The sequence below is a fragment of the Actinospineispora eucalypti genome (assembly GCF_039543365.1).
Classification (GTDB): Bacteria; Actinomycetota; Actinomycetes; order Mycobacteriales; family Pseudonocardiaceae; genus Pseudonocardia; species Pseudonocardia eucalypti.
Window position 1 is genome coordinate 394043 of record NZ_BAABJP010000001.1, and the last position, 55610, is coordinate 449652.

Here is a 55610-nt window from a genome sequence, read left to right on the forward strand (position 1 = left end):
GAACGGCCGGGTCACCGAGCCGATCACGCCCACCGTGCCCAGCACCGGCCCCAGGCCGACCACCGGGCCGCGCCCGGGCGCCCCGCTGGCGTGTCCGGGCGCCCCGCTGGACGGCCCGGCGTGCACCAACCAGCGCTCGGCCGGCGCGCCGCCGCGCTCGGCCGGGTCCGGGGTGAGGATGAACTCGCGGCGCAGCGAGGCCAGGATCTCCGACGCAGTGATCATCTCGCTGCGTTGCCAGCCGTGCTGCGCGTCCAGCGGCATCTGCTCGATGAACCGCAGCTGGTAGCCCTCCTCCAGGCAGTACCGCAGCAGCGCGGGGGCCTCGTCGTCGTTCACCCCGCGCAGCAGCACCGTGTTCACCTTGACCGGGTTCAGCCCGGCGGCCCGCGCGGCGGCCATTCCGTCCAGCACGTCGGAGAGCCGGGAGCGCCGGGTGATGGTGGCGAACCGGTCCGGGCGCAGGGTGTCCAGGGACACGTTCAGCCGGTTCACGCCGGCGGCCTTCAGCGCCTCGGCGCGGCGGGCCAGGCCGATGCCGTTGGTGGTCAGCGAGATCTCCGGGCGGGGGTCCAGCTCGGACACCTGGTGCAGCACCGACTCGAGGCCCTTGCGCAGCAGCGGTTCCCCGCCGGTGAACCGGACCTCGTTGATGCCCAGCTGACGCACCGCGATGCCGACCAGCCGCACGATCTCGTCGTCGGTGAGCAGCTCGTCCTTCGGCGTCCAGTCCAGGCCCTCGGCCGGCATGCAGTACGTACAGCGCAGGTTGCACCGGTCGGTCAGGGAAACCCGCAGGTCGGTGGCGACGCGGCCGAATCGGTCGATCAGCCTGGGGTCGTCCGGCCGTGCCGGGTCGTGCCGGGCGACGGACGCGGCGCGGAGCCCGGGCAGGCCTAGTTCGGTAACGGACACTCCTCGAGGGTAACCGTCCTCGGCGGTACGCACCGGATCAACTACAGGGGGCTGACCTGCCGAAATGTGGTGCATGAGCAGATGAGGCAGGAATTGGCGGAAGGTGCCGCGGACGCGGAACTCGGTGTGCTGGACGCACTGAATCAGGGTGCTGGACGCACTGAATCAGGTGGGGGAAACCGGGGGGTCGGGGGGATGGGGGGTGTGGGAGGGTAAGGGGGCTGGGGGTTGATCGGATGGACTCGTTGCGGGGTGAGGATCCGCCGCGGATAGGGCCGTTCCGGCTGGTGGGACGGTTGGGTGCGGGTGGGATGGGCCAGGTGTACCTGGGCCAACACGTGCGCGACCTGCGTTACGCGGCGGTCAAGGTGGTGCACGCGGGGTTCGGCGAGGACCAGCGGTTCCGGGCCCGGTTTGCCCAGGAGGTGCGGACCGCGCTGCGGGTGCGCGCGTCCTGGGCCGCGCAGGTGCTGGACGCCGACCCCGACGCCGCGCGCCCCTGGCTGGCCACCGAGTACGTGGCCGGGCCGTCCCTGGAGCGCGCGGTGGCCGACCACGGGCCGTTGCCCGAGCGGCCCCTCGGCGTGCTCGCCGCCCGGATGGCCACCGCGCTGGCCCAGCTGCACGAGTTCGGCGTGGTACACCGGGACGTGAAGCCGTCGAATGTGCTGCTCGGCGCGGACGGCCCGAAGCTGATCGACTTCGGCATCGCCCGCGCGGCCGAGGGCACCCGGCTGACCCAGACCGGCATGGTCGTCGGCACGCCGGCGTTCATGTCCCCGGAGCAGGCGGAAGGGCTGCGGGAGAGTTACCCGTCGGACGTGTTCTCGCTGGCCAGCGTGTTGGTGTTCGCGGCGAACGGGGTGGGGCCGTTCGGCCGCACGGCCAGCCCGGTGGCCATGCTGCTGCGGGTCTCCCGGGAGCCGGCCAACCTGGACGGGCTGCCCGGCTGGCTGCGCGCCGAGCTGGACCCGTGCCTGCGCAAGAACGCGGCCGAGCGGCCGACGGCCGGCGAGCTGGCCGACCGGATCGCCGCGCGCTCGGTGACCGAGAACATCCCGGTGCACACCGGCTGGCCGGGCGCCGGCCACCCGTCCGCGCCCAACCGCCCCGACCGGGCGCACCGGTATCCGGTGGCCGGCTCGGCCGAGTTCTTCCAGGCGGCGACCGCGCGGGAGCGGCCCCGGAGGCGGGGCTGGCTGCGCTGGGCGGTCGCGGTCGCCGTGGTCGTACCGGTGGTGATCGGCGCGGTGTACTTCCTGCCCGCGTCGGGCGCCGAGCGGCCCGGTAACCCGCCCGCCGCCCTGCCCGCCGTGCCGCCCGTCGCGGCGCCGGCGGTGCCGGTGATCCCACCGGCCGTCCTGGCCGCGCCGAGGTCGCTCCAGGTGCCGTGGCCGAACACCTACGCGGTGTACCCGATGCCCGCCGGCGGGCCGGTCCTGGTGTGCAGCGGGCGCACGTTGCGGGTGCTCGACCCGGCCAGCTTCGCCGAGCGCGACCAGCTCGAGTTCCCCGCCGAGGTGACGCAGCTGGCCCTGCCGCCGGAGCCCAACAAGATCTACGTGAAGACCGGCGACTCCGAGCTGACCCTGGTCGACCTGGTCACCAAGGCGCGCGACAAACCCATCCCGGTACCCGGGCCGATCGATGACCTGAGCCTTTCCGAGGACGGGAAACGGCTGGTCACGGTCACCAGCACCGGCACGCTGAACGTGTTGCGGATGGACACCGGCGAGGTGCGCTCGGTCCCGGTCGGCGCCACCCGGCCCACGTCGGGGTACACCTTCGACGTCGACGACCGGCACGCCTACGTGACCAGCTGGGACGTCAACCCCGGACTGGTCGGAGTGGACCTGGACGCCATGAAGGCCACGCCGATCGACATCCCGGTCGAGCAGGGAGACGCGAACGTGCCGCGCGCCCGTTCGCCGGTGCTCTCCCCGGACGGGCGCCGCGTGTACGCGCTGGCCGACCGCGCCGTCCTGGTGTTCGACACCGCCCAGAACGCGCTGGTCCGGCGGATCTCCTGGTCGGGCCCGTTCGGCTCGGGGCTGGCGGTGTCCCGGGACGGCCGGTTCCTGTTCACCGCCACCGACGCCGGCGACCTGGTGGCGCTGGACGCGTCCACCGGCACCCAGGTCAGCACCGGCCGCACCGCCAAGTCGCCCACCGGAATGTTCGTGACCAGGGACAACGCCCAGCTGTACGTGGGCGAGGGGGACCTGCTGGAGGTGTTCGACATCTCGGCGTTCCGCTGATCAGTCATGCAGCGGGGCCAGCGCGATGTGCGGGCGGCCGGTGAGCGGGTGGGGCGCGATATGCGCGCGCACCCGGAACACCCGCTCGATCAGCTCGGGGGCGAGGACTTCTTCCGGCGGGCCGGTGGTTACCACTGCGCCTTTGTCCAGGACGGTTACGCGGTCGGCGTGCGAGGCGGCGTGGTCCAGGTCGTGCATGGCGGCCAGCACGGTCACGTTCAGCCGTTTGACCAGGCGCAACAGCTCCAGCTGGGCGGCGGCGTCGAGGTGGTTGGTCGGCTCGTCGAGCACTACCAACGGGGCGCGCTGGGCCAACGCCCGGGCCAGCAGGACGCGTTGCCGTTCCCCGCCGGACAGCGTGCGGAACACCCGCCGCGCCGCCCACGCCATGCCGACCCGGTCCAGCGCCTCGGCCACCAGCCGCGGCTCCCCCTCCCGGCGCAGGACGCCCAGGTGCGGCGCGCGGCCCATGGCCACCATCTCGGTGGCGGTGAACTCCCCGCTGCCGGTGAAGTGCTGGGTCACCACCGCGCGGCGGCGCGCCGCCTCCCGTGCGGACAGCCGCCACACGTCGTCGTCGTTCAGCGAGACCACCCCGGCATCGGGGCGCAGCGCCCGGTAGACGGTGCGCAGCAGGGTGGTCTTGCCGGACCCGTTCGGCCCGACCAGCGCGAGCAGCTGCCCGGCGCCGACCGCCAGGTCCGCGCCGCGCAGGATCGGCGTCCCGTCCAGGGAAACCCGCACGCCGTCGATGTCCAGCCTCATGGGCGCTCCCGCCGCAGCAGCCAGAGGAAGAACGGCGAACCGAGCGCGGCGGTGAACACGGTGATCGGATACTCGTTGGGCCGGTCCACCATCCGGGTGGCCAGGTCCACCAGCACCAGCAACAACGCGCCGAGCAGCGCGGACACCGGCAGCAGCCGCCGGTGGTCCGCGCCGAACAGCATCCGCGCCGCGTGCGGCACCAACAGCCCGACGAAGCCGATAGCGCCGGCCGCCGCGACGCAGGTGGCGGTGAGCAGCGAGCTGACCACGAGCAGCGTGGCGCGCAGCGAACGCAGGTCCACGCCCAGCGCGGCCGCGTTGTCGTCGCCCAGGGCCAGCGCGTTCAATCCGCGCGCCCGGGCCAGCAGCAGGGCGGCGCACGCCGGCGCGATCACCGCCGGCCCGGCCAGGTCTGGCCACTGCGCCCCGGCCACCCTGCCCATCAGCCAGAACAGGATGCCGCGCAGGCTGTTCGGGTCCACCGACAGCTGCACCAGGCTGGTGCCGGCCATGGCCAGGTACCCGACCGCGACGCCGGCCAGCACCAACCGGGTGTCGGCCAGCTGCCCGGACCGCTGGGCCAGCAGGAACACCGCAAGGGTGGCGGCCAGCGCGCCGACGAACGCCCCGCCGGTCACCCCCAGCCCCACCCCCAGACCGGTCGCCTGGACTCCGATTGCGCCCAGCGACGAGCCGGACGAGATGCCCAGCAGGTACGGCTCGGCCAGCGGGTTGCGCACCAGCGCCTGCAGCACCGCGCCGGCCAGCGCCAGCGCCGCACCGACCAGCCCGGCGAGCACCACCCGGGGCGCCCGCAGCCTCCAGATGATCTGCTCGTCCAGCGGGGGCAACCCGGCCGGGTCCCCGAACAGGTGCGCGGCGACCACGGCGACCGTGCGGTCCAGCGGCAGAGTCACGGTGCCCAGGCCGACCGAGACGACCATGGCGGCCAGCAGCAACCCGGCCAACGCGAGCAGCACGCCGGCCAGCGGGGCGTCCCGTTGTGATTCAGAAACTCTCAGGGTGCGCCGCCTTCGCGATCTTCTCCACCGCCCAGGCGTTGGTGGTGCCCAGGTAGACGCCGTCCGACACCCCGACCCAGGCGTTGTTCCGGGCCGCCGCCCAGCCCGGGTAGGCGTCGAACAGCCGGCGCGCCTCCCGTTCCGGCACCTCGCCGGGGGTGAACGCGCCGACCACCAGCAGATCCACCTCGGCCACCGCCAGCTGTTCCGCGTTGATCGTCCTGGTCAGGTCCGGGCCGCCGCGGGGGAAGCTGTTCACCCCGCCGGCGGCCTGCAGCACCCGGTCGTAGATCCCGCCGGCGAGCACGGCGGGCAGCCCGTTGTCGTTCATCATCGACATCCCGGGGAAGACGACCAGCATCTTCTTCGCCGGCCGGCCGGCCACCGCCGCGCGCACCCGGTCGATGCGGTTCGCCAGGTCGGTGGCCACCGCGTGGGCGCGCCCGGAGACGTCGAAGATCTGCCCGAGCAGCAGCAGGAAATTCAGCGAGTCGCGCGGCGAGGCGGCCAGGTGGGTCCGCCGTTCCTCGGGTGTGGCGTCCGGTTTGCCCATCGCGCAGTTCACCGGGTTCACCAGCGAGGGCATGCCGGCGGCGGCGAGCTGTTCCCGGGTGGCGAAGCCGAGCGCCGGGTCGAACCCGCCGGACCAGGTGGAGATCACCAGGTCCGCGCCGGAGGCCAGTACCTGTTCGGCGGGCACGTCGAAGTGCCGGTTCTGGCTCAGCCCGCCGGTGGGCAGCGCGTCGATCCGCTCGGTCAGGCCGGGCTGGTCGGACACCCCGTAGTGCTGGGCGTTGGCCAGCACCCGGTCACCCAGGCCCAGCGCGACCATGCTCTCCGCCTCGGCCACCGAGGTCCCGTTCAGGATGAGCACCCGCCGGGGCGGCGCGTTGAAGGTCAGCCGCATGCCGCAGTTGTCGATGCTCAGCGGGTAGCGGGTCGGCCCGCCCGCCGGCGGCAACCGGAGATCGAACTCCGCCTCTGCCGCATCCGCCGGCCCGTCGTCCCCGCCCGGCGCGGCGCAACCGGCCGCCACCAATGCAAGCCCGCACGCCACCGTCACCGCCAGCGTCCGCCGCCCGTACCGCACCCGCAACTCCCCACGTCGATTCCCCCGGCAAGTCGTCGCCGCTTGCCGCCGGGTTCCCGAACCGCCGCACGACGGCCGTTCCGGTGGGTTCGGACACCTGCCTCGAGGCTCGTCCCATGCGCACCGAATGGTCACTTCCGTCGCGGGAGAGGTTGGGGATCCGAAACGGCTGGTTGCCGGAAGCGGCAACAAAACGCCGTTACACGTGCCGCTTCCGGCAATCGGAACTCGCCAGATGACGGCGGGAGAGGCGACCCACCCTTGCCGGCCTCTGGGACCCAACCGGTGGGGCGGGTCGGGGGTCGGTGGGGGTGAGTCGGGTTCGGGTGGGTTCCCGAGGTGGATGAGCAAGTGTCTGACATCAAACTGAGGGGGCGGTTACGGTGGATGCGCCGCGTGTGGGGGACCCGCAGTGGATCGGGCCGTTTCGCGTCCTCGGCCGGCTGGGCGCCGGTGGAATGGGCCAGGTGTTCCTGGGCCGGGCGCCCGACGGCGCGCTGGTGGCGGTCAAGGTCGTGCACGACCGGCTGGCCGGCGACCGCCAGTTCGTGGACCGGTTCGCCCGGGAGATCCAGACCGCCGGACGGGTCCGCGCGCCGTGGGCCTGCGCGGTGGTCGGCGCCGACCCGAACGCGCGGCCGCCGTGGCTGGCCACCGAGTACGTCGCCGGCCCCTCGCTGAGCGAGGCGGTCGCCGAGACGGGGTCGCTCGGCGAGCCGCAGGCCCTGGTTCTCTCGGCCCGGCTGGCCACCGCGCTGGCCGAGCTGCACGCGCTGCGGGTGATGCACCGGGACCTCAAACCGGGGAACGTGCTGCTCGGCCTCGACGGCCCGCGACTGATCGACTTCGGCATCGCCAAGGCGCTGGACGCGACCCGGCTGACCAGCACCGGCGTACTCGTCGGCACCCCGGCGTTCATGTCGCCCGAGCAGGCCAGGGGCGACGGCGAGGACTTCGCCTCCGACGTGTTCTCGCTGGCCTCGGTGCTGGTGTTCGCGGCGACCGGGCAGCCGCCCTTCGGTCGCACCGCCACGCCGGTGGCCATGCTGCGGCGGATCGTGCACGAGCCGCCGGACGTCTCGGCCGTGCCGCCGCGGCTGCGCGCCGAGCTGGAGCCGTGCCTGGCCAAGGAGCCGGGTGACCGGCCGAGTGCCGCCGACCTGGCCCGCCGGCTCGACCAGGTGAGCGTGGCCGAGTTGGCCCGCCGGCTCGACCAGGCGAGCGCCGCCGAGCCGGGCGGCCGGCTCGGCCGCGCGCCCGAACCGGGGTCGGATGACTGGGCGAACGGCCAGGTGCCGGAAGAGGTCTGGCCGGGCCGGGCGGTGGCCACCCTGATCAACCGCACCCGCTCCGACCTGGGCACGCTGCTCACCCCGCCGGCCGACTTCGAGGCCCTCCGGCGTCCGTCCGGCCGGCCGAGATGGCGCGCGGCGGTCGCGGCGGCGCTGGCCCTGGTGCTGGCCGGGGTCGGGGTGGCGGTGGTGATGACGGTGCGTGAGGCGGGCCGGGTCGACGCCCCGGTGCCGGTGGCCGCGCCGGCCGAGCCGGTTCCGTCGAGTCCGCCGCCGCCCGCTCCGGCCGCCCCGGCGGCGGCCCCGGTCGCGCCGGCGCCCGCGCCGCCGCCGAGGGTGGTGAGCGCCTCCCTCATCCCCCCGGTCGTGTCCGGCTGGAACTCGGTGGTGTCCACCACGCGCAACGCCGGTTACGACGTGCCGGCCGGCTGGACGTTCAAGGGTCCCGGCTATCTCAAGGGCTTCGAGCACTCCAGCGGGACCAAGGTGCTGATGAGCGGGATCGCCGAGCACGGCGCGCTGCGGTGCCCCGGAGAGGACCGGCCCGAGGCGGACGCCTACGCCGGCATCACCGGCGGCGGTTCGGGCACCGCCCGAGCGGCCAGGGAGACGGCGCAGGTCTGGGCGCAGCGCTACGAGCAGGCGAACCGGGCGCCGGGCGTCCGGCTGCTCGCGGTGCGCGAGGTGACGGTGGGCGGCCGGCGGGGCAGCCACGTGGCGGCGATGGTGACCAAGCCGCCCGGATCCTGCGGCACCCCGACGGCGGTGGTGCACGCGGTGGCCTTCCCGGCGGCGGCCAACCTCTCGCTGGTCTGGGTGCTGCTGGCCGACGACGGCGTGGTCGGCGACCCGGACCTGCAACAGATGATCAACAGCATCCGGCCGGCGGGGTTGGGTGCGCAGTGTGACCGGGCCAAGCCCGCCGACGGGAACTGGTGCTGACGGTGATCGAACAGCTGCGTGGTGAGGACCCGGCCCAGCTCGGCCCGTTCTGGCTGGTGGGCCGGCTGGGCGCGGGCGGGATGGGCCAGGTGTATCTCGGGCGCACCCCGGACGGCCGGCTGGCGGCGGTCAAGGCGGTGCACGGTGACCTCTGCGGCGACCCGACGTTCCGCGAGCGGTTCGCCCGGGAGATCGACACGGCCAGCCGGCTGCGCGCCCCCTGGACGGTGCCGATCGTCGCGGCGGACCCGCACGCGCCCCGGCCGTGGCTGGCCACCGAGTACGTGCCCGGGCCCTCGCTGGAGGAGTACGTCGCCCATGCCGGCCCGCTGCCGGCGGCCACGGTCGGGGTGCTGGCCGGCCGGATGGCCGAGGCACTGGCCGCCGTGCACGCGCTCGGCATCGCGCACCGGGACCTCAAGCCGTCGAACCTGCTGCTGGCGCCGGACGGGCCGCGTCTGGTCGACTTCGGGATCGCCCACGCGGCCGGCGCCACCAAGCTGACCGCGACCGGCATGGTGGTGGGCACCCCGGCCTTTATGTCGCCCGAGCAGGCCAACGGCCTGGACGGCGGGCCGGCCTCCGACGTGTTCTCGCTGGCCTCCACGCTGGTGTTCGGCTGCACCGGGAAGGGGCCGTTCGGGGTCACCGGGAACCCGGTCGCCATGCTCTACCGGATCACCGACGCCGAGCCGGAGCTGGCCGGGCTGCCGGAGTGGCTGCGCGAGGAGTTCGTCCCCTGCCTGGCCAAGGACCCCGAGGAACGGCCCAGCTCGCGCGATCTCGCCGCCCGGTTCGCGCCCCGGACCGACGTCCCCGGCGGCTGGCCCCCACCCGGCCTCCCGGCCGCCCCGCCCGCCGGAATGCCGGTGGTCCAGCCTCCCGGCGCGACGGCGATCCCGCTGGCCGGGCTGCCGACGACCGCGCTCCCCGGCGCCCCGACGACCCCGCCGCCGAGCGGTGCGATGACGCCGCCGGGGTCGGTGGTCCCGCTGCCCGGTGCGTTCCTGACGCCCCGGCCCGGGGCGCGGGTGACGAACCGGCCGCTGGCGAAGCGGCCGGCGGCCTGGGTGGGGCTGGCCTCGGCGGTGGCGTTGCTGGTGCTGGCCGTCGTGTTCTGGCCGTCCGGCCCGGCGGCGGTCGCGGCCGGACCGCCGCGCCCGGCGGCGGTCGCCGGGGCGCCGGCGCCGGTTCCCGGCCTGGTCTCCCGTCGGCTGACCACGGTTTCGGTCGGGTCGCCGGCGAAGGAATGGACCGAGCAGGTGCTGGTCGGCAAGGGCGGCGCCAAGGCCTACCTGCGTACCCGCGACGGGGTGTACGTGCTGGACACCGCCAGCAACACGGTCACCGTGAAGATCGATATCGACGGGACCTCGTCCGGCATGGCGCTGTCCTCGGACGGGCAGCGCCTGGGCGTGGTGACCCTGAGCAACTTCCTCACCGTGATCGACACCGCCGCCGAGCGGCCGGTCGGCACCTTCCCGCTGGCCGGCGGGCCGGGCCTGAGCACCCCGTTCCAGGGCGGATCGGTGTTCAACGTGACCAACCAGCTCGCGCTCAGCTCGGACGGCCGCGTGGCCTACGTGGTGAACACGGCCAGCGGCGCGGTGGCGCTGGTGGACACCGCGAGCGGCGCGGTCACCGGCGCGGTGCCGGTCGGGCCGAAGCCGTTCGGCATCGCCGTCACGCCGGACGGGCGCCGGCTGCTGGTCGGGGTGGTTGAGAACGACCTCAGGGCGGTGGCGGTGGTGGACACCGCCGGCCGGACCAAGCTGGGCACGGTGATGCTCGAGCCGCCGCCGGTACCGAACCCGGACTACACCCCCCGGCCGCCGAACCGGGGTCCGGAGACGATCGTCGTGGCGCCGGACGGCGGTCGCGCCTACATCTCGAAGGGCGACTTCGACGGGACCCTGGACCTGGTCGACGTGAACGCGGTCCGCAAGCTGGGCGCGCACCGGGTGCAGACGCGGCTCGAGGGCCTGGCCTTCTCGCCGAGCGGGCGATACCTGTACGGCGTGCCGAAGTACGGCAAGGAGCGGCGGCTGGTCGTCGTCGACACCGCGAACGGGTTCGTGGTGGAGCGGGTCGACGTCGGCCTCGAGCCGTCCGGTTGCGCCGTCTCGCCGGACGGGCGGCGGGCCTACGTGGCCGGCCCGGGCGCGGGCGCGGACCGGTCGGACGACCCGGGCGCCGTGGCCGTCGTGGACATCAGCCAGCGCAACTGAACGGAGCCGAACCCAAATGATGCACCGGTCCCGGCGGGCGGCCCTCGGCCTGTTGTCGCTGCTCCTGATGCTGGCCCTGGGCGGCTGCGGCCCGGCCCGCTCGTTGCCGGCGGCGGTGCAGCTGCAGGTCGGGAAGATCTCGGTGGGCGCCAAGGTGGCGGTGTCGGCCGACGGGGCGCGGGCGTACCTGACCGTCGAGGACGGCATCGAGGTGATCGACACCGCCACGAAGGCGGTGCTCGGTGTACTGCGGGGAAGCGGGTACTCGTACTCGAAGCTCGCCATGTCGTCCGACGGAAGATGGTTGTACGCCGGGACCAGCGGCGGCGTCGTCCCGATCGAGCTGACCACCCACCTGACGCGGGACGCGATGCCGGGCGCGACCGGCCTGCTCGCGGTGAGCCCGGACGGCGCCCGCGTGGTGAGCACCGTGGTGAAGTCCGTGCGGGTCCGGGACGCGGCCGATGGGGCGGAGCTGGCGAACGTGCCGCTCGACGCCGACGTCGAGGGCGACTCCACCCTGGAGGTCTCCCCGGACGGCCGGCGGGTGTACCTGGTGACCAACTACGAGTCGGGCCGGGTGCTGACGGTCGACCTGGACGGCCGGGCCGTTTCCGAGATCAAGATACCGACCGAGTCGGCCATCTCCAGCCGGCCCAACAACCTGCGGCTCTCGCCGGACGGCAAGCGCCTCTACGTGCAGGCCTGGCGGCTGCACGTGGTGGACACCGCGACCAAGGAGGTCGTCGACAGCTACTCCACCGGCACCTCGACCAGTCAGCTGGTGATGTCCCCGAACGGGCGCTACCTGTTCGCCATCAGCGGCCTGGAGGGCGAGATCAAGGTGATCGACGCGAGCGACGGCGACATCGTGGGCACCGGCTGGGTGGTGGCCGACTCCAAGCAGGTCTACCCGGGGCACGCCGCCATCTCGCCCGACGGCCGCCGGCTGTACGTGCCGACCCGGGAAAGCCTGGCCGTCATCGACACCAGCCAGTTCAGCTGAGCACAATCGCTATGAAGCGCTATCCTCATAGCGTGTCCGAGATCATCAAACAGTCCGAGCTGCGCAACGACAACGCCGCCATCATGCGGCGGGTGGCGGCCGGGGAGAGCTTCACCGTCACCGTCAACGGCGTCCCGGTCGCCGACCTGGTGCCTCACCAACGGAGCCGCAAGCGGGTTCTGATACCCGCGGCCGAGGTGGACGCCATGCTCCGCGATCTGCCGCCGATCGACTACGAAGAGTGGAAGCGGGACATCGCCGAGATCGACTACCTGCTGCACGATACCGAAATTGGGCCGCCGCAAGAGGACGAAGATCCGCGGTGACTTCACCGCCCAACGCGTTGGTCGACACCAGCGTGTGGATCAAGCCGCCGGCCGGCGGACTGTCGACGCACGCCGCTCAGGTGGCGATCAGCATTGTGAGCGTCGCCGAACTGCACTACGGCACCACGATGGGCAGCCACCTGCAGAACATGGCCAGACGGAGTCGGTTACGCACGATCCTGGACAGCTACGAGGTGCTGCCGCTGGACGAGCCGACCACGGAGCTGTACGGCGCGTTCGCCGCAATGGTCCATGAGGCCGGGCGCAATCCGAGGCCGAGGCGGTTCGACCTGTTGATCGCGGCGACCGCCGCCCGGCACCGGCTGACGTTGCTCACCCGGGACAAGGACGGGTTCGTCGGGCTGGAGGCGGCATTGCGCGTGGTCCAGATCGACTGAATCAGTGTGCCGGGATGACTGAATCAGCGGTGGTTCCCGCGCGCGCCTAACTGGGCTCCGCGCGAGTGAGCTCCTCGCGGGCGACGGTGCGCAGGTGCACCTCGTCCGGGCCGTCGGCCATGCGCAGCGCGCGGGCCCAGGCGTAGAAGTAGGCCAGCGGGAAGTCGTCGCTGACGCCGCCGGCGCCGTGCACCTGGATGGCCCGGTCGATCACCGCGCAGGCGATCCGGGTGACCATGACCTTGATCGCGGCGATCTCAGTGGACGCAGCTCGCGCGCCGCCTCGGTCGATCAGCCAGGCGGTCTTGAGCACCAGCAGCCGGGCCTGCTCGATCTCGATCCGGCTGTTGGCGATCTGTTCCCGCACCACGCCCTGATCGGCCAGCGGCCGGCCGAAGGCCACCCGCTCCTTGGCCCGGCGCACCATCAGCGAAAGCGCCCGCTCGGACATGCCCAGCAGCCGCATGCAGTGGTGGATGCGCCCCGGGCCGAGCCGCGCCTGGGCGATGGCGAACCCGACACCTTCCTCACCGAGCAGGTTCGAGACCGGCACCCGCACGTCGTGGAACTCCAGCTCGGAGTGGCCGTGCTGGTCCTGGTAGCCGAACACCGGGATGTGCCGCTTGATCTCCATGCCCGGGGTGTCCCTGGGCACCAGCACCATGGACTGCTGGCGGTGCCGGGGCGCGTCCGGGTCGGTCTTGCCCATCACGATGAAGATCTGGCAACGGGGGTCGGCGGTGCCGGAGATGAACCACTTCTTGCCGCTGATCAGGTAGTCGTCACCGTCGCGGCGGATGGAGGTCTGCACGTTGGTGGCGTCCGAAGAGGCCACGTCCGGCTCGGTCATCGCGAACGCCGAGCGGATCTCCCCGTCCAGCAGCGGGCGCAGCCACTGCTCCTTCTGCTCCGGCGAGCCGAACAGGTGCAGGGTCTCCATGTTCCCGGTGTCCGGGGCCTGGCAGTTGATCGCCTCCGGCGCCAGCACCGGCGACCAGCCGGAGACCTCGGCGACCGGCGCGTACTCCAGGTTGGACAGCCCGGACACCGCCGGGAGGAACAGGTTCCACAGGCCGCGGTTGCGCGCCTCGGCCTTGAGCTCCTCCAGCACCGGCGGGGTGTCCCACTCCTGGGGGGTGCCGCGCCGTTCCGCCCGCCAGGCCTCGTAGACCGGCTCGGCGGGAATCACCACCTCGTCGGTGAACGCGCGCATGCGCCCGGTGTAGTCGGCGGCCTTGTCGCTCGGTGCAAAGTCCACGGTCGCAGCTTAGGAGCCAACCCCCAGGCGCGCGCGGTTTCACTAGGTCGGGCCGCACTATCGGATGTAGGGTCCCGCTTGTGCCGCAGTTCAGGATTGCCGAGGCCGCGCGGCTGCTCGGCGTGAGTGATGACACGGTCCGCCGGTGGGTGGAGGCGGGCACCCTGCCGGTGAGCGTGGACGCGTCCAACCGGAAGGTGATCGACGGCGCCCGGCTGGCCGAGTTCGCCCGGTCGCAGGCGCACGCCGCGCCGGACCCGTCCTCGGTGGGCCGGTCCGCGCGCAACCGGCTGGTCGGGCTGGTCACCGAGATCGTCTCGGACCGGGTGATGTCGCAGGTGGAGATGCAGTGCGGGCCGCACCGGGTGGTCTCGCTGATGAGCACCGAGGCGGTCAAGGAGCTGGGCCTGCAGATCGGCTCGCTGGCGGTCGCCGTGGTCAAGTCGACCCACGTGGTGGTTGAAACTCCCGGAGGGGTGCAATGAGGCGGTTGGTCGTGGCGGTTGCGGTGCTCGGCCTGGGGCTGTTGGCCGGGTGCGGTGGCGGGGAGACCGGGGCGGCCGGGCCGACCCGTGAGCAGGGTGCACCGATGACCACGCTGACCGTTTCGGCGGCGGCGTCCCTCACCGACGTGTTCGACCAGCTGGGCAAGACCTTCGAGCAGCAGAACCCCGGAGCCACCGTCCGCTTCAACTACGGCGGCTCGTCCGACCTGGCCACCCAGATCGTGAACGGCGCGCCGGTGGACGTCTTCGCCGCCGCCAACACCTCCACCATGGACAAGGTGAGCCAGGCCCGGCTGACCTCCGCGCCGCCCCAGGTGTTCGTCACCAACAAGCTGCAGATCGCCGTGCCGGCGGGCAACCCGAAGGGCCTGCACGGGTTCGCCGACCTGACCAAGCTGGACCTGAAGGTGGTCGTGTGCGCGCCGCAGGTGCCGTGCGGCTCGGCCACCAAACAGGTGGAGAAGGCCACCAACCTGACGCTGAAGCCGGTCAGCGAGGAGGCCGACGTGCGTTCGGTGCTGAGCAAGGTCACCAGCGGGGACGCCGACGCCGGGCTGGTCTACGTGACCGACGTGCGCTCCGCCGGCGACAAGCTCACCGGGGTGGACTTCCCGGAGGCGGACAAGGCGATCAACCGCTACCCGATCGCCCAGCTGACCAACGCCAGCCAGCCCCAGTTGGCCACCAAGTTCATCGAGCTGGTCCGCGGCCCCGAGGGCAAGAAGGCCCTGGTCGACGCCGGCTTCGCCACCCCGTGACGCCGGGTTGACCTCGACGCCGGACCGGCACGTGCTCGGGGTCGGGCTGCCGTGGGTGCTGTGGGTGCCGGCGGTTGCCGGGTTCGGGCTGATCCTGCTGCCGGTGCTGGGGATGGTGCTGCGGGCCGACCTGGTGCGGCTGCCCGAACTGGTGACCAGCGACGCCGCGCTGTCCGCGTTGCGCCTGTCCCTGGAGACGGCGGCCTGGGCGACGGCGCTGTGCCTGCTGCTGGGCGGGCCGCTGGCCGCCGTGCTGGCCCGGTCCCGGTCGTCGCTGGTGCGGCTGGCCCGGCCGGTGGTGCTGCTGCCGCTGGTGCTGCCGCCGGTGGTCGGCGGGTTGGCGCTGCTCTACACCCTCGGCCGGGCCGGGCTGGCCGGGCGGCTGCTGGAGCTGTGGTTCGGGGTGACCGTGCCGTTCACCACGGCGGCCGTGGTGCTGGCGCAGACCTTCGTCTCGCTGCCGTTCCTGGTGGTCAGCCTGGAGGGGGCGCTGCGCACCGCCGGGGAGCGCTACGAGGAGGTGGCGGCGACGCTGGGCGCGGCGCCGTTCACCGTCTTCCGCCGGGTGACGCTGCCGCTGGTGCTGCCCGGGCTGGGGTCGGGGCTGGTGCTGGCGTTCGCCCGCGCGCTGGGTGAGTTCGGCGCGACCGTCTCGTTCGCCGGCAGCCTGGCCGGGACCACCCGGACGCTGCCGCTGCTGGTCTACCAGGAGCGCGAGGTGGACACCGACGGCGCGATCGCGCTGTCCCTGGTGCTGGTCGTGGTGGCGGTGCTGGTGATCGCGGTGGCCCGCCCGAGGGCGGCGGAGGGCCTGCGGTGACGTTTGTCGAGGCCGGAGTGACGGTGCGCCGGCGGGAGTTCACCCTGGACGTGTCGGTCTCGCTGGCCAAGGGCGAGGTGCTGGCGGTGCTGGGGCCGAACGGCGCCGGCAAGTCCACCCTGCTGGGCGTACTGGCCGGGTTGCTGCGCCCGGACGCCGGCCGGGTGCGCCTGGGCGACCGGGTGCTCACCGACGTGCCCGCCGGCGTGCACGTGCCGGCGCACCGGCGGGGTGTGGGGCTGCTGGCCCAGCGGTCACTGCTGTTCCCGCACCTGACCGCCGAGGCGAACGTGGCTTTCGGGCCGCGTTGCGCCGGTGTGCGCAGAGCCAAGGCGGGTGAGACCGCCCGGCATTGGCTGGCCGAGGTGGACGCGGCCGAGCTGGGTCACCGCCGGCCCTCGGCGCTGTCCGGTGGCCAGGCGCAACGGGTCGCGCTGGCCCGGGCACTGGCGGTGTCGCCCGAGCTGTTGCTGCTGGACGAGCCGTTGGCCGCGCTGGACGTGGACTCCGCGCCGGCCATGCGCGCGTTGCTGCACCGGGTGGTGCGGGATGCCGGGACGACCGGCCTGCTGGTCACCCACGACGTGCTGGACGCGCTGGTGCTGGCCGACCAGGTGGCCGTGCTGGCGGACGGCTCGATCGTGGAGTACGGCCCCACCCGGGAGGTGCTGACCCGCCCGCGCAGCCCGTTCGCCGCCCGCATCGCCGGGCTGAACCTGGTGCCCGGGGTCGCCGTGCCGGGCGGGCTGCGCACCGCCGACGGGTTGCTGGTGGCCGGCCTGGCCGCCGACGGCGGCCAGGGCAAGCCGGCGGTCGCGGTGTTCCCGCCGGCGGCGGTGGCGGTGTTCCCCGAGCGGCCGGAGGGCAGCCCGCGCAACGTGTTGCGGGTGCGGCTGGCCTCGTTGGAGCCCCGGGGCGAGCTGGTCCGGTTGCGCGCCGGTGCCGCCCCGGGCGACCCGCCGTGGGTGGACGGCCTGGCCGCCGACGTCACCCCGGCCGCCGTGGCCGACCTGGCGCTCGACGGAACCCTGGCGCCGGGGGCGGACCTGTGGTTCGCGGTGAAGACCACCGAGGTCCTGATCCACCCGGCCTGAGAAATCCATTATGTAGCACCGCTACACTAATGATGCTGCTCAAAGGGGGTCGACCCATCACCACTTCGCCGGAGATCCGGGAACTGTCCGCGCAGTACAAGCTGGCCCGGCGGGAACTGCCGACGGCCGACGCGGCGGAAGTGGTCGATCGCATCATGCCCCGGCTGAGCGCCGAGCACGTGCTCGCACTCGCCGCCGAGTGGCTGGGCATGGGCGGCCCGCCCGGCCTGGACACGCGCGCCACCGCGCGCGGCTTCGTACGGAACTTCGTCCTGGCGATGGACGAACCGGACGATGGCTTCTAGTGGCGGCTCAGGCGTTTGGGCGGCGGTCCAAAGACCAGCTTGGACGGGGCGGCTCGGTGGTCTACCGCAGGCCAGGAGCCACCGTTCGGCCGTGGCTGGCGGCCCTAAGCCCAGTGTCAGAGGTGCCGGACAAGGGGGCGATCACCCTCATCTCGCACCCTGCAACGGTCAGTGACGAGGCGAGCGACCAAACGCAACGGGCCGCACCCGGGCCGCGGCAGACCACTGAGCCGCGCCGTCCAAGCTGATCTTTAAACCGCTACCCGAGAACTCCTAGCCGAGCAGCTCCAGCACCCGCTCCGGCGGACGGGCAACCACCGCCCGACCTTCCACCAGCACGATCGGGCGCTCGATCAGCACCGGGTTGGCGGCCAGCGCGTCCAACAGGGTGTCCCGGTCGGCCTCACGCAGGCCCAGCTCGCGGTAACGCGCCTCACCGGTGCGGGTGATCTCCCGAGGGTCGTCGGTGCCGAGCAGGCGCAGCACGTGCTCCAGCTCGGCCCGCGACGGCGCGTCCTCCAGGTAGCGCACCACCGCGGGGTCGATGCCCCGCTCTTCCAGTAGCGCCAGGGCACCCCGGCTCTTGGAACACCGGGGGTTGTGCCAGACAGTCACGTCCACGTCGGAAGCCTAAAGCCCGCCGGTGAAGAGGAGGCGGTCGGCGGTGCCGCCGATCTCGCCGCCCTGGATCGCGTCCGGGGTGGCCTGCTGGACCATCCAGTTCTTGATCGCCGAAGCCTGGGCGTCGCCGAACCGCTGTTTGTACAGCGCGGCCACCCCGCCGGCGAACGGCGCCGACATGGACGTCCCGCTGAAGGATGCCGTGCCGCCCTGCGGGACCGGCGCCACGATGCCGCTGCCCGGCGCGTAGAGAGATACGCAGCCGCCGGTGCTGGATGTGCTGGCCCGCTGGTCGTCCACCGTGGAGTTGGCCACCACCAGCGCGTTGCGGGCCGAGCGCGGTGCCAGGTCGCACGAGTCGGCGCCGGTGTTGCCGGCCGAGGTGGCCACGAAGACGCCCGAGTCGACCAGGTGGTTCACCGCCTCGGTGAGCGTGTCCGAGGGGGCCTGGTCGTACCGCCAGGACAGCACCGCGACGGCCGGGTGCTGGGCGTAGTTGGCCACCCAGTCCACCCCGGCGATCATGTTGGACAGCTGGCCGCCGCCGTCGCAGTCCAGGATCTTCACCGCGTGCAGGGTGGCCCGCTTGGCCACGCCGTAGAGCGCCCCGCCGGCGATCCCGGCGACCACCGTGCCGTGCCCGCCGCAGTCGCCGTCCGCCCCGCCGGCGAAGTTCTGGTTGAACACCGCGCGCCCGCCGAAGTCCGGGTGCTGGATGTCGATCCCGGTGTCCAGCACGTAGATGTGCACGCCCTCGCCGGTCGCCTCGGCGGTGAACGTGCCGTCCAGCGGGAGCTGCCGCTGGTCGATCCGGTCCAGTCCCCAGTTGGCCGGGTTGCCCTGGGTGGCCGCCGGGGCCGGCCGGAACGAGTCCTCGTAGGCCCTCGGCACCCGCCGGTCCGGCTCCACGGCGAGCACCCCGCGCCGGGTGCGCAGCCGGACGGCCTGGCTGTTGGTCATCGAGGCGGCGAACCCGGTGACCGCCCGGGAGTACCGCTTGGTCGGCGCCGCGCCCGCCTCGGCGGCCGCCCCGTCCACGCTCTCCCCGGTCGCCATGCGCACCACGTAGCCGGTGACCGCCTCGCTCTGCGCGGCGGCGGTCGGCGCGGGCAGCAGTAACAGCAGCACGCCGGCCATGGCCGATCCAGCGGCCACGAGCCGCGACCTGATCACGGAGAGCAACATTAAGCAGGGAAGAGACGTGGATCAATGACACAAAGGGGGCGCGTCGCGTCACCCACGCGACGGGCTGAACTGACTCTCAGTTCCCGAACGTGATCACTGGCAGTCGCCCGGATAGCGCACGCACCAGGGCGTGATGCCCGGAAGCCGGTACCGGTTGTCGGCAACCAGCTGGTAGAGCCGCTCCTGCCAGCGCGCGGTGCGCCGGTAGAACGGCACCGGCCAGGCCGCGTCCAGCGCGACGGACAGCGCGTGCGCGATCGCCTCCGCGCCGCCGGCCCGGGTGCCGTCCGCGCCCCGCCAGCGCACCGAGGACGCGCACTCCTCCGGGCTGGCGCCCACCCGCTCCGCCGCGCCCGCCCGCTGCAGCGGCACCGTCTCGATCTGGCGGTGCCGGTCCAGCAGGCGCAGCCAGCCCAGCGTCCGGGTGCAGAAACCGCAGTTACCGTCGAACACCAGCAACGGGGTCATCGGCACAGTGTGCTCAGCGCGTGGATATCGCCGTCTCCCGGGGCTCCAGGTGCACGTGGATCTGCAGCAGGCCGTCCACCAGCTGCGCGGTGGGGCGCAGCCCGGAGCGGCGCAGCAGCCGGGTGATGCGCAGGTTGCCGGGGTGCGCGGAGGCGGTCATGGCGGTGTAGCCCAGCTCGGTGGCCAGTTCCACGGTCCGCCGGATGAGCGCGGTGCCGACGCCCCTGGCCTGCCAGGCGTCCTCCACCAGCACACCGAGCGCGCCCTGGGTCGGGTGGTCGCCGGTGTGGTCGGGGTCCACCGATGCGATCCCGACGGCGTGGCCGCCGTCCGTGGTGAGGGCCAGCAGCGCCATGCCAGCACCGTTGCGGCCGACCAGCAGGGCGGTCAGCTCGTCGGTGGACAGGGTCGGGCTGGGGTTGAGGAACCGGCCGCGCCGGGTGCTCGGCGTGCACCGGGCGTGCAGCGCGGCGACCAGCGGCGCGTCCGCCGGTCCGGCCACCCGCAGCTCCACCTCGGAACCGTTGCCGAGCAGCACCAGGCCCAGGTTGTTGGCCCCCTGCTCGGGGTCCGGGTGCCCGGTGGCGGCGACGGCGGCCTGTTCGGCCAGCTCCGCGAGCACGGCGGCCCGGGAGAGCTCGGTCGCGGTGAACGGCCAGGCGCGGCGCAGCCACACCTCGCGGCCCAGCACGCGCATCTCGTGGGTGTACTCCTCACCACCGGCCGAGTCGGCCAGGCGGGCGTGCAGCAGGCTGGCCAGGGCCCGCGGCGCGGCGTCCGGGTCTCCGGTCACCCGGCGGGCCACCGCGAGCGCGGTGGTGACCGGATCGCGCAGCTCACCGGCGTCGGCGGCCCGCGCCAACGTGCAGCCCATGCCGGCGGCGCGGATGCGTTCGGGCAGGTCGGCGGCGGCGGCCGCGGTGGCGTCCACCAGCAGCTCGTCGGTGACCTCGCCGTCCGGGCCGCGTTCGCCGAGCACGGTCAACGACACGATGTTGCAGCCGGCCCGGCCCACGGCAGCCGCCAGTTCGGCCAGCTGCCCGGGTCGGTCGGCCACCTGCACGTGCACCCGCCAGAGCCCCACGATCAGCCTCCTCGCCCTACGACCATAGGCCACCATGTACTGCCCGTGTTTCGGTTGCGAAAACGCGCGACTACGGGAAGCTGATGGTTATGGATGTGAAATACACCGCAAGTGCCGTTTCCTCCGGAGGTGGCCGCGACGGCGCGGTCCGCTCCGACGACGGCTTCATCGACCTTCCGCTCAAGATGCCGCCCGCCCTGGGCGGCCCGGGTGGCGCGACGAACCCCGAGCAGCTGTTCGCCGCCGCCTACGCGGCCTGCTTCCACGGCGCGCTGCGCCTGGTCGCGGGCAAGGAGAAGGTGAAGATCCCGGACGGCGCCACGGTCGGCGCGGATGTCGGGATCGGCCCGGACGACACCAGCTTCGGCCTGGTCGCCACCATCACCGCCACGCTGCCCGGCCTGGACCAGGCGGCGGCGGACGACCTGGTCACCAAGGCGCACCAGGTCTGCCCCTACTCCAAAGCCACCCGAGGCAACATCGAAGTAACCCTGATCGCCAAAACCTGACCCACCCCACCCCGCCAGTCGGCACTCTCAGCACAGTGAGTCGGCGCTCTCAGCACATGCGGTGATCGTCGCGAGTGGCGGTCCGGCAGCGAAAATCGCGGCCGATCCGCCACCCGTGGCGATCATCCGGGGCCCGCACCCGCGCCGATGATCCCGGCGACCTCGCCGGCGTGCGTGGTGACCAGGCGATGGTCCGCGCCCAACCAGGACACCGAGACGTCCGGCCGCTCCCGGACCAGCCGCTCGACGCCGGCACGCAGCTCGGCGAACCCGTCGAACGAGTACCCGGCCTCGGACGGTGCCGAAGCCTGCCCGTGGCCCCGGGAGGAGCCTATCGACCCCCTCCCACTCTCAACTTATAGCGCACCCCGGGGCTTGCGGCAAGACCCGGGTCATGCCGCAGAATCTCCCGGCCAAGGCCAGTACCTGCGGAAATGGGAGTCGCCGAGTGCGTGTGTTGTTGTCGACCTACGGGTCGAGGGGGGACGTCGAACCGTTGGCGGGGCTCGCGGTGGCGTTGCGGGACCTCGGCGCCGAGGCGCTGGTGTGCGCGCCGCCGGACGAGGTGTTCGCGCGGCGGTTGGCCGGGGTCGGGGTGCCGATGGTGCCGGTCGGTTGGTCGGCGCGCGAGCAGACCTTGGCGGACCAGCCGTACTGGGCCGGCCGGGTGGCCGAGCTGGGCGTCGGCGTGGCGTACCAGGGTCCGGTGCCGACCTTCGAGTCGCTCTCCGCCGCGCTCGGAACCGCGCTCGAAAGCCCGCGAATCCGCGAGCGGGCGGCCGCCGTGGCCGGCACGATCCGCGCCGACGGGGCGACCGCCGCCGCGAAACTGCTGCTCGAGACCGAGGGAGACGCATGATCGACGTCATCGTGGCCGGCGGCGGGCCGACCGGCCTGATGCTGGCCTGCGAGCTGCGGCTGCACGGCGTGCGGGTGGTCGTGCTGGAGCGGGAACCGGAGCCGACCAAGGTGGTCCGCTCGCTGGGCCTGCACGTGCGCAGCATCGAGGTGATGGACCAGCGTGGCCTGCTGGACCGGTTCCTCGCGCTCGGCAAGAAGCACCCGCTGGACGGCTTCTTCGCCGCCATCGTCCGGCCCGCGCCGGAGCGGCTGGACACCACGCACCCCTACGTGCTGGGCATTCCGCAGACCATCACCGAACGCCTGCTGGCCGAGCGGGCCGCCGAGCTCGGGGTCGAGGTCCGGCGCGGCTACACGCTGGTCGGGCTGACCCAGGACGACGACGGGGTGACCGCCGAGCTAACCGATGGCACCGAGCTGCGTGCCCGCTACCTGGTCGGCTGCGACGGCGGCCGCAGCACCGTGCGCAAGCTGCTCGGCGTGGACTTCCCCGGCGAGCCCAGCACGTTGGAGACGCTGCTCGGCGAGATGGAGGTGGGCGTGCCGCCGGAGACGCTCACCGAAGTGATGGCCGAGGTCCGCAAGACCCAGAAGCTGTTCGGGTTCATGCCGCTGGGGGAAGGCCGGTACCGGGTCCTGGTGCCGGCGGCGGGACTGGTCGAGGACCGCTCGGTCCCGCCGACCTTCGACGAGTTCAAGCAACAGCTGCGGGCCACCGCCGGCACCGACTTCGGCGTGCATTCGGCGCGCTGGCTGTCGCGGTTCGGCAACGCCACCCGGCTGGCCGAGCGCTACCGGGTCGGCCGCGTGCTGCTGGCCGGGGACGCGGCGCACATCCATCCGCCGGCCGGCGGGCAGGGCCTCAACCTGGGCGTCCAGGACGCGTTCAACCTGGGCTGGAAGCTGGCCGCGGCGGTCGGCGGGTGGGCGCCGGAGGGCCTGCTGGACAGCTACCACACCGAGCGGCACCCGGTGGCCGCCGACGTGCTGGAGAACACCCGCGCGCAGATGGAGCTGATGTCCACCGCGCCGGGCGCCCAGGCGGTGCGCCGGCTGGTGACCGAGCTGACGCGCTTCGAGGAGGTGAACAAGTACCTGGTCGAGAAGCTGATCGCGATCGGGATCCGCTACGACTTCGGCGAGGGGCACGAGCTGCTCGGCCGGCGGATGCGGGACATCGGCCTCAAGCGGGGACGCCTGTACGAGCTGATGCACGGCGGCCGGGGGCTGTTGCTGGACCAGACCGGCCAGCTGTCCGTGGCCGGCTGGGCCGACCGGGTGGACCGAGTGGTGGACGTCAGCGAAGAGCTGGACGCGCCGGCGGTGCTGCTGCGCCCGGACGGGCACGTGGCCTGGGTCGGCGAGGACCAGCGGGAGTTGGTCGAGCACCTGCCTAGATGGTTCGGCTGCGCCGAACCTCGTGAGTGATTTGTATGCCTAAAGCCATACAAATCACTCACGAGGCGGTGCGCAGCACCGCCATCATCGCCATGTCCTCATGCTCCAAGTTGTGGCAGTGGAACACATACCTCCCGGAGTAGTCGGCGAACCGCACGGCCAGCTCCAGCCGTTCGCCCGGCCGCAGGTCCACGGTGTCCTTCCACCCGGCATCCGTGGACAGCGGGCGGCGCCCGCCCCGGGACAGCACCTGGAACGGGTCCAGGTGGACGTGCAAGGGGTGGTGCAGGTCGGAGGTGACCAGCCAGCGCTCCACCTCGCCGAGCCTCGCCGTGGCGTCGTCCCGGGAGGGGTCGAAAGGGCGGTCGTTGATGGTCCAGCTGGAGTGCGGGTCGGTCCGGCGGTTCTGGCCCCGGGTCACCCGCCACTTCCGGGTCGGCGCGCCGGCCGGCGGGCGCAGCGGCTCGACCGTGCCCAACCGGTCCGGGACGGGCGGGTTCGGCCCGGTCGCCGCCGAGGTGATCCGGAACCGCATCACCTCGGCCATCCGACCCTCGCCCAGCCGGTTGACCATGGTCACCTCACTGCCCACCGGGTAGCCGCCGAAGTCCACCACCACGTCGAACCGTTCGCCCGGCACGATGTCGATCTCCCGGTGGCCGACCGGCGCGGCCAGCAGGCCGCCGTCCGAACCCACCTGCAGGAACTCCCCGCCGGGTTGCCAGGCCAGCCGGTAGCGCCGCGCGTTGGCGGCGTTGAGCAGGCGTAGCCGGTAGCGGGCCGCATCCACCTCGACCACCGGCCACGGCGCGCCGTTGACCAGCTGTACGTCCCCGAGCACGCCGTCCAACCAGTGCCGCTCCACCCCGGGCAGCTGGCGCAGCGAGGGATCCACCGACGGGTAGAGCAGCCGCCCGCGCGCGTCGAACGAGCGGTCACACAGCATCAGCGGCAGCTCGCGCCGGCCGGCCGGCAGCCGCAGGGCGTCCTCCTCGGCGTCCCGGACCAGGTGGAACCCGGCCAGCCCGCGCCACACCTGCGGGCCGGTGAAGTCCATGCGGTGGTCGTGGTACCAGAGCGTGGCCGCGCGCTGGCGCATCGGGTAGACGTGCTCGCGGGTGCCCACCACGGCATTGCCCGGCATGCCGTGCCGGAGCCAGCTCATCGGCTCGGTGGCGGCCGGCAGCAGCAGGTCCAGCGGCCAGCCGTCGTGCTCGGCCGGGGTGTGGCCGCCGTGCAGGTGGGTGACCGTGGGTACGGGCAGCTCGTTGTGGTGCACGATCGTCACCGGTTCGTCGCGGCGGGTCTCGATGGTCGGCCCGGGGAAGATCCCGTCGTACCCGAAGACCGGGGTGTCCAGCCCGGGCAGGATGCGCGCCCGCCCGACCCGTTGGGCGATCTCGATCCGACCGTCCACCGGGCGGCGCACCGGCGGGATCGGCAGCGGAGCCACGAACGCCGCCGGCAACGGGAGCTCGCTGGGCAGCACCTCGCCGTCCTCCCGCGACCGCCCGCCGGAGTCGCGGGAGGCGCCGTCCTTGTCGGAGGCGCCGTCCTCGTCGGAGCCGCCGGTACCGCGCGGCGCGTCGGCCGGGGCGGACCCGCCCCCATTGCCGGGTCCGCCCCCGCCGCCGGTGGCGTCCGATCCGCAACCCGCCAGCCCGGCCGTGACCGCCGCCGCTCCGATCGAGCCGGCCACTCCGACCACTCCGACCGCGCCGGCCAGAAAGCTTCGCCTGCCGAATTCGTTCACCCGGCCAGGCTATACATAGACAGTCTACGCATCAAACAAATCAGTAGACTCTCTACGCATGAAACCGGATGGCGTGCGCGGGCACCTGGACGCGCTGATCCTGGCCGTGCTGGAAGACGGGCCGCGGCACGGTTACGCGGTGATCGAGGCGTTGCAGGCGCGCAGCGGCGGGGCGCTGGACCTGCCCACCGGCACGGTCTACCCGGCGCTGCGCCGGTTGGAGCGGTCCCGCTGGATCGACGGCTCGTGGAGCACGGTCGGAGGTCGCAAGCGCCGCACCTACCAGCTCACCGAGGCCGGCCGGCGCGCCCTGCACGGCCGCCGCACCGAGTGGCGGGAGTTCCGGCAGGTGATCGAGAACGTGCTCGGCGCGGGCGTGCGCTCATCGGGCGAGCGCGGACCGGGCGCGGGCGGCGCGGGTGAGCGCTCATCGGGCGAGCGCGGACCGGGTGCGGGCGGCGCGGGTGAGGCTGGACCGGGTGCGGCATGGCCGGCGACCCAATGAACCCGCCGGACCGCCCCGGTGTCGCATATTTCCACGCAGAGCCAAATGACCCGGTGGACACACTGTTGCGCCGGCTGGACGCGCGCCTGTACGGACCCCGTCGGGCCCGGCGTGAGCTGCTCGCCGAGGTGGCTGACGGGCTCGCCGACGCCGAGCGCCGCTACGCCGAGGCCGGCTACGGCACCGAGGCGGCCCGGCGCGCGGCGGCCGAGGAGTTCGGCGACCCGGACACACTGGTCCCGGTCTACCAGGCCGAACTGACCGCCAGTCAGGGCCGGCGCACCGCGCTGCTGCTGTTGTTCGGCCTCCCGGTGGCCAGCCGGTTGTGGGGGCTGCTCTGGTCGGTGGTGCCCCGGCAGGCCCCGCCGACCCCGGCGGAGGTGGCCTGGCTCTACCCGATGTACCAGGCGGCCACGCTGGTCAGTGTGATGGGCGCGGTGCTCGGCCTGGCGCTGCTGGTGCGCGGCGCGCGGCGCGGCCGCTCACCCGGCGCGGTGGTCGTGCTGCTCGGCGTGGCCGGCGCACTGGCCGTCGCACTGAACCTGACCGCGAGCGTCTCGCACGCGATCGTGGCCCGGTCCCCGGCCGAGGTGATCGAGAACTCTCCGCTGGCCGTGGTGATCTACGTGGTCACCGTGCTCGCCATGGCCCTGGTCGCGACCGCGGCCTGGCGGTCGATTGCCCTCGCGCGGCGCGCGAGGACCCGTGAGTGGCGAGTATGGCTATAGCCACACTCGCCACTCACGGGGCTTTGCGCAGCGCACGCTGCGCAAAGCCAATCTCCGCCGCCGTGTGCCTGATCGCCTCGGCCACCACCAGCGACCCGTGCCCGGCATCGAACCGAAGCACCTGGTAGTCGGCCCCCCGTGAAGCCAGCGCGTCCAGGTAGTTGTCCACCTGCCGGATCGGGCAGCGCGGGTCGTTCTCCCCGGCCAGCACCAGCAGCGGCGCGCGCACGTTGTCCACGTAGCTGAGCGGCGACGCGAGCCGGTACAGCTCCGGCAGCTCGTCCGGCGAGCCGCCGAACAGTGCGCGGTCGAACGCGCGCAACTGCTCCATCTCGTCCGCGTACGCGGTCAGGTAGTCGGCCACCGGCACCCCGGCCACGCCGGCCGCCCACACCTCCGGCTGGGTGCCCAGGGCCAGCAGGGTCAGGTAGCCGCCCCAGGACCAGCCGTTCACCACGCAGCGCGCCGGGTCCACCAGCCCGGACGCGACGCACCACGCGTGCACGGCGGCCACGTCGGCCAGTTCGGTGTGGCCGGGTTTGCCCTCGATGGCGTCCCGCCAGGCCGAGCCGTAGCCGGTGGAACCCCGGTAGTTGACCTCAACCACCACGAACCCGGCGTCCACCCAGGCCGCGCGCACGGCGGAGAACCGGTCCTCGTCGGCCGCGTGCGGCCCGCCGTGCAGCACGAACACCGCCGGGTGGGGTTTCTCCCCGCTCGGGGAGGCGATCAGTGCGTGGATCCGCCCGCCCGGCCCGTCCACCCAGACGTCCTCCACGGGCACCGAGTCCGGCGCGCGTTCCCCCGGCGGGCGCAGCAGCTCGGCGTCCACTCCGGCCACCGAGAGCGCGCGCACCGACGGCGGGTGCGCCGCCGACGAGCAGCCGTACTCCACGGTCCCGTCCGGCCGCACGCTGGCCGCGCCGACGCAGCCGGGCGCGGTCGGCAGCGCCGTCAACGAGCCGGTGTCCAGGTCGTAGCGGTGCAGGGTGGTTCGCGCCGCGTGGGTGTGCGCGACCAGCAGCGCCCGCCCGTCCGGGTAGAACCCGCCGGCCAGGTCGCCGGGCAGGTCGATGTCCAGCTGGTGCTGCTCGCCGGTGGCCAGGTCCCAGATGAGCAGCTCGTCGCGGCCCCGGCGCTCGTGCCCGACCAGCAGCCGGCTGTCCCCTTCCCGCTCGGGGAACTCCAGCGGCACCAGCCCGCGTCCCGGCCCGTCGGCCAGTTCGGCGAGCACCTCGGTCCCGGACGGCGTGATCCGCAGCGCGCGCAGCGCGGGGTGCCGGGAGTCACCGTGCTCGGAGTGGGAGATGGCCAGCAGCGTCTCGTCGTGGGACAGCGCGCCGACGCCGGCGTCCTCGGCGTGCTCGTACACCAGCTCGGCCGGGCCGCCGGCCCGGCTCAGCCAGATCCTGGTGCCGTCGTCGGTGGCGGTGCCCAGCGCGACCACCCGCGAGCCGATCGCCAGCCCGGCGGAGTAGCCGTCCAGCGCGTCGGGCTCGGCGCCCTCGGGGAGCGTGACGGCGGGTTGCGCGGCGCCGTCGGCGTCGAACGGCTCGCTCACCCAGCGGCCGAACTCGTCGCCGTCGGTGTCCGCGAACCACCACAGCCGTGCGCCGTCCGGGCTGATCGTGGCGCTGTGCGTGCCGTTGGGCCGGTCGGTGACCTGCCGGTGCACCCCGGACTCCCGGTCCCAGGCGTAAATCTCCCAGGTGCCGCTCACGTTCGACTGGTAGACGCAGCGCTGGGGCGCCTCGAGTGCCCACTCCGGCAGCGACATCCGAGGGGCGAGGAACCGCGCCCGCCAGCGCCGCTCGGCGGCCGGGTCGTCGAACAGCGTTTGCGGCACGCGGGCCGGGGGGTGGGCGGTCACGGCACGATCCTGCCAAAGCGGTGGGGGGCTGCGACAAATCAACGCGCCAGTCTCGCTGTTGCGCTATAACTGAGTTACATTGATCTCATGACGGAACCGCCCAGGCGCGCCGCCGCGCGGACGGCAAAGCTCTCCTCGATCCCCGTTGGTTTCGCCGGTCGCACCGCGGCCGGATGGGCTCGCCGGATCGCCGGGGCGGACCGGGCCGAGGTCGCCGCCGACCTGGCGATGCGCAACGCCGACCAGCTGTTCGCCGTGTTGGGCGAGCTCAAGGGCGGGGCCATGAAGCTGGGCCAGGCGCTGTCGGTCTACGAGGCGGCCATCCCGGTGGAGCTGGCCGAGCCGTACCAGGAGGCGCTGACCAAGCTGCAGGCCAACGCCCCGGCGATGCCCAAGAAGGACGTGCACCGGCAGCTGGCCGAACAGCTGGGTTCCCGCTGGCCCGAGCGGTTCGCCGAGTTCGACGCGGACGACGCGCGCGCGGCCAGCATCGGCCAGGTGCACAAGGCGATCTGGCACGACGGCCGCGAGGTGGCGGTCAAGGTGCAGTACCCGGGCGCGGACCAGGCGCTGCTCTCGGACCTGCGCCAGCTGCGCCGGTTCTCCCGGATGATCCAGCTGATGGTGCCGGGCGCGGACGTGCGCGCGCTGCTGGACGAGCTGACCGACCGGATGGCCGAGGAGCTGGACTACCGGCTGGAGGCGGATCACCAGCGCGCGTTCGGCAAGGCATTCGCCGGGGATGAGAAGGTGTGCGTCCCCCGGGTGGTGGCCTCCGCGCCGAAGGTGCTGGTCACCGAATGGATCGAGGGCACCTCGCTGTCCGTGTACGCGCACAACCCGGTGCGCGACGCTCAGGAGCAGCAGTTGCGCGACTGGCTGGGCTACACCGTGCAGGAGCTGATGTTCTCCTCGCCGACCCGGGTGGGCCTGCTGCACGCCGACCCCCACCACGGCAACTACCGGATCCTGCCGGACGGGCGGCTGGGCGTGCTGGACTTCGGCGCCTGCGCTCCCTACCCGGACGGCATTCCCCGCCCGCTGGGCCGGATCATCCGGTTCGCCGCCGACGAGCGCGGCGAGGAGATGCTCGAGCTGCTCATCCGGGAGGGCTTCGTCGGCCGCGAGGACAAGGTCACCGCCGAGGACGTGCTGCACTACATCGGCGCGCTGGGCGGCCCGGTGCGCACCGAGAAGTTCCGCTACCACCGCGACTTCATGCAGAACGAGGGCGGCCGGCTGCTCAACCTGGGCGGCCGCGACTTCCGCACCGGCCGCTCGATGAGCCTGCCGCCGCAGTACCTGATGGCGATCCGGGTGGTCGGTGGCTGGATGGCCATCTGCTCGCAAATCGACTGCACCGTCGCCTCGCGCGAGATCGTAGAACGCTGGCTCCCCGGCTTCGCCGACTAACAACCCCCCGATTCAGTGCCTTCAGCATGGTGATTCAGTGGGTTCAGCAGTGTGATTCAGTCGTTTCCGCAGGCGCCCGCCGTGCTGAAGTGACTGAATCACCGTGCTGAACCCACTGAACCACCCTGCTCAAGTGACTGAATCACTGTGCTGAACCCACTGAATCAGGCGTGCTCACGCGCAGGGCGGTGAGGATCAGGTCGAGGGCTGCGGTGAACTCGGCGTCGCGGGTGGTGGCGGTGGTGGCTTCGGCGATCTCGCGTAGGCCGGGGTAGCGCTCGGCGGGGAGCGTGAGGGCGTGCGCCAGCGCCGGGTCCGGGTCACCCTCGGCGACCAGGCGGGCCTGGGCGAACCCGGTGACGAAACCGGTGACCGCGCGGAACGCGGCGAGCAGCGCGAACCCGGATCGCCCGGAGCGGCGCAGCGCGCCCAGCAGCGCCTCGGCGTAGGCCATGGTCGACTCGTCGGTGGTGCGCCGGTTGAGCAGCAGTGGGATGGCGTTGGGGTGCGCCCGGACCGCCCGCCACAGCCACTCGGCCAGTGATCGCACCTCCCCGGCCCAGTCCGCCCGCCCGGTCGGCGGGAACGCCGGCGCGTCGGCCAGCACCGCCGCCGCGACCAGCGCGTTCAGTCCGTCCCGGCCGTCCACGTAGTTGTAGATCGTCATTGCGCCGGTGCCCAGGCGGCCGGCCAGCGCGCGCATGGTCAGCGCGTCCAGGCCGTCGGCGTCCACGATGGCCAGTGCGGCGTCGCGGAGCGCCTCGGGGGTGAACCTTCTCGGCGCGGGCACGGCGGATCCTCCTTGATTGCGTACAAGGTACGTGATGTACTGCTGTTTACGTACACAGTACTTGAACGAAGGAGATCCCGGTGATCCAGACCCAGTTCCGCATCCCGTCCGGCGATCGGGGCGAGCACTGCGCCGCTTGGCTGACCCGGCCGGAAAACCACGAGAAGCCGCACCCGGTGGTGCTGCTGGTGCACGGCGGCGGGGCCACCCACGACATGGGCCTGCCGGCGTACGAGCGGGCGTTCTCCCAGGCCGGGCTGGCCGTGCTGGCCTTCGAGTTCCGCCACCTCGGTGGGTCGGACGGCGAACCCCGGGGCCTGATGAGCCCGCGCCGCTACCTGGAGGACGTCGAGTCCGCGCTCGCCTTCGTCCGCAACCGTCCGGAGCTCGATCGGAGGAGGATCGCCCTGTGGGGAACCTCGTTCGGGGCCAGCCACGTGGTGGCCACGGCGGCCAAGCACCCCGAGCTGGCGGCGGCCGTCGTGCAGTGCCCGGTGTTCTCCGGCCGGAAGATCGCGCTGGCCGCCGGCCCGCGCGCGCTGCTCGGCTTCACCGGCCCGATCCTGGACGACCTGGCGCGCGCCGCGCTGCGCCGACCGCGCCGCTACCTGAAGATCGTTGGACGCCCCGGCGAGCGGGCGTTCGTCACCGCGCCGGGCGCGCTGGAGGGATGGAACTCGCTGGTCGGTGAGGGGTCCACGTTCGACAACCGGGTACCGGCCGCCGCCGCGCTGGACATGCTGCGCTACCACGCCGAGGCCGACCTGCCGGGGGTGAGCTGCCCGCTTCTGGTCTGCGTGAGCGACCACGAGAACCTGATCGACCCGGCCGGCGTGCCGCTCGCCGCTGCCCGCGCGCCCCGCGCCGAGATCAGGCATTACCCGGGCGACCACTTCCAGGTCTACCACGGTGAGCTGCGCGACCGGATGGTCGCCGACCAGCTCACATTCCTGCGCGCAGCCGGGGTCGGGTAGTCTCGCATGCGTGCAGCGCTATTTCTGGTTTAGCTGGCCGGCCCGGGGTGGGCCAGCCCGCGACCGCGCGCGCTGACAAAACCACCACCACACCCGAGCCGGACGCTGACGAGAGCCGGCTCGACGCATTTCGGGGCGGCCCGCGGAGAGGGAGCCCTGTAAATCATGACGGTCACATCCGACCAGCTTGACCAAGTCCAACTGGACGGCAAGCGCACCGCCAAGATCAGCCCGTTGATCTCGCCCGCCCTGTTGCGCCAGGAGCACCCGCTGCCTGCGCATACCGGGCGGCGGATCGAGCGGTTCCGCGGCGAGGTCGCGGACATCGTCGGTGGCGTGGACGACCGGCTGATCGTGGTGGTCGGCCCGTGCTCGATCCACGACCGGGCGGCGGCGCTCGAGTACGCCGCGCTGTTGGCCGCCGACGCGGAGCGGTTCGGCGACGAGCTGCGCGTGGTGATGCGGGTCTACTTCGAGAAGCCGCGCACCACGCTGGGCTGGAAGGGCCTGATCAACGACCCGGACCTGGACGGCAGCTACGCGGTGAACAAGGGCCTCCGGCTGGCCCGCGCCCTGCTGCTGGACGTGTCCGAGCTGGGTCTCCCGGTGGGCTGCGAGTTCCTCGACCCGATCATCCCGCAGTTCCTCGCCGACGCGGTGAGCTGGGGAGCGATCGGCGCGCGCACGGCGGCCAGCCAGGTGCACCGGCAACTGTGCAGCGCGCTGTCCATGCCGGTCGGGATCAAGAACTCCACCGACGGCGACGTGCAGACCGCCGTCGACGGGGTGCGCGCGGCGGCCGCCCCGCACGTGTTCTGCGGCATCAACGCCGACGGCCTGGCCGCACTGATCAGCACCACCGGCAACCCGGACTGCCACGTCATCCTGCGCGGCGGCGCCGGCGGCCCGAACTACTCGCCGGCCCACGTGGCCGACGCGCTCACCCGGCTGGACGCCGGCGGGCTGGCCCCCCGGGTGAGCGTGGACGCCAGCCACGGCAACAGCGGCAAGAACCACGTCCGCCAGGCCGAGGTGGTCGGCGAGCTCGCGGAGCGGATCGCCGACGGCGAGCGCGGCATCATGGGCCTGATGCTGGAGAGCTTCCTGGTCGCCGGCCGGCAGGAGCTGACCCTGGGCCGGTCCGAGGAGCTGTGCCACGGCCAGTCGATCACCGACGCCTGCATGGACTGGACCACCACTTCGGCGTTGCTGGAACGGCTGGCCCTGGCGGTCCGCGCGCGCCGCTGACCCGGTTCGCGCGCGCCGCTGACCCCGGGTCAGGCGCGGCGCCGGGCCCGGTGGTCGGCCACGTGGGTGCGGTTCGCACAGCGGGTCGAGCAGTATCGCCTGCGCCCGTTGCGGGAGGTGTCCACGTAGACCACCGGGCAGCCGGGGCGGGCGCAGCCGCCGATCCGGTTCGGGTCCTCGCAGATCGCGTGGGCCAGGCCGGCCGCCGTGTAGGCCTTGACCCGTTCGACCAGCGGCGCGTCCACCTCGGCGTAGTGGAAGTGCGGCGCGCGGCCGTCGTGCTGGGAAATGTACGGCGCGGCCGCGACGCCGCCGAGCAGCGTGTTCACCAGGGCGACCCGGCCGGGCACGGTGGCTTCCCGGAAGACCTCGCGCAGCCGTCCGGCCCACTCGACCAGCGAGGCGGCGTCGTCCGGCCGGACGGCCCGCCGGGGCTGGTAGTCCAGGCGGTCCAGGATCTCCTCGAAGGCGGGTGCTCGGGCTTCCGGGCCGGCGTTGACCAGCTCCGAGGCCAACCGGGCCGCCGAGCCCCCGTAAGGGTTGAACTGCACTAGATCATTACATCAGGCTGTCGGCATGGGTACAAGGTGGACCGGAATCGGCCTGGCGATCGGGGCGGCCTGCGCGATGGGCGGCGCCGCGCCGGCGTTGAAGACCCTCGGCGGCGCCGGCGGGCTGTCCGCGATCAACATCATTCAGGCGCGCACCGCCGTCGGCGCGCTGGCGCTGCTGGCCTGCACGTTGGTGCTGCGCCAGGGACGGATGCGGGTGCATCCGAGGGACTGGTGGCTGATCGCGATGTACGGCGGGGTGAGCATCGCGGCCAACCAGGTGGTGTTCACCATGTCGCTGTCCCGGTTGCCGGTCGGCGTGGCGCTGCTGCTCGAGTACCTCGCCCCGGTGCTAGTCGCCGGGTGGGTGCGGCTGGTCCGCCGGCAACCGGTGTCCGGGCTGGTCTGGGTGGGCGCGGCGACCACGGTGCTCGGGCTCGGGCTGCTGGGCAAGGTGTGGTCCGGGTTCGCGCTGGACGGGCTCGGGGTCGGGCTGGGGCTGCTCGCCGCGGTCACCCTGGCCGGGCGGTTCCTCGTGGTGGAACGGGGTCTGCGCCGGTACGACCCGCTGGTGATGGCCGCCTGGGGGACCGCGGCCGCGGCCGTCGCCACCTCGGCCGTCGCCGCCCTGGCGGCCGGCGCGGCGGCGCCCTTCCCGGTGCACGTGCTGACCGAGCGGGTCACGCTCAGCGGCGCCGTCGTGCCGGTGTTCGTGCTGGTCGCGTGGGTGGGGCTGGTCGGCATGGCCGGCGGCGTGCTGCTCGGCGTGACCGCCCAGCGGCTGCTCCCGCCGACCACGGCCAGCCTGCTGCTGAGCCTCGAGGTGGTCGCCGGGTCGGTGCTGGCCTACGCGCTGCTCGGCGAACGGCTGACCGGGGTCCAGGCGGCCGGGGCGGCGATCATGCTCGCCGGTGTCCTGGCGGTGGCCGCGGCCAAGCGTGCCCCGGCGAAGCCGGCCGTGGTGGGTCCGGCCTTTGACAAACGCCGCGCCCTCACGCACTCTGGTCATCAGACCTAGTCAAATGACTAGGTCGCTTGGCCGAAAGGGGCGAGGGCGAATGAGCGAAGCGATCAGCCTGATCGGACTGGGTGCGATGGGGCAAGCGCTGGCCGCCCAACTGGTCAAGGCCGGGCACCGGGTCACGCTGTGGAACCGGACCAGGAGCCGCGCGGACGCCCTCCTGGAGCAGGGCGCGAATTGGGCCGGGACGCCGGCCGAGGCGATGGCGGCCAGCCCGGTCACCGTGCTGTGCATCAGCAACTACCCCGACTCCGAGGCGCTGCTGGCCGACGTGCCGGCCGGCGCGGTGATCGTGCAGATCACCACCGGGACGCCGGAGGACGCCGTCGGGCTGGAGAAGGTGGTGACCGGGCGGGGCGCCGCGTACCTGGACGGGCTGATCGCCGCCTACCCCAGCATGATCGGCACCGGGAACGCGTCGATCTACTACAGCGGCCCGCGCGAGCTGTTCGACCGCCACGCCGACGTGCTGCGCGACCTCGGCGCCACGCCGGTCCACCTGCGCGAGGAGATCGGCGCGGCCAACCTGCTGGATGCCGCCGTGATCACCATGTTCTACGGCATCCTGTTCGGCTTCAGCGTGGGCGCCGGGCTGGCCACCCGCGCCGGGCTCGAGGTGAAGGACTTCGCGTCGATCGGGAGCGCGGCCCTGCGGTCCTTCCCGGCCGCCATGGCCGATGTCGCGGACAAGTTGGCCACCGGCGACATGACCACCACGGAGGCCACCCTGGACACCTACGTGAACGGGCTGGACACCGGCCGGCGGACCGCCGAGGCCAGCGGCGCCGACACCCGGTTCCACCAGGTGATGCTGGACTACCTGCACCGCGCCCGGGAAGGTGGTCACGGGTCGGACGACATCGCCCGGCTCGTCCAGATGTTCACCGAAGGGACCGCGGCCTGACGTGGCGCACGTACCGACCAGCGAACGGCGGACCCAGCTCATCGAGGCGGCCGTCCGGGTGATCAGCCGGGAGGGGGTGGGCCGGGCGACCACCCGGCGCATCGCCGACGAGGCCGGCGCGCCGCTGGCCAGCCTGCACTACAGCTTCCGGGACAAGGAGGAGCTGTTCGCGGCGGTACTCGAGCACGCCGTGGCGTGCACCTACCAGCTGGTCTGCGATCGGGGCGCCCCGCCGGGCGCCGGGCTGGCGGCGGCCGTGCGGGCGTTCCTGGAGATCTTCCAGGAGTGGACCTCGGCCGACCCGGACCTGCAGAGCGCCCTGTACGCGCTCACCCAGTGGAAACTGCACGCCACCGGGCACGAAGGTGCCGCCGCCCGCGAGTACCGGGCCTACTTCGACGGCCTGATCGACATCTTCCGGGCCGCCGCCCGCCCGGGGGAGACCGATGTCGACCTGGACAAGCTGGCCCGGCTGACCATGGCGCTGAACGACGGCATGGTGCTGCAGCTGCTCGCGGTCGGCGGCTCCGCGTTCGCCGACATCGACCTGACCACGCTGGCCGAGGGGCTGGTCCGCGCCTCGGCCGGGGCACAACCATAAGGAGAACCGGTGCTGACCGACGAAGACCGCAAGTTCCTGGCCACCCCGAGGCTAGGCATTTTGAGCATTCCCGGGCGGGACCCGGCGGACTGGCCGGTGAACCGGCCGGTCTGGTTCGAGGCCACCCCGGAGGGCGGGGTGCAGCTGTTCTCCGGGGCGGACGCGCTGAAGGTGCGCCGGTTCCGCGCCGACCCGCGCGCGGCGCTGCTCGCGGCCAACGCGGTCGGCGAGCCGGAGCACTGGGTCTCGGTCACCGGGCGGGCGACCATCGAGGAGGACGGCGCCGGTGACCTGGCCGCCCGGCTGGCCGCGCGCTACTGGGACATGGGCAACCCGGACCTGAAGGCCGTGGTCGACCAGTGGCTGGTCTCCGACCTGGTGCGCATCGTGATCACCCCGGACAAGGTCGCCCGCTACGAGGGGTGATCAATCCGCGTCGGCAATGCCCAAACGCCCGGCGGCCAGGGCGAGCTGTACCCGGTTGCGGCTCTGGGTCTTGGCCATCAGGTTGGCCACGTGGGTCTTCACCGTGGTGACCCCGATGTACAGCCGCTGGCCGATCTCCGCGTTGGAGTAGCCGCTGGCCAGCAGGGCCAGCACGTCCCGCTCCCGCTCGGTCAGGGTGACCGCCGGCCGGCCGTGGCCGCCGGGGGCGCTGGCCACCGCGCGGGACACCACCCGGCGCAGCACGTCCGGGCTGAACGGGCTGTCCCCGGCGGCGGCCCGGCGGACCCCGTCCAGCAGGGTCTCCGGGGCGGTGTCCTTGGCCAGGAACCCGCAGGCCCCGGCGGCCAGCGCCGGGTACAGGTGTTCGTCGTCGTCGAAGGTGGTCAGCACCACGATCCGGGTGGTGGGCCGGCCGGCCAGGATGCGCTGGGTGGCGGTGATGCCGTCCACGCCGGGCATCCGCAGGTCCATCAGCACCACGTCCGGCACCAGCCGGTCCACCATGGTGATCGCCTGCTGGCCGTCCTGCGCCTCGCCGACCACCTGCACGTCCGCGCTGGCCTCGCACAGCATGCGCAGGCCGGCGCGAACCAGGCGCTGGTCGTCCACCAGCAGCGTGCGGATCATCGCTCGGCCGGGGAGGCGGCCGGGGACGCGGCGGCCGGCGATGCCGCCGCGAGGGCGCCGGGCAGTTCCGCGCGCAGCGCCCACCCGCCTCGCCCGTCCTCGCGCGGCCCGGCCCGCAGCGCGCCGCCGAGCAGCTCGACCCGTTCGCGCATGACGGTCAGCCCGTGGCCCGGTTCCGATGGCGGCTGCGGGTGGGTCGGGCCGCCGTCGGTCACCTCGACGAGCAGGGCGTCGGAGCCGGTGCGCCGGGCGGCCACCGAGGCGGCCGCACCCGGGCCGGCGTGTTTGATCACGTTGGTCAGTCCCTCCTGCACCACGCGCAACACGGCGTGCCGGTGCATGGTGCCCAGCTCGCGCAGCGCGTCGCCGTCCAGGGTGGCTTCCACCCGTACGCCGGCCTGGCGGGTGCGGTCCAGCACGCCGGTCAGCGCGGCGTCCAGGTCGGTGGCGGCGAGCAGGCCGGGGTCGGTCACGCTGTCCGGGTCCCGCAGCAGGCCGACCAGCCGGCGCAGGTCGGTGAGCGCCTCGCCGCCGATCGCGTGCACGTCGTCCAGCGCCTCGACCAGGCGCGGATCGCCGTCCCGCGCCACGTGCCTGGCCACCCCGGCGCGCAGCACGATGGACGCCACGTGGTGCGCCACCACGTCGTGCAGCTCGCGGGCGATCGCCGCCCGCTCGGAGGTACGCGCCGCCGCGACCTCCCAGCCCCGGGTCCGCTCCGACTCCACCGCGCGCTGCTCGGCCACCCGGGCCAGCTCGGTGCGGGAGCGCAGGAACGACCCGAGCAGCACCGGCAGGCCCACGTCGGTGATCACCATCATCACGTTCGCCGCCGCCGGGTAGAGCTGGTACGGGCTCAGCGCGCTGGCCGTGGTCACCGCCGCCGCACCCAGCCACAGCTGCCACGGCCGGCGCCGCCGGTAGGCCAGCTCGCCGAGCGCGACGCAGGCCATCAGCCGCACCAGGCCGGAGCCGATGTCCGGCTGCTGGGGGTCGGCGACCAGCCCGCAGTACGCGAACAGCGCGCTCTCGCCCAGCGACACGGCCAGCGGGAACCGCCCGCCGAGCAGGATCCCCGCCGCCGCGAGCAGCGCCACCGCCCAATCCTGGCCGGTCGGCCGCAGCTGCGGGACGTGCAGCAATGCCAGCGCGCCGACCACCCCGAGCAGCGGCAGCAGCCGGACCCAGCCGTACCCGACGACCGGTGCCCGCAGCTTCAATCGCACCCGCCCAAGGTAGCCCGCTCGCATATTTGATACCTCCTCCCCAGGGAGGACCCGGTCCGACCGGTTGGCCGATCACCCCGGCGCCGCGCCGGCCTCAAGCTCGGAGGCATGAACGCAAAGCTGGTGTCCCGAGGGCTGATCGGGACAAGGATCTTCCTGGCCGCCGTCTTCGTCATGTATGGGTCGATCAAGCTGTTCGGCGGCCAGTACTACTACGGCGACTGGGCGATGACCAAGCAGACCGCCAGCGGCACCGGGATGGTGTGGGCGTTCTTCGGCTACTCGCCGGTGTACGGCCGGTTCACCGGCCTGTTCGAGCTGGTCCCGGCGCTCATGCTGCTGCACCCGAGGACCGCGACGCTGGGCGCGGCCGCGCTGTTCGCGGTGAGGCTGAACATCACGGTGATGGACTTCGCGTTCGACTTCCCGATGGTGAAGTACTTCGTGCTGGGCTACACGCTGCTCGCCCTGGTGCTGGTGTGGCACGACCGGAACCGGTTGCGCCTGATGCTCCTGCGGCCGGTCGAGGTGGTTTCCCTTCTGTCCGCACTGGACGCTTCGGGCGCGCCGCCCCGGTCCGAGCCCGCACCGGGGCGGCGCGCCTGAGCGTCAACGCCGCATGAATCTCGGCGCTCCCCCACCCACCCCGGCCATGGACAGGGCCATGCACAACAATCCGGCGATGACCAGGGCGTTTGAGTACGCGACGCTGGCCAGGTCGAGGATCAATGCGATGAGGAAAAGCAGAGCGGCGACGGCTGCGAGCATCTTCGGGACACCTTCCTCTCGAGGGATGATCAGGAGTATTCGCCCGAACAAAGGGTCGTGGGTGATCTTTCCCCCGGTCGTGGCTGGTTCGAAACAAATCCGTCGCCGTCGCGGGTGCGATCCCCGCCGACATCTACCTGATCGGGGTGCCGACCATGATCGAACCCCGCTCAGGTAGATCTCGGCGATGCGGAGTCCGAACGGACGCTTTCTTCGGGCCGATCGAGGGGCGCCGGGCGCCTGAGTTCGCCCTCAGTCCATGATCATCAGGACGTGAGGGCGGCTTCCGAGCCCGTCAGGCGGCCGCGTTCCACTTGACTAAAGAAGTGTGCGCCCGCTTCGCTGGAGTGCTCCAAACCTCCGGCGCAGGGAGTTCGCGATGCTGCTGCTCGACCTGTTGAGCGTCAACCCACCGATCGCGCCGGAGCCGCCGTGGGACCTGCGGGTGGGCGGCGAGCTCTCCGAGTACCTGTTCTTCGCGGCGAACGTGCTGGTGTTCGTCGGCTCGGTGGTCTACGCGGCGGTCGCCGGGCGGCGGGGTAAGACGCTGATCCCGCTGATGTGCATGGCCGGCGGCACCCTGACCATCTTCCTGGAGCCGCTGATCGACTCCCACCTGCAGGTCTGGTGGCCGATCCACCACCAGCCGGACATCCTCTCCGCCTGGGGCCGGGACGTGCCGCTGATGATCCTGTTCGTGGTTGGCTGGTACTTCGGGCTGAACGCCGCGATGCGGTATCGCTGGATGCAAAAGAACGGCCCGGCTTCCAAGATCTGGACGCTGTACGCGATCGAGGTGGGCAGCGCGCTCGCGCTGGAGCCGCCGGCCATCCAGCTCGGCCTGTGGCACTACTACGGCGACCATGGGCTGCGCATGTTCGGCTACCCGGTGTGGTGGCCGTTCGTCGGCGGCGCCTGCTGCATGGCCGCCGGCACGCTGGTCTACGTGCTGGCGCCGTACCTCACCGGCTGGCGGGTGCTGAACGTGGTGCTGATCGTGCCGATCGGCGTCTCCGCCGCCTACTGGGGCGCCGGCTGGCCGATGTTCACCGTGCTCAACACCGAACCCGGCCGGCCGGTGGTGCTGCTCGCCTCGGCGTTCTCCGTCGGGCTGTGCTTCTTGATCGTGTGGATGTGCACGATCGCCACCGGTCACTACGACTACCGAGCCGAGCAGCGCCGCGCGGCGAAGGAGCCGGTAGCCGCTTAGAAGTGTCGCCCGCGCGCCTAACCGGGCGCGCGCTCGGCAAGCGCGTTCCGCGCTAGAGGCCGAGCAGGCCGCCCTTGTCCTTCTTGGACTTCGGCTTGTCGTCGTTGTAGTTGCCGTCGCCCTGCACGACCTGCACCGAGTCGCCGATGTTGATGTGCTCGTAGAACCAGGAGGCGTCGCCGTTGCCCAGCCGGATGCAGCCGGCGGTGCGCTTGTCCACCGTGCCGCCGCCGTGGAAGGCGTAGCCGGAGGAGCTGAAGAACACCGAGTAGGGCATCGCCGAGGGACGGCCGTTGGTCACCGTCTCCGAGCTGACGTGGTCGATGTCCTTGGAGATGACCTTCCAGGTGCCGGTCGGGGTGTCCTTGCCCGGGCCGCCGGAGGAGGAGGCCATCGGGCCGCGCAGCACCTTGTCGCCCTTGATGAACCAGGTGGTGGCGTTGAAGCCGTCCTTGCCCAGCGCCACGCAGGCCACCGTGCCCTTGTTGCACGGGGTGCCGGGCACGCGGGAGGACTGCGCCTGCGCGGTCCCCGGGTTCGCCATGGCGAGGCCGGCGAGCACGACGGCCATGGCCAGGGTGGCGGCTAGGCCACGTGGGCGAACAACGCGGCGACCGCCGCAATACGCCGTCTGAGTCATCTGCCAGTCCCTCCCGGCTTAGCGCGATCACGCCTAAGTCGAGGGAACCTTACCCAGTCCAGGGACGATAACAGTCGGCGACCCCCGCATCACTGCGAGTCGTCACCGAGCGTTGCTCTATTAGAGTAAGGTTCACCCATTCGTGCGTGCTCGGCGGCGTGAATGAGGGGCCGCCGAGCACGCAGGGGGAGGATCAGATTCCGCCGCCGCCGAGCAGTGAGCGCTTGAGGCGGGTCGGCCACTTGTCCACCGGGACGTACTTGGCCAGGTTCTCCCGGACGACCTTCTTGACGCTGTACATCGCCATCATCAGGCCGCGGTAGTTGCGCCACATCTGCCGGCGCCGGGAGAAGTGGTTCTCGAAGTCGGTGACCACGAACTTGGTGTGCCGCAGGTTCAGCGCGATGGTGATGCGCTTCTGGTTGCCCAGGTACGGGGTCACGTAGTGCGGCAGGGTGGCCGGGAAGATGATCATCTTGCCGGGGATCGGTGCCGACTCCAGGTCGTACTCACCGGTGCGCTCCGGCTCGGTGCAGTTGGCCTTGCCGTCCTCGCCGCGCGAGCTGAGCGTGCTGGCGGCGGCCTGCACCTTGTTGGACACCGGGCGCGGGATGCCGCTCATGTCGAGGAACCGGGTGAACCCGGAGTTGATCGCGTTCTCGTCCTCGCCACAGTCCACGTAGTAGACGGCGGCCCACATGTTGACCCCGCCGGAGTGCACGTGGGTGGTCACCGTGTCACCGAGCTGGTTGACGTTGGCCCACGCCTCGATGTCCCAGCCCTCGAGCAGGTCGTCGCCCGGGTTCTGCACGGTGGCGCGGACCACCGACTTGACCATGGCGCGCATCCGGTCGAGCAGCTCGTCGATGGCCGGGTCGCCCCAGAGCTGGAGGTTGCGCTCGGACTGCCAGCCGCCGCACTGCGATTTCTGCAGGCCGGGGGTGGTGGCGGCGCGGTGCAGGACGATCTCCCGCAGCTTCGCGTTCAGTTCGGCCGCGTCTTCCCAGACGTGGGCGTAGACCGGGGTGGTGCCGATCTGGGTCTGGCCGAGGGGGGGCTCGGACACCGATCCACCCGCCTGGGGTGTGTGGATTTCGTCGATGCTCACGACAAGCGTCCATTTCTTGTTATGGGGCTGGATTGAACTCCAGCGGCTTCCAGGATCTCACTTCCCGCGCCGGCCCTGGCGGCGGGGTAAGGCTACCCATCGTGTCCGCACAGAGATCAACTTCAAACAGGTTTTACTCCCCGGGTAATCGATGTGCCGGACCGGTTGGTGGATGCTCGGGGGCATGGATGCCGATATAGGGCTGGTGCTGCCGTCGCGCGAGGTCGTGATGTGGGGCGGCGGCGAGATGGACGGGTTGCTCGACGCCGCCGAGCGGGCCGAGCGGGACGGGTTCGACTCGGTGTGGGTGGGCGAGTCGCCGCTGGCCCGGCCGCGCCCCGACCCGCTGTTGGTGCTGGCCGCGCTGGCCGCCCGCACCCGGCGGGTCCGGCTGGGCACGGCGGTGCTGCTGCCGCTGCTGCGCCACCCGCTGACCCTGGCGCACGGCCTGGCCACCCTGGACCGGCTGGCCGGCGGGCGGCTGGTGGTCGGCCTGGCCCCGGGCGCGGACGTGCCCGGCACGCACGCCGAACTGGCCGCCGTGGACCGCCCCAGCGGCCGCCGGGTCGGCGACCTGATGGACACGGTGGCCCGCTGGCGCGAGCTGTGGAAGGGCGAGGTGCGGCCCGGGCCGGTCCGGCCGGAGGGGCCGCCGCTGTGGCTGGGCGCGCAGGGACCCCGGATGCTGGCGCTGACCGGCGAGCGGTTCGACGGCTGGATGCCGTTCAGCCCGACCCCGGAGCACTACGCGCGCGGCCTGGCATCGGTACGGGGCGCGGCCGCCGCGGCCGGGCGGGATCCCGGTGCGCTGGTCGCGGCCGCGTACGTGACGGTCGCGGTGGACGACGACCCGGCGCGCGCGGCCGGCGCCCTGGACGAGTACATGACCGCCTACTACGGCCAGCCGGCCTCGGTGATGTCCCGGATCCAGGCCTGCCACGCGGGCACGCTCTCCAGCGCCGCCGACTGGATCGGTTCCTATGTGGCGGCCGGCGCATCGCACGTGCTGGTGCGGTTCGCCTCGACCGGCCTCACCGGCTACCCGCCGGCCGCGCGCGAGCTGCGGGAGCGGCTGGCCGCCCGATGAGTTTCCGGAGGGCGTCTGGTCTACTCCGTGACCCCGAGCTGAGGAGAAACCGATGCGAATCGTGATCAGTGAGTTCATGAGCCTGGACGGTGTTGTGCAGGCACCCGGCGGCCCGGAGGAGGACACCGACGGCGGGTTCGCGCACGGCGGCTGGTCGATGCCCTACTTCGACCTGGACACCATGGGGCCGGCGATCGACGAGGTGCTCGGCGCGACCGAGGCGCTGCTGTTCGGCCGGCGCACCTGGCGGACCATGGCCGACGCCTGGCCCGGCCGCGCCGGCGGCCCGTTCGCCGACCGGATGAACTCGCTGCCCAAGTACGTGGCTTCTCGTACCTTGCGGCCGGCCGACCTGGACTGGAACGGCTCGACCCTGCTGCCCGCCGACGACGCGATCGGCGCCATCAGCGAGCTGCGTTCCCGCGACGGCGGCGGGTTGCAGGTGATGGGCAGCCCCTCGCTGGCCGCCCAGCTGGTGGCGCACGGCCTGGTCGACGAGTACCGGCTGATGATCGAACCGATCCTGCTCGGCGGCGGCAAGCGGATCTTCCCCCACGACGGCGACGCGCGGCGCCTGGAACTGGTCTCCTCGGTCACCGCCGCCACCGGCGTCCTGATCTGCACCTACCGCCCGGCCTAGTCGGTCGGGCCCGGGACCCCAACCGGGACGTGGCTGGTTGGGTCGGTCCAGGCGTCCGCGTCAGATCCATGTCCACGGAGGCAGCTCATGGACCCCGTCTTTCTCGCACTGGTCCTGGTCGTCGCGATCCTGATTGTCGCCGTGCCCATCGGCCTGCTGCTCCGCAAGCTGGTCTGGCGCGGGCCGTACCGGGACGGCGACTGGGCGACCTGGAAGCGCACCGCGAAGACCCTGAGCTGGGGTGACCGGTGGACAATCTACTGGGCCAACAGCTGGGGCAAGCCGGTGCGCGATCCCCGGCTGGCCGCGTTCGCCATCGAGCGCGGCGAGCGGGTCGCCGTCGTCGTGGCCAGCGGCGCGAACCGGTTGCGCTGGCTGTGGTGGCTGGTCGCGGCGATCCACATCGCGGGCGGCCTGATGATCGGCGGGACGACGGCCTATCTGTACTTCATGGCGGCCATCGTGTTCCTGCTGCTTCCGGCGATGACCCGGTGGGGTGGGCGGATGGCCAGGCGCAGCGCCGACGCGAGCCGTGCCGTGCTGGCCGAGCAGGGTCCGCATTCCGGATGACGGCCGGCAAAATGTGACGTAACACATCGCGCATACCGCGCATCACCGGCAACACCCGCAACGAGCATCTTCTTCCTGCTGCGTGACCTGCTCGACGTCATCTTCTGGCTGGAGACCGTCGGCATCGCCGGTTTCACCGCGTTCTGGGTGCTGCAGACCAACGAGCTGGGAAACTTCATCAACCGCCAGGCCGCGCCGGAGGGCGCTTAGTCCCGGAGAAACCAGTCAGGCCCGGCACCCACACGGGGATACCGGGCCTGACCAGGATTTTCGGTGGTCGGGGTGGCGGGATTCGAACCCACGGCCTCTTCGTCCCGAAGGTATGCGCGGATCGTCCCAACCAGGCCAAACGTGCTGGTCAGAGAGCTTTCGGCGTCCGTAGGCGTCCGGGCTGGTCCAGTCTCGGACCGGGCGATTGTCACGCAGTTGGTCACCCACCACACGCGCCGTCCCGAGGTGTCATCCCGTCGACCTGGCAACGCCCGATCAGGCCGTGCGGCGGGGGCAACAACGCCTCGTACCGGCGGCCGATTATGCCAGGCTTGCCCCCGTTGCACGGTCTGATAGCCCCCTGGGAGGTCGGCGGGATGGCACCGGTCGCGCCCACCTCGTTCCCGCCGCCCGCACGCCCTTCCGTGCCATCCCGGAGACCTGCCCGCCCGGCGAGGGCATGCTTTGGATCTTTGAACTGTTCGTGGCTGTGTTGTGGTCGCCGGCCGCGAGGTGGCAGCCCGGTGACCGGCCGGCAGGCCGCACGCGCCGGGCGCACGTAGAGGGCTGCCTCAGGGGATGGGCCGGCAGCGGCGCCGACGGCGCCGCCTTGAACAAGTAGAGAAAGTCCTCACCGCGTGATCGCGGGTCCGTCGTCGGTCTCGGCGATGATCCACGCGAGGTAGTCGGGGTTCCCGGCGGTGAGCGGCACGGCCGTCACGTGCGGCACCTCGTAGGGGTGCTCCTGGCGCACGCGCTCCGTGATCCGCTGGACGAGGCTGGCACGGGTGTAGAGGGTGCCGCGCGTCTCGGCCTTCTCGAATATCTCGCCCCGCCAGCGGTAGACCGTCTCAAAGGGCTGCAGGTGGCCGGCGGCGCACAGACGTTCTCGAACGAGGGTCCCGATCAGGCGTCGCATCCACTCATGGTCAGGCGCTGTGATGACGACTTCGACCGGGACATCCTCACTGGGCATCGGCGGACGCCTTCAGCTCCTGGATCACGGCACGGGTGCCTTCCTCGTCACGCGCCATGCTGCCCCAACCGGTCATGATCTTGCCGTCGTAGCCGAGGCCGACCCATCGGCCACGCATGTGGATGCCGTGCGGGTGCAGGACGAAGTACATGGTGCCCTTGGACCGGACGGATGCGTCGTCCGAGGCGTACCAGCCGAGAAGCACCTCGTTGTCCCAGAGGCGAAACTCACCGTGCCAGTGGTAGCCGCCTCGTTCCTCGGACAGGCCGCGCGTGTGCGTTCGGACTTCGATCTGGTCACCCCGCTGGGACAGCCGCACTCCTTGAACGGCGATGGCCTCCTCGCTGTCACGCCAGGTCTGCCATCCGGCGTACCAGTCGCCGGTCAGGTCCATGCGGTCGGAGGTTGTGCCGGCAAGTTCACCGACCGAGATCTTGAGGGCGCGCGCGATCGACACGGCTACTGACAGCACGGGCTGTTGTTCGCCGGCCTCGTAGCGGCGGATCTGGCGCACGCCGATCTCTGCCTCCCGCGCGAGGTCGGCCTGCGACATGCCCAGTTCGGCACGTCGCTTGCGCATCACTTCTGCCATGTCCACCTGGACATTGTCGCAGGACTTCTTAGTCCTTGACAACCGGACTAAGTAGGCCGCATGATAGGGACGTATCAGTCCTCTAGTGGACAAACTCGGACTGATAGGTCCCAGTCGACGTGATCGCTTCGACCAGGGCCACAACTAGACAAGGACGCCCCGGCCAGTGTTGGAGCACCAGCCGGGGCATGCACCGAAACCTGTGGAGAAACGATGCATGTCAACGGTACTCGCGAGGCTGAGCTGCACGTAGTAGCGGGCACGGCGGACGCACCTGAGCGGACCTCGCCGGCTCGCCGGAGGTGGACGGAGGTGGAGGCGCTCGCGGGCGCGACGTCGTTCCGGTTCGGGGACGTCAACCCGCGTACGGGCAAGCCGTACACCTGGTCTCACTTCCGTGAGCTGCCTGCCTACGCGGCTGAGGTGGTGGTGGGCAAGTTCGACCTGTGCGCGGGTGAGTGGGACGCGCTGGTCGACACTTGGGCGGTCGATGAGTTCGTCGACCCCGAGCAGGTGTTCACGGTGGACGTGGGCGCCTACGCCCGGTCGGTGGCCGGGCGGCTGTCCTACGGGGAGATGTCCCTCGCGGTCGCGTGGTCGGGAGTAGAGCTTCCCGAGCGGGGCGCGTCGGTGTCGCGGGAGCAGGTGCTGGCGTTGGCCGCGCTGGGTATCCGCCGCCCCGGCGGCCTGCTGACGCTGTGCACCACCGAGGCGCGGGCGCGGGATCTTCGCCGCGCTGGGGACTTCGGCGCGGCCAGTGAGATCTACGGCGGGAAGGCTCGGGAGGACCGCGCGCACGATCTGGCGTTCTCCGTCATCCCGCTGCCGGCTGAGCTGGACGAGCCGGCGGAATACGACTCCGACGTGGTGGCGGTGGTCGCGTGAGCGGCCTGGAGACGCTGCCCCGACTGGTGCCCGCGCAGTCGGTTGAGGAGCTGATCAGCTCGCGCGGGTTTGCTCAGTGGCGGACCCGTGTCGAGGCGGTCTCGGGTTGCGCGCGTCCGGTCCAGCTCGCCGGCAGTGGCGGGGAGTCGGTGTTCGTGGCGTGCAAGAACCGGCGGGCCAGCATGTGTGAGCCGTGCTCGCGGCGGTACGCGGGCGACACCTTCCACCTGGTCCGGTCCGGGCTGTGTGGGGGCAAGGGTGTGCCGGAGTCGGTGACTGAGCACGTGCGGGTGTTCACCACGCTGACCGCGCCGTCGTTCGGGCCGGTGCACAACCAGCCGCGCACCGCCTCGGGTCGGCTGCGCCCGTGCGCGTGCGGGGAATGGCACCACGACGCCGATAGCCGCCTCGGTGGGCCGCTGGACCCCGACAGCTACGACTACGTGGGCGCGGTGCTGTGGCAGGCACACGCCCCAGAGCTGTGGCGCCGGTTCACCATCGCCGTGGTCCGCCACCTGGCCGGCGCCCTCGGTATGCGGGTGGGTGAGCTGCGCCGGCACCTGCGGGTGTCGTATGTGAAGGTCGCGGAGTACCAGCGGCGCGGCCTGGTGCACTTCCACGCCGTGATCCGGGTGGATGGTCCGGACGGTCCCGGTACGGCTGCCCCGGGGTTCGTGACCTCGGCGGTGCTGCTGGCCGCGATCCGCTCGGCGGCGTCGGCGGTGACGGTGTGGGTGCCCGGGTTTGGGACGGTGGTGGGGCGGGAGCTGGGGTGGGGTGAGCAGGTCGACGCGGACCCCATCGCGGCGCACGACTCGGGTGATCCGGCTGAGCTGGCGTCGGATCGGTCGGTGGCCGGCTACGTCGCCAAGTACGCCACCAAGGGCACCGGGGCCACTGCCGGGGTGGACCGGCGCATCCAGCACGCGGGGCAGATCGGTGAGCTGGAGGTGTCCGAGCACCACCGCATGATGATCGCCACCGCGTGGGAGCTGGGCGGGGTGGAGGAGCTGGCCGGGCTGAACCTGCGCAAGTGGGCGCACATGCTCGGCTTCCGAGGCCACTTCCTGACCAAGTCCCGCCGCTACTCGGTCACGTTCGGCGCGATCCGCCAGGCGCGCAAGGAACACCGGCAGGCGGCGGTACTGGCCGAGTACGGGATCGACGACACCCCGGACGTGGCCGTCACCGGGGAGTGGGTGCTGGCCAGGGTCGGCTACCGCACCGACGCCGAACGCGAGTACGCCGATGTGATCGCCCGACGCATCCGGGAGGAACGCGGAATCCAGGCAAGGGCCACACGGGAGGCCCACCGATGAGCGGCGTCCGGCAGAGCACGATAGGGGATGGCCGGCACCTGTACCGGGTGCCAGAGGCCATGCGGCTTCTGTCGCTGAGTCGGTCGGTGATCTACGAGCTGCTCCGGTCAGGCCGGCTCGGCTCGGTGACCGAGGGCCGCACCCGGCTGATTCCGGCGGCGGCGATTCAGGCCTACGTGGACACGCTGGTCGCTGAGTCCCGGAGGGCATCGTGACCGCCCGACGCGGCCGGGGTGACGGTGGCCTGCACTGGGATGGAGCCCGACAGCGGTGGATCGCGTCGCTGACGGTCGGCTACCACCCAACGGGTAGGCGCATCGTCAGGAAGCGCAGCGCGAAGACCAAGACCGAGGCGAAGGAGAAGCTCAAGGAGCTGATCCGGGACCACGAGGACGGGCTCGCTCTCGCGGGCAACGGCTACACGGTTGGCCATGCCGTCGAGGACTGGTTCTCCTACGGCCTGGGCGGACGGGACCAGAACACGGTCAAGAAGTTGCGCTCGCTGGCGGACACGCACCTCATCCCGGAACTGGGCGCGAGCAAGCTCCGGGAGTTGACCGCGGATGACGTGGACGAGTGGCTCGCGGACCGGGCCAAGACACTCAGCACCAGGACGCTTCGAGAGATCCGCGCCATCCTGAAACGCGCGATCGACCGGGCTCAGGCGCGCGACAAGGTGCGGCGGAACGTGGTCCTGCTCTGCGACTGCCCGACCGGGCAGAGTGGTCGGCCGTCCAAGGCGCTGAACTACACGCAGGCTGAGACGTTGCTGGCGGCGGCCGAAGACCCAGCCATGGGCTCGATAGGCGCCTACGTGGTGGTGTCGCTGCTGACCGGGGCGCGCACCGAGGAACTGCGCGAACTCGCGTGGTCGGCGGTGCACCTCGTAGACGATGACGCCGAGGAAGCGACGGCGGACGCTGACCAGCTCTCCTACGTGATGGTCTGGAGGTCGGTCCGCGCGAGCGGGGACACCAAGACTCGGAAGTCGCGCCGCACCCTGGCGTTGCCGCGCCGCTGCGTGCAGGCCCTCCTTGCTCAGCAGGAGCGTCAGAAGGTCGCCAGGGAGCGGGCCGGCAAGCGCTGGCGTGGGGACCTGGACCTCGTGTTCACGCGGGCGTACGGGACGGCCTACGACGCTTCGGGGATGCGCCGGGCCTTCCGCAAGGTGGCCAAGGCCGCCGGGCTGGACGCGCAGAGCTGGACTCCGCGCGAGCTTCGGCACAGCTTCGTGTCCCTGCTGTCCGACGACGGCATGCCGATTGAGCAGATCTCCCGGCTGGTCGGGCACAGCGGCACGTCGGTCACGGAGCTGATCTACCGGAAGCAGATTCGGCCGGTGATCCAGGACGGAGCGACGGCCATGGACGGCCTGTTCCCGCGCGGTGCGGCGTAGTCACTCAGTTGGTCACTCAGAACGAAGTCAGCCCCCATCCGCCTACTGCGCAAATGGGGGCTGACCTGGAGTCGGGGTGGCGGGATTCGAACCCACGACCTCTTCGTCCCGAACGAAGCGCGCTACCAAGCTGCGCCACACCCCGATGGCCTGACTGCCGTTGCAGAGTCTAGCTGACGTCCACGGCGGCCGATGACTTGGCTCGCCCTTGTCCGTTCAGCGTCACATCCGCGCCGGTCGGACGGGGTACCAGGGTGAGCAGGCTGGCCTCCGGCGGGCAGGCGAACCGGACCGGTGCGTAGGGCGAGGTGCCCATCCCGGCGGACACGTGCAGCCAGGTGTACGCGCCCCACCGGGAGGCGCCGCGCGCCCGACCCCGGTCCAGGCCGCAGTTGGTGACCAGTGCGCCGACGCCGGGCAGGCGGAGCTGGCCGCCGTGGGTGTGACCGGCGAGCACCAGGTCGTAGCGGTCGGCGGCGAACCGGTCCAGCACCCGGGGCTCGGGCGAATGGGTCAGGCCGAGCAGCAGCTCACCGGGGGCGGCGGGCGCGTCCGAGGCGCCGGGGCCGCCCAGCGCGATCGTGTCGTAGTCGTCGCGGGCGATGTGCGGGTCGTCCACGCCGGCCACCCGGACCGGGTGTCCACCGATGCTCAGCCGCAGCCGCCGGTGCGTCGCCTCCGCCCAGCCGCGCTCGGTCATCGCGGCGCGCAGGTCCTGCCACGGCAGCGGTTCGCCCATGACGTGGAAGCGGCGCCGGCGCAGGTAGCGGGCGGGGTTCTTGGGCACCGGGCCGTAGTAGTCGTTGCTGCCGAACACGAACACCCCGGGCACGTCCAGCAGCGGGCCGAGCGCGCGCAGCACGGCGGGCACCGCCTTCGGGTGCGCCAGGTTGTCGCCGGTGTTGACCACCAGGTCGGGCTCCAGCTCGGCCAGCTTGGCCACCCACTCCTGCTTGCTCCGTTGGTCCGGCATCATGTGCAGGTCGGAGATGTGCAGCAGGCGCAGCGCGGGGCGGCCCGGGGGCAGCACGGGCAGCGTGGCGGTGCGCAGGGTCCAGTGCCGGCGTTCGATCAGTGCCGCGTAGCCGATCCCGGCCACGCCCAGGGCGACCGTGCTCGCGGCGGCCTTCAGCAACGTGCTCACGCGGGCCAGGGTACGTGCCGGCCGTCGACTGCCGGCCGGCGGCGACTTCCCCGCACGCGCCGAACTGGGCGCGTGCTCGGCTAGCGGCTTCGCCGCTACGCTGACCGGCCATGGGCCTCAAGGCGCAACTGCGCGACGACCTCACCACCGCGATCAAGGGTCGCGACGAGCTGACCAAGTCCACCCTGCGCATGGCGCTGTCCGCGATCACCGCCGCCGAGGTGGCCGGTGACACCGCGCGCGAGCTGGGCGAGGACGAGGTGCTGCGGGTGCTCACCCGGGAGGCGAAGAAGCGCGCCGAGGCGGCCGAGGCGTTCGACGCGGCCGGGCGGGCCGAGCTGGCCGGCAAGGAGCGCGCCGAGGCCGGGGTGCTGGCGCGTTATCTGCCGGCGCAGCTCAGCGACGACGAGATCGGCGAGCTGGCCGACCGGGCGATCGCCGAGGTCACCTCGCAGTTGGGTGAGGCGCCGGGGCCGAGGCAGATGGGTCAGGTCATGAAGGTGGCCACGGCGGCCGCCGGCGGTCGCGCCGAGGGCTCGAAGGTCGCCGCCGCCGTGAAGTCCCGCCTGCTCGGCTGAGTCGCCCGCCGACTGTCTCCCACCGGTTGTCTCCCGCCGGTTTCCGACGGCTCGGACCGCAGAGCCGGAAGCTCTCCCGTGGCTGGGGAGCCGCTCCTTCGGTTCTGGCGAGGCAATCCTTGATCATCAGGACACCACGGCGTTTGGCGGGGCCGTCGGCGGCCCTCCTGCCCTGGTGATCATCGAAATGAGCGGGCGGCTTCCCGGCCACGCGGCGGCGCACCCCCGTCCGCCGCGCGCCGGGCGCACCTGGCTGAACCGACCGAACCGACCTGCCAGACCGACTGAATCACGCTGCTGAACCGACTGAATCGCCCTGCTAGACCGACTGAATCACGCTGCTGGACTGACTGAATCAGCCGGGTGGGGCTGGGGCTGGTGGGGCGGGGGGCTGGGGGGTGGCGGAGCTGGGGGGTGGTGGGGCGGGGGGGACCTTGCCGGTGGACACCTGGAGGGTGACGGTGTCGCCTTCTCGGGCGCGACCCTGGGGGTTCTGGCCGACCACGATGCCCCGGCGGGCGCGGTTGTCCACCTGGACGGTCTTGACCTCCCAGTCGTCGTCCTCCAGCTCGTCCTCGGCGTCGTCCACGTCCTTGCCGATCACGTTGGGGATGGACTCCTGGTCGTCGTCCACCTCGCCGCCCTTGGTGAACCGCTCGTCCGGCGCGGGCAGCGGCAGCACCGGCTGGCCGGCCAGGAAGCCGTTCATCGCCCGGAACCAGGTTCGCGCCGGCGCCTTGCCGCCGTAGATGTTGCCGCCGGAGCAGGCCACCGGCGGCGCCGCGCCGCCCGGGTCGCACAGCGGACGGGGAGACCGCGAGTTGTCGAAGGTGATCACCGCACCGGCCACCTGCGGCACCACGCCGACGAAGCCGGCCGACTTGTGCTGGTTGGTGGTGCCGGTCTTGCCGGCGGTCGGGCGGGACCAGTTGAGCTGCTTGGCGGCGGTGGCGGCGGTGCCCTCGATGTCGTCCTTGCTCAGCCCGACCAGCAGGGTGTTCGCCAGCCCGGTGTCCAGCGCCCGCTCGCAGGCCAGCTCCTGGTAGGGCACCGGCTTCCCGTCCGCGTCCAGCACCTGCTCCACCGGGCTGGGCGGGCACCACATGCCGCGGCTGGCCAGCGTGGCGGCCACGTTGGACAGCTCCAGGACGCTGGTCGGGCTCACGCCGAGGGTGAACGAGCCCTGGTTCTGCGCCTTGGTCACCTCGGCGATGGACCGGTTGGTGCGCTTGCCGGTGCGCGGGTCCACGAACGGCGTGGTGGCCAGCGAGCGCATGCCCAGCCGCACCGCCATGTCCACCACCGGCGGCACCCCGGTGAACTCCTCCAGCTTGACGAACGCGGTGTTCGGGGACAGCGCGAGCGCCTTCTGCAACGACATCTCGTCGTCGTAGGAACCGTCGTTCTGCACCGGGAACGGCCGCCCGGCGCCGTCCCGATAGGCCGGTGAGGCGTAACCGCTCTCCGGCACGTCGATCTCGGAGTAGATGCCGAGGCCCTTCTCCATCGCGGTGGCGGCGGTGAAGATCTTGTAGATGGAGCCGGCGCCCAGGTTGACCGGCTCGTAGGGCAGGCCGTAGCTGGTCTGCTCCTCGGAGGCCTTGAGGCCGAAGGTCCGGTTGGCGCCCATGGCCAGCACTCGGTGCTTGTTCTCGCCGGGCGCCACCATGGCCATCACGTTGGCCACGTGCGGCTGGCGCGTCGGGACCTCGGCGTCCACCGCCGACTTGAGGTTGCGCATCGCCGCCGGGTCCATGGTGGTGCGGATGGTGTACCCGCCCCGGTTCAGCTGGTCGGCGCTGATGCCGAGCTGGGTGAGGTACTCCACCACGTACTTGCAGAAGTAGCCGGCGTCGGCGGCGCCGATGCAGCCGTTGGGCCGGGAGGTCAGCGGGTTCATCACGCCCAGCGGCGTGGCGAGTGCCTCGTTGGCCTGCTGCGGCGTGATCATCTTCTGCTCGGCCATCGCGCGGATGACCAGGTTGCGCCGGTCCAGCGCGGCCTGCGGGTGGGCCACCGGGTCGTAGGCGCTGGTGCTGCGGACCATGCCGGCGAGCAGCGCGGCCTGCGGCACGGTGAGCTTGTCCGGCGTGGTGTTGAAGTAGGTCTGCGCGCCGGAGAAGACGCCGTAGGCGTTGTTGCCCAGGAAGACGATGTTCAGGTAGCCGGCGAGGATCTGGTCCTTGCTCATCTTCCGCTCGAGCTGCATGGCGATGCGGATCTCGCGCAGCTTGCGGGCGGCGGTCTGCTCGGTGGCCTTGTGCCGGTCGGCGGCGCTGCGCGCGGCCACGTACAACTGGTAGTTCTTCACGTACTGCTGGGTGAGCGTGGACGCGCCCTGCACCACGTCGCCGGACGCCGAGTTGGCCACCAGCGCGCGGATGGTGCCCTGCCAGTCCACGCCCTGGTGCTCGTAGAAGCGGCGGTCCTCGATGGCCACGATGGCCGCCTTCATCGCCGGGGAGATCTTGTCCGGCTCGACCAGGGTGCGGTTCTGGTCGTACAGGTAGGCGATCGGGGTACCCGCCGAGTCGGTGACCGTGGTCGCCGCCGGGAGCCGGTCGTTGGCCAGGTCGGCCGACGCGTTGACCACGGTGTCGGTGGCCTTGTTGGAGGCCAGCCCGACGCCGAGGGCGACCGGGAAGAGCATGCCGGCGAGGAGTACGCCGCCGATCACGCACAGTCCCAGTAATCGCGTCACCGGGGAGGCGGGAGGGCGGGGGGAGCTCACGAGGCGTCAGCTTACGCGGGACCGGGTAGTTACCTAGGTATGTCACCGTGCGTAGTTGAGTAGTTTTGCCGGCTTGGCTCGCGGAACCGGGTCGGGTTGACTTACGTCCATACCGAGGTGCGGAAATTCGAACGGTACGGGCGGGGCCGTCGTCGGTCCGTCATCCAGATCGCTCAGGGGAACAGCGACCTAGGGGAGAAGTCATGCATGGGACCGGTAACTGGCGTGTGTCCGCAAACTGCCGAAATGGCGACCCGGACCGGCTATTTGTCACCGGTGCAAAACAGCGCGCGGCGCGTTCTGTTTGCCGCAATTGTCCGGTACTCACCGAATGCCTGGCGCACGCCCTGGACCGGGGCATCGAGTTCGGCGTCTGGGGCGGCCGGACCGAGCGGGAGCGGCGCGCCATGTTGCGCCAGCGCCCGGACGTGAACGGCTGGGAGGACCACCTGCGCGCCGCCGCCCGGGTCGGTATGAACCCGGTCGACTACCTCCCCCACCCGGTGCGGGTGGCCGCCGCGCCGGCCGAACCGGCACCGAAACCCAAGCCGGCACCGACGCCGGCACCGGCGGCCCAGGTAGAGCCCTACGCCGCCGGCGCGGCCTGATCGGGCCGGCGGCCTGGCCCCAGTGCGCCGGACGTGCCGACTCGCCCTTATAGAAGCGCCGACTCGCGGGGCGGGTCGGGGGTTAGGCGGAGAGGGGGGTGGGTTTGGGGACCGAGGTGAGGCGGGTGCCGATTTCGCGGAGTCCGGCCAGGTCGGTGATGTCGCCGGCCACCGCCGGTACGCGCGCCACCGCGATGCCGGGGTGGGCGTTGGTGAACCGGGAGAGCAGCCGGCGCTCCCGGTCGGCGCGGTCCACCCGGTCGGCGTGCAGGCGCAGCACGGCGGCGGCCAGCTTCCCGCTGCCGGCGGCCTCCACCCGTTCCGCCATCTCGCGGGCGCGGCCGGCGGAGAGGTCGGCGAGCACCGGGTGGGTGCGGTTCAGGATCAGCCCGGCCAGGGGCATGTTCTCGCTGGCCAGCCGGTCGACGAAGTACGCGGCCTCCCGCAGCGCGTCCGGCTCCGGAGCGGCCACCACCACGAACGCGGTGCCCGGCGAGCGCAGCAGCTTGTAGGTGTTGGCCGCCCGCTCCTGGAAGCCGCCGAACATCGTGTCGAAGGCCTGCACGAACGCCGAGGCGTCGGCCAGCATCTGCCCGCCGAGGATGGTGCCGACCGCCTTGGCGAACAGCCCGAACCCCGCGCCGACCAGCCGGCGCAGCCCGCGCCCGCCGACCCGGGCCGGCGACGAAAGCATCCGGATCATCTTGCCGTCCAGGAACGACGACATTCTTTGCGGCGCGTCCAGGAAATCCAATGCGGACCGGGACGGCGGAGTGTCCACCACGATCAGATCCCAGTTGTCCGTCTCGACCAGTTGGCCGAGTTTCTCCATCGCCATGTATTCCTGTGTTCCGGAGAACGACGAAGAAATCGTCTGGTAAAACGGGTTCGCGATGATTTTTTCCGCGCGGTCCGGGGTGGAGTGGGTGTACACCATCTCGTCGAAGGTGCGCCGCATGTCGAGCATCATGGCGTGGAGTTCACCCTGACGCGTCCCGTCACCCAGACCGGCGACGCGCTTGGGTTCGTTACTCAGCGTGGTCAAACCGAGGGCTTCGGCCAGCCGCCGGGCCGGGTCGATGGTCAACACCACGGTGCGCCGGCCGCGTTCGGCGGCCCGCATGGCCAGCGCGGCCGAGGTGGTCGTCTTGCCCACGCCGCCCGAGCCGCAGCACACCACGACCCGGGTCGCCGGGTCGTCGATGACCGCGTCCAGGTCCAGCCAGTCCGGCTGCTTGGTCATTTTCGCGCCCCCGTGTTCGACGCGGCGTGCGCGCGCACGCCCTGTTCCACCAGCTGCTCGGCCAGCTCGTAGAGCGCGCCCAGCTCCACGCCGTCGATCACCTCGGGCAGGGTCAGCCGGGGCAGCGGCTCGGACGGG

56 protein-coding genes, 1 tRNA gene and 2 pseudogenes (2 of these 59 running past the window's edge) are annotated in these 55610 nt (G+C 72.2%); 34 read left to right on the forward strand and 25 right to left on the reverse strand.

Annotated features, from left to right (window positions below; translation table 11 throughout):
• Nucleotides 1-915 carry the 5' portion of a GTP 3',8-cyclase MoaA gene (gene moaA / locus ABEB12_RS01895; RefSeq protein ID WP_425572185.1) on the reverse strand. The gene continues 225 nt to the left of window position 1, outside the view, so only the first 915 of its 1140 coding nucleotides appear in the window; the start codon lies at nucleotides 913-915; its stop codon lies off the left edge, out of view.
• Nucleotides 916-1151: 236 nt separating this feature from the next.
• Between moaA and ABEB12_RS01900 the strand changes: the two genes are divergently transcribed.
• On the forward strand, nucleotides 1152-3173 hold the full coding sequence (locus ABEB12_RS01900; RefSeq protein ID WP_185058641.1) for a protein kinase domain-containing protein: 2022 nt from the start codon (nucleotides 1152-1154) through the stop codon (nucleotides 3171-3173).
• On the opposite strand, the gene ABEB12_RS01905 is transcribed toward ABEB12_RS01900, so the two are convergent.
• From ABEB12_RS01905 to ABEB12_RS01915, 3 genes are read right to left on the reverse strand one after another with little or no spacing between them, the layout of a single operon-like run.
• A complete protein-coding gene (locus ABEB12_RS01905; protein WP_185058642.1) occupies nucleotides 3174-3938 on the reverse strand; it encodes an ATP-binding cassette domain-containing protein in 765 nt (254 codons plus the stop codon).
• The gene (locus ABEB12_RS01910; RefSeq protein WP_345702484.1) at nucleotides 3935-4918 is read right to left on the reverse strand and encodes a FecCD family ABC transporter permease; all 984 of its coding nucleotides are present in this window, start codon (nucleotides 4916-4918) and stop codon (nucleotides 3935-3937) included. The genes ABEB12_RS01905 and ABEB12_RS01910 overlap by 4 nt, the downstream gene beginning before the upstream one ends.
• 28 nt (nucleotides 4919-4946) lie before the next feature.
• On the reverse strand, nucleotides 4947-6050 hold the full coding sequence (locus ABEB12_RS01915) for a TroA family protein (RefSeq protein ID WP_221497527.1): 1104 nt from the start codon (nucleotides 6048-6050) through the stop codon (nucleotides 4947-4949).
• Nucleotides 6051-6433: 383 nt separating this feature from the next.
• Between ABEB12_RS01915 and ABEB12_RS01920 the strand changes: the two genes are divergently transcribed.
• From ABEB12_RS01920 to ABEB12_RS01940, 5 genes are read left to right on the forward strand one after another with little or no spacing between them, the layout of a single operon-like run.
• Nucleotides 6434-8284: a protein kinase domain-containing protein gene (locus tag ABEB12_RS01920; RefSeq protein WP_185058643.1), complete on the forward strand. Its 1851-nt coding sequence runs from the start codon at nucleotides 6434-6436 to the stop codon at nucleotides 8282-8284.
• Between the two features lie 2 nt (nucleotides 8285-8286).
• Complete coding sequence (locus ABEB12_RS01925; protein ID WP_185058644.1) at nucleotides 8287-10512, forward strand: protein kinase domain-containing protein; 2226 nt, start codon at nucleotides 8287-8289, stop codon at nucleotides 10510-10512.
• A 16-nt stretch (nucleotides 10513-10528) separates the two neighbouring features.
• A complete protein-coding gene (locus tag ABEB12_RS01930; RefSeq protein WP_185058645.1) occupies nucleotides 10529-11518 on the forward strand; it encodes a WD40 repeat domain-containing protein in 990 nt (329 codons plus the stop codon).
• 32 nt (nucleotides 11519-11550) lie between these two features.
• Nucleotides 11551-11844, forward strand: coding sequence for a type II toxin-antitoxin system Phd/YefM family antitoxin (locus ABEB12_RS01935; RefSeq protein WP_345702485.1), 294 nt, complete (start codon nucleotides 11551-11553; stop codon nucleotides 11842-11844).
• The gene (locus ABEB12_RS01940) at nucleotides 11841-12242 is read left to right on the forward strand and encodes a PIN domain-containing protein (protein WP_345702486.1); all 402 of its coding nucleotides are present in this window, start codon (nucleotides 11841-11843) and stop codon (nucleotides 12240-12242) included. The genes ABEB12_RS01935 and ABEB12_RS01940 overlap by 4 nt, the downstream gene beginning before the upstream one ends.
• 46 nt (nucleotides 12243-12288) lie before the next feature.
• Here ABEB12_RS01940 and ABEB12_RS01945 read toward each other — a convergent pair whose 3' ends face one another.
• Nucleotides 12289-13500, reverse strand: coding sequence for an acyl-CoA dehydrogenase family protein (locus tag ABEB12_RS01945; RefSeq protein WP_185058647.1), 1212 nt, complete (start codon nucleotides 13498-13500; stop codon nucleotides 12289-12291).
• An 80-nt stretch (nucleotides 13501-13580) separates the two neighbouring features.
• Between ABEB12_RS01945 and ABEB12_RS01950 the strand changes: the two genes are divergently transcribed.
• The 5 genes from ABEB12_RS01950 to ABEB12_RS01970 are packed head-to-tail and all read left to right on the forward strand — an operon-like array spanning nucleotide 13581 to nucleotide 16983.
• Nucleotides 13581-13985, forward strand: a complete 405-nt coding sequence (locus ABEB12_RS01950; RefSeq protein WP_185058648.1) for a TOBE domain-containing protein — start codon at nucleotides 13581-13583, stop codon at nucleotides 13983-13985.
• Nucleotides 13982-14764, forward strand: a complete 783-nt coding sequence (gene modA, locus ABEB12_RS01955) for a molybdate ABC transporter substrate-binding protein (RefSeq protein ID WP_185058649.1) — start codon at nucleotides 13982-13984, stop codon at nucleotides 14762-14764. The genes ABEB12_RS01950 and modA overlap by 4 nt, the downstream gene beginning before the upstream one ends.
• Before the next feature lie 46 nt (nucleotides 14765-14810).
• Nucleotides 14811-15584, forward strand: a complete 774-nt coding sequence (locus tag ABEB12_RS01960; protein ID WP_345702533.1) for an ABC transporter permease — start codon at nucleotides 14811-14813, stop codon at nucleotides 15582-15584.
• On the forward strand, nucleotides 15581-16678 hold the full coding sequence (locus ABEB12_RS01965; protein WP_185058650.1) for an ATP-binding cassette domain-containing protein: 1098 nt from the start codon (nucleotides 15581-15583) through the stop codon (nucleotides 16676-16678). Before ABEB12_RS01960 ends, ABEB12_RS01965 begins: the two co-directional genes overlap by 4 nt.
• Before the next feature lie 32 nt (nucleotides 16679-16710).
• Nucleotides 16711-16983: a hypothetical protein gene (locus ABEB12_RS01970; protein ID WP_345702487.1), complete on the forward strand. Its 273-nt coding sequence runs from the start codon at nucleotides 16711-16713 to the stop codon at nucleotides 16981-16983.
• 273 nt (nucleotides 16984-17256) lie between these two features.
• Here ABEB12_RS01970 and arsC read toward each other — a convergent pair whose 3' ends face one another.
• From arsC to ABEB12_RS01990, 4 genes are all read right to left on the reverse strand, one after another.
• Nucleotides 17257-17604, reverse strand: a complete 348-nt coding sequence (arsC, locus tag ABEB12_RS01975) for an arsenate reductase (glutaredoxin) (protein WP_185058652.1) — start codon at nucleotides 17602-17604, stop codon at nucleotides 17257-17259.
• A 9-nt stretch (nucleotides 17605-17613) separates the two neighbouring features.
• Entirely contained in the window at nucleotides 17614-18777 is a 1164-nt protein-coding gene (locus ABEB12_RS01980) for a S8 family peptidase (protein WP_345702488.1), read from the reverse strand.
• A gap of 105 nt (nucleotides 18778-18882) precedes the next feature.
• A complete protein-coding gene (locus ABEB12_RS01985) occupies nucleotides 18883-19257 on the reverse strand; it encodes a DCC1-like thiol-disulfide oxidoreductase family protein (protein WP_185058654.1) in 375 nt (124 codons plus the stop codon).
• Between the two features lie 13 nt (nucleotides 19258-19270).
• Entirely contained in the window at nucleotides 19271-20341 is a 1071-nt protein-coding gene (locus ABEB12_RS01990; RefSeq protein WP_185058655.1) for a GNAT family N-acetyltransferase, read from the reverse strand.
• Between the two features lie 89 nt (nucleotides 20342-20430).
• Here ABEB12_RS01990 and ABEB12_RS01995 point away from each other — a divergent pair, with 89 nt between their 5' ends.
• From ABEB12_RS01995 to rox, 3 genes are all read left to right on the forward strand, one after another.
• Nucleotides 20431-20850, forward strand: coding sequence for an Ohr family peroxiredoxin (locus ABEB12_RS01995; RefSeq protein ID WP_185058656.1), 420 nt, complete (start codon nucleotides 20431-20433; stop codon nucleotides 20848-20850).
• Between the two features lie 448 nt (nucleotides 20851-21298).
• Nucleotides 21299-21709, forward strand: coding sequence for a hypothetical protein (locus ABEB12_RS42035; RefSeq protein WP_185058657.1), 411 nt, complete (start codon nucleotides 21299-21301; stop codon nucleotides 21707-21709).
• A complete protein-coding gene (rox, locus tag ABEB12_RS02005) occupies nucleotides 21706-23139 on the forward strand; it encodes a rifampin monooxygenase (protein WP_185058658.1) in 1434 nt (477 codons plus the stop codon). The genes ABEB12_RS42035 and rox overlap by 4 nt, the downstream gene beginning before the upstream one ends.
• 28 nt (nucleotides 23140-23167) lie before the next feature.
• On the opposite strand, the gene ABEB12_RS02010 is transcribed toward rox, so the two are convergent.
• Nucleotides 23168-24862: a multicopper oxidase family protein gene (locus tag ABEB12_RS02010; protein WP_345702489.1), complete on the reverse strand. Its 1695-nt coding sequence runs from the start codon at nucleotides 24860-24862 to the stop codon at nucleotides 23168-23170.
• Between the two features lie 58 nt (nucleotides 24863-24920).
• Between ABEB12_RS02010 and ABEB12_RS02015 the strand changes: the two are divergent.
• Nucleotides 24921-25232 (forward strand): annotated as a pseudogene (locus tag ABEB12_RS02015) (PadR family transcriptional regulator); the annotation flags it as partial.
• A 188-nt stretch (nucleotides 25233-25420) separates the two neighbouring features.
• Nucleotides 25421-26095 (forward strand): permease prefix domain 1-containing protein, encoded by a 675-nt coding sequence (locus ABEB12_RS02020; RefSeq protein ID WP_185058660.1) that lies wholly within the window; start codon nucleotides 25421-25423, stop codon nucleotides 26093-26095.
• Nucleotides 26096-26108: 13 nt separating this feature from the next.
• Here ABEB12_RS02020 and ABEB12_RS02025 read toward each other — a convergent pair whose 3' ends face one another.
• The gene (locus tag ABEB12_RS02025) at nucleotides 26109-27965 is read right to left on the reverse strand and encodes a prolyl oligopeptidase family serine peptidase (protein ID WP_185058661.1); all 1857 of its coding nucleotides are present in this window, start codon (nucleotides 27963-27965) and stop codon (nucleotides 26109-26111) included.
• 87 nt (nucleotides 27966-28052) lie between these two features.
• On the opposite strand from ABEB12_RS02025, the gene ABEB12_RS02030 reads away from it, so the two are divergent.
• Nucleotides 28053-29378 (forward strand): AarF/UbiB family protein, encoded by a 1326-nt coding sequence (locus ABEB12_RS02030; RefSeq protein WP_185058662.1) that lies wholly within the window; start codon nucleotides 28053-28055, stop codon nucleotides 29376-29378.
• 142 nt (nucleotides 29379-29520) lie between these two features.
• On the opposite strand, the gene ABEB12_RS02035 is transcribed toward ABEB12_RS02030, so the two are convergent.
• On the reverse strand, nucleotides 29521-30168 hold the full coding sequence (locus tag ABEB12_RS02035) for a TetR/AcrR family transcriptional regulator C-terminal domain-containing protein (RefSeq protein ID WP_185058663.1): 648 nt from the start codon (nucleotides 30166-30168) through the stop codon (nucleotides 29521-29523).
• 80 nt (nucleotides 30169-30248) lie between these two features.
• Here ABEB12_RS02035 and ABEB12_RS02040 point away from each other — a divergent pair, with 80 nt between their 5' ends.
• Nucleotides 30249-31142: an alpha/beta fold hydrolase gene (locus tag ABEB12_RS02040; protein ID WP_345702490.1), complete on the forward strand. Its 894-nt coding sequence runs from the start codon at nucleotides 30249-30251 to the stop codon at nucleotides 31140-31142.
• A gap of 165 nt (nucleotides 31143-31307) precedes the next feature.
• Complete coding sequence (locus ABEB12_RS02045) at nucleotides 31308-32390, forward strand: 3-deoxy-7-phosphoheptulonate synthase (protein ID WP_185058664.1); 1083 nt, start codon at nucleotides 31308-31310, stop codon at nucleotides 32388-32390.
• A gap of 29 nt (nucleotides 32391-32419) precedes the next feature.
• On the opposite strand, the gene ABEB12_RS02050 is transcribed toward ABEB12_RS02045, so the two are convergent.
• The gene (locus ABEB12_RS02050) at nucleotides 32420-32941 is read right to left on the reverse strand and encodes a CGNR zinc finger domain-containing protein (RefSeq protein WP_185058665.1); all 522 of its coding nucleotides are present in this window, start codon (nucleotides 32939-32941) and stop codon (nucleotides 32420-32422) included.
• A 25-nt stretch (nucleotides 32942-32966) separates the two neighbouring features.
• On the opposite strand from ABEB12_RS02050, the gene ABEB12_RS02055 reads away from it, so the two are divergent.
• From ABEB12_RS02055 to ABEB12_RS02070, 4 genes are read left to right on the forward strand one after another with little or no spacing between them, the layout of a single operon-like run.
• A complete protein-coding gene (locus ABEB12_RS02055) occupies nucleotides 32967-33959 on the forward strand; it encodes an EamA family transporter (protein ID WP_185058666.1) in 993 nt (330 codons plus the stop codon).
• Nucleotides 33960-33999: 40 nt separating this feature from the next.
• Nucleotides 34000-34866 (forward strand): NAD(P)-binding domain-containing protein, encoded by an 867-nt coding sequence (locus ABEB12_RS02060; RefSeq protein ID WP_185058667.1) that lies wholly within the window; start codon nucleotides 34000-34002, stop codon nucleotides 34864-34866.
• Nucleotide 34867: 1 nt separating this feature from the next.
• Nucleotides 34868-35467 (forward strand): TetR family transcriptional regulator, encoded by a 600-nt coding sequence (locus ABEB12_RS02065; protein ID WP_185058668.1) that lies wholly within the window; start codon nucleotides 34868-34870, stop codon nucleotides 35465-35467.
• Nucleotides 35468-35476: 9 nt separating this feature from the next.
• A complete protein-coding gene (locus tag ABEB12_RS02070) occupies nucleotides 35477-35893 on the forward strand; it encodes a pyridoxamine 5'-phosphate oxidase family protein (RefSeq protein WP_185058669.1) in 417 nt (138 codons plus the stop codon).
• Here ABEB12_RS02070 and ABEB12_RS02075 read toward each other — a convergent pair whose 3' ends face one another.
• Both ABEB12_RS02075 and ABEB12_RS02080 read right to left on the reverse strand, forming a co-directional pair.
• Entirely contained in the window at nucleotides 35894-36541 is a 648-nt protein-coding gene (locus tag ABEB12_RS02075) for a response regulator (RefSeq protein WP_185058670.1), read from the reverse strand.
• Nucleotides 36538-37767: a histidine kinase gene (locus tag ABEB12_RS02080; protein ID WP_185058671.1), complete on the reverse strand. Its 1230-nt coding sequence runs from the start codon at nucleotides 37765-37767 to the stop codon at nucleotides 36538-36540. The genes ABEB12_RS02075 and ABEB12_RS02080 overlap by 4 nt, the downstream gene beginning before the upstream one ends.
• Before the next feature lie 108 nt (nucleotides 37768-37875).
• Here ABEB12_RS02080 and ABEB12_RS02085 point away from each other — a divergent pair, with 108 nt between their 5' ends.
• Nucleotides 37876-38373, forward strand: coding sequence for a hypothetical protein (locus ABEB12_RS02085; protein WP_185058672.1), 498 nt, complete (start codon nucleotides 37876-37878; stop codon nucleotides 38371-38373).
• Between the two features lie 3 nt (nucleotides 38374-38376).
• Here the strand turns inward: ABEB12_RS02085 and ABEB12_RS02090 are convergent, their stop codons facing one another.
• Nucleotides 38377-38535 carry a hypothetical protein gene (locus tag ABEB12_RS02090; RefSeq protein WP_185058673.1) on the reverse strand — a complete coding sequence of 53 codons (159 nt, stop codon included), beginning with the start codon at nucleotides 38533-38535 and terminating at the stop codon, nucleotides 38377-38379.
• A 379-nt stretch (nucleotides 38536-38914) separates the two neighbouring features.
• Here ABEB12_RS02090 and ABEB12_RS02095 point away from each other — a divergent pair, with 379 nt between their 5' ends.
• Nucleotides 38915-39745 (forward strand): hypothetical protein, encoded by an 831-nt coding sequence (locus ABEB12_RS02095; RefSeq protein ID WP_185058674.1) that lies wholly within the window; start codon nucleotides 38915-38917, stop codon nucleotides 39743-39745.
• Nucleotides 39746-39797: 52 nt separating this feature from the next.
• Here ABEB12_RS02095 and ABEB12_RS02100 read toward each other — a convergent pair whose 3' ends face one another.
• Together ABEB12_RS02100 and ABEB12_RS02105 are read right to left on the reverse strand one after the other, a co-directional pair.
• Nucleotides 39798-40316: a L,D-transpeptidase family protein gene (locus ABEB12_RS02100; RefSeq protein ID WP_185058675.1), complete on the reverse strand. Its 519-nt coding sequence runs from the start codon at nucleotides 40314-40316 to the stop codon at nucleotides 39798-39800.
• A 262-nt stretch (nucleotides 40317-40578) separates the two neighbouring features.
• A complete protein-coding gene (locus ABEB12_RS02105) occupies nucleotides 40579-41451 on the reverse strand; it encodes a putative 2OG-Fe(II) oxygenase (protein ID WP_185058676.1) in 873 nt (290 codons plus the stop codon).
• Nucleotides 41452-41677: 226 nt separating this feature from the next.
• On the opposite strand from ABEB12_RS02105, the gene ABEB12_RS02110 reads away from it, so the two are divergent.
• From ABEB12_RS02110 to ABEB12_RS02120, 3 genes are all read left to right on the forward strand, one after another.
• Nucleotides 41678-42580: an LLM class flavin-dependent oxidoreductase gene (locus tag ABEB12_RS02110; protein WP_185058677.1), complete on the forward strand. Its 903-nt coding sequence runs from the start codon at nucleotides 41678-41680 to the stop codon at nucleotides 42578-42580.
• Nucleotides 42581-42632: 52 nt separating this feature from the next.
• The gene (locus tag ABEB12_RS02115) at nucleotides 42633-43220 is read left to right on the forward strand and encodes a dihydrofolate reductase family protein (RefSeq protein WP_185058678.1); all 588 of its coding nucleotides are present in this window, start codon (nucleotides 42633-42635) and stop codon (nucleotides 43218-43220) included.
• Between the two features lie 87 nt (nucleotides 43221-43307).
• On the forward strand, nucleotides 43308-43790 hold the full coding sequence (locus ABEB12_RS02120) for a hypothetical protein (RefSeq protein WP_185058679.1): 483 nt from the start codon (nucleotides 43308-43310) through the stop codon (nucleotides 43788-43790).
• Between the two features lie 841 nt (nucleotides 43791-44631).
• Here the strand turns inward: ABEB12_RS02120 and cutA are convergent.
• On the reverse strand, nucleotides 44632-44976 hold the full coding sequence (gene cutA / locus ABEB12_RS02125; protein WP_185058680.1) for a divalent cation tolerance protein CutA: 345 nt from the start codon (nucleotides 44974-44976) through the stop codon (nucleotides 44632-44634).
• A complete protein-coding gene (locus ABEB12_RS02130) occupies nucleotides 44966-45568 on the reverse strand; it encodes a helix-turn-helix domain-containing protein (RefSeq protein WP_185061075.1) in 603 nt (200 codons plus the stop codon). The genes cutA and ABEB12_RS02130 overlap by 11 nt, the downstream gene beginning before the upstream one ends.
• 312 nt (nucleotides 45569-45880) lie before the next feature.
• On the opposite strand from ABEB12_RS02130, the gene ABEB12_RS02135 reads away from it, so the two are divergent.
• From ABEB12_RS02135 to ABEB12_RS02150, 4 genes are read left to right on the forward strand one after another with little or no spacing between them, the layout of a single operon-like run.
• Nucleotides 45881-46453 carry a hypothetical protein gene (locus tag ABEB12_RS02135; protein WP_185058681.1) on the forward strand — a complete coding sequence of 191 codons (573 nt, stop codon included), beginning with the start codon at nucleotides 45881-45883 and terminating at the stop codon, nucleotides 46451-46453.
• On the forward strand, nucleotides 46450-47772 hold the full coding sequence (locus ABEB12_RS02140) for a replication initiator (RefSeq protein WP_345702491.1): 1323 nt from the start codon (nucleotides 46450-46452) through the stop codon (nucleotides 47770-47772). The genes ABEB12_RS02135 and ABEB12_RS02140 overlap by 4 nt, the downstream gene beginning before the upstream one ends.
• Nucleotides 47769-47987: a helix-turn-helix domain-containing protein gene (locus ABEB12_RS02145; RefSeq protein ID WP_185058682.1), complete on the forward strand. Its 219-nt coding sequence runs from the start codon at nucleotides 47769-47771 to the stop codon at nucleotides 47985-47987. Before ABEB12_RS02140 ends, ABEB12_RS02145 begins: the two co-directional genes overlap by 4 nt.
• Nucleotides 47984-49168 carry a tyrosine-type recombinase/integrase gene (locus tag ABEB12_RS02150; RefSeq protein WP_185058683.1) on the forward strand — a complete coding sequence of 395 codons (1185 nt, stop codon included), beginning with the start codon at nucleotides 47984-47986 and terminating at the stop codon, nucleotides 49166-49168. Before ABEB12_RS02145 ends, ABEB12_RS02150 begins: the two co-directional genes overlap by 4 nt.
• Nucleotides 49169-49239: 71 nt before the next feature.
• Here the strand turns inward: ABEB12_RS02150 and ABEB12_RS02155 are convergent.
• Together ABEB12_RS02155 and ABEB12_RS02160 are read right to left on the reverse strand one after the other, a co-directional pair.
• A tRNA-Pro gene (locus ABEB12_RS02155) sits at nucleotides 49240-49313 on the reverse strand.
• 24 nt (nucleotides 49314-49337) lie between these two features.
• Nucleotides 49338-50312, reverse strand: a complete 975-nt coding sequence (locus ABEB12_RS02160) for a metallophosphoesterase (protein WP_185058684.1) — start codon at nucleotides 50310-50312, stop codon at nucleotides 49338-49340.
• 110 nt (nucleotides 50313-50422) lie between these two features.
• On the opposite strand from ABEB12_RS02160, the gene ABEB12_RS02165 reads away from it, so the two are divergent.
• Nucleotides 50423-50890, forward strand: a complete 468-nt coding sequence (locus ABEB12_RS02165; protein WP_185058685.1) for a GatB/YqeY domain-containing protein — start codon at nucleotides 50423-50425, stop codon at nucleotides 50888-50890.
• A 355-nt stretch (nucleotides 50891-51245) separates the two neighbouring features.
• Here ABEB12_RS02165 and ABEB12_RS02170 read toward each other — a convergent pair whose 3' ends face one another.
• Complete coding sequence (locus ABEB12_RS02170; RefSeq protein ID WP_345702492.1) at nucleotides 51246-53621, reverse strand: transglycosylase domain-containing protein; 2376 nt, start codon at nucleotides 53619-53621, stop codon at nucleotides 51246-51248.
• 203 nt (nucleotides 53622-53824) lie between these two features.
• Here ABEB12_RS02170 and ABEB12_RS02175 point away from each other — a divergent pair.
• Nucleotides 53825-54088: pseudogene (locus ABEB12_RS02175) on the forward strand (WhiB family transcriptional regulator); the annotation flags it as partial.
• Nucleotides 54089-54311: 223 nt separating this feature from the next.
• On the opposite strand, the gene ABEB12_RS02180 reads toward ABEB12_RS02175, so the two are convergent.
• Together ABEB12_RS02180 and ABEB12_RS02185 are read right to left on the reverse strand one after the other, a co-directional pair.
• Nucleotides 54312-55472, reverse strand: a complete 1161-nt coding sequence (locus ABEB12_RS02180) for an ArsA-related P-loop ATPase (protein ID WP_185058687.1) — start codon at nucleotides 55470-55472, stop codon at nucleotides 54312-54314.
• Nucleotides 55469-55610: the final stretch of an ArsA-related P-loop ATPase gene (locus tag ABEB12_RS02185; protein ID WP_185058688.1), read on the reverse strand. It continues 899 nt past the right edge of the window; the window shows 142 of its 1041 coding nt (coding positions 900-1041); its start codon lies off the right edge, out of view — the gene reads right to left on this strand; its stop codon occupies nucleotides 55469-55471. The genes ABEB12_RS02180 and ABEB12_RS02185 overlap by 4 nt, the downstream gene beginning before the upstream one ends.

Coding starts and splice junctions, on each gene's coding strand:
- ABEB12_RS01900 (WP_185058641.1), top strand. CDS start 1,152: ATGGACTCGTTGCGGGGTGAGGATCCGCCGCGGATAGGGCCGTTCCGG.
- ABEB12_RS01905 (WP_185058642.1), bottom strand. CDS start 3,938: ATGAGGCTGGACATCGACGGCGTGCGGGTTTCCCTGGACGGGACGCCG.
- ABEB12_RS01930 (WP_185058645.1), top strand. CDS start 10,529: ATGATGCACCGGTCCCGGCGGGCGGCCCTCGGCCTGTTGTCGCTGCTC.
- modA (WP_185058649.1), top strand. CDS start 13,982: ATGAGGCGGTTGGTCGTGGCGGTTGCGGTGCTCGGCCTGGGGCTGTTG.
- ABEB12_RS01970 (WP_345702487.1), top strand. CDS start 16,711: ATGCTGCTCAAAGGGGGTCGACCCATCACCACTTCGCCGGAGATCCGG.
- ABEB12_RS01985 (WP_185058654.1), bottom strand. CDS start 19,257: ATGACCCCGTTGCTGGTGTTCGACGGTAACTGCGGTTTCTGCACCCGG.
- ABEB12_RS01995 (WP_185058656.1), top strand. CDS start 20,431: ATGGATGTGAAATACACCGCAAGTGCCGTTTCCTCCGGAGGTGGCCGC.
- rox (WP_185058658.1), top strand. CDS start 21,706: ATGATCGACGTCATCGTGGCCGGCGGCGGGCCGACCGGCCTGATGCTG.
- ABEB12_RS02030 (WP_185058662.1), top strand. CDS start 28,053: ATGACGGAACCGCCCAGGCGCGCCGCCGCGCGGACGGCAAAGCTCTCC.
- ABEB12_RS02045 (WP_185058664.1), top strand. CDS start 31,308: ATGACGGTCACATCCGACCAGCTTGACCAAGTCCAACTGGACGGCAAG.
- ABEB12_RS02055 (WP_185058666.1), top strand. CDS start 32,967: ATGGGTACAAGGTGGACCGGAATCGGCCTGGCGATCGGGGCGGCCTGC.
- ABEB12_RS02060 (WP_185058667.1), top strand. CDS start 34,000: ATGAGCGAAGCGATCAGCCTGATCGGACTGGGTGCGATGGGGCAAGCG.
- ABEB12_RS02075 (WP_185058670.1), bottom strand. CDS start 36,541: ATGATCCGCACGCTGCTGGTGGACGACCAGCGCCTGGTTCGCGCCGGC.
- ABEB12_RS02085 (WP_185058672.1), top strand. CDS start 37,876: ATGAACGCAAAGCTGGTGTCCCGAGGGCTGATCGGGACAAGGATCTTC.
- ABEB12_RS02090 (WP_185058673.1), bottom strand. CDS start 38,535: ATGCTCGCAGCCGTCGCCGCTCTGCTTTTCCTCATCGCATTGATCCTC.
- ABEB12_RS02095 (WP_185058674.1), top strand. CDS start 38,915: ATGCTGCTGCTCGACCTGTTGAGCGTCAACCCACCGATCGCGCCGGAG.
- ABEB12_RS02100 (WP_185058675.1), bottom strand. CDS start 40,316: ATGGCCGTCGTGCTCGCCGGCCTCGCCATGGCGAACCCGGGGACCGCG.
- ABEB12_RS02110 (WP_185058677.1), top strand. CDS start 41,678: ATGGATGCCGATATAGGGCTGGTGCTGCCGTCGCGCGAGGTCGTGATG.
- ABEB12_RS02115 (WP_185058678.1), top strand. CDS start 42,633: ATGCGAATCGTGATCAGTGAGTTCATGAGCCTGGACGGTGTTGTGCAG.
- ABEB12_RS02120 (WP_185058679.1), top strand. CDS start 43,308: ATGGACCCCGTCTTTCTCGCACTGGTCCTGGTCGTCGCGATCCTGATT.
- cutA (WP_185058680.1), bottom strand. CDS start 44,976: ATGCCCAGTGAGGATGTCCCGGTCGAAGTCGTCATCACAGCGCCTGAC.
- ABEB12_RS02130 (WP_185061075.1), bottom strand. CDS start 45,568: ATGGCAGAAGTGATGCGCAAGCGACGTGCCGAACTGGGCATGTCGCAG.
- ABEB12_RS02145 (WP_185058682.1), top strand. CDS start 47,769: ATGAGCGGCGTCCGGCAGAGCACGATAGGGGATGGCCGGCACCTGTAC.
- ABEB12_RS02165 (WP_185058685.1), top strand. CDS start 50,423: ATGGGCCTCAAGGCGCAACTGCGCGACGACCTCACCACCGCGATCAAG.
- ABEB12_RS02180 (WP_185058687.1), bottom strand. CDS start 55,472: ATGACCAAGCAGCCGGACTGGCTGGACCTGGACGCGGTCATCGACGAC.